This window comes from Limnoglobus sp., from assembly GCF_059499385.1.
In genome coordinates this window covers 56,521-114,191 of the sequence record NZ_JCABYM010000006.1, presented here as the reverse complement: position 1 = coordinate 114,191, position 57,671 = coordinate 56,521, and the positions used below count along the sequence as shown (strand labels likewise).

Annotated in this window: 37 protein-coding genes (1 of these 37 running past the window's edge); 22 read left to right on the top strand and 15 right to left on the bottom strand. The window is 67.9% G+C overall.

Annotated elements, in window-relative coordinates; genetic code table 11:
* Positions 1–206 precede the first annotated feature (206 nt).
* The 4 genes from pilM to AC5JJ2_RS00640 are packed head-to-tail and all read left to right on the top strand — an operon-like array spanning position 207 to position 8,211.
* The gene (gene pilM / locus AC5JJ2_RS00655) at positions 207–2,756 is read left to right on the top strand and encodes a type IV pilus assembly protein PilM (protein ID WP_495856028.1); all 2,550 of its coding nucleotides are present in this window, start codon (positions 207–209) and stop codon (positions 2,754–2,756) included.
* A 57-nt stretch (positions 2,757–2,813) separates the two neighbouring features.
* Complete coding sequence (locus AC5JJ2_RS00650) at positions 2,814–4,778, top strand: hypothetical protein (protein WP_495856027.1); 1,965 nt, start codon at positions 2,814–2,816, stop codon at positions 4,776–4,778.
* Positions 4,779–4,825: 47 nt separating this feature from the next.
* Entirely contained in the window at positions 4,826–7,372 is a 2,547-nt protein-coding gene (locus AC5JJ2_RS00645; RefSeq protein ID WP_495856026.1) for a hypothetical protein, read from the top strand.
* Positions 7,373–7,428: 56 nt separating this feature from the next.
* A complete protein-coding gene (locus tag AC5JJ2_RS00640; RefSeq protein ID WP_495856025.1) occupies positions 7,429–8,211 on the top strand; it encodes a TatD family hydrolase in 783 nt (260 codons plus the stop codon).
* Positions 8,212–8,257: 46 nt separating this feature from the next.
* Here AC5JJ2_RS00640 and AC5JJ2_RS00635 read toward each other — a convergent pair whose 3' ends face one another.
* Positions 8,258–9,142, bottom strand: coding sequence for a TIGR03009 domain-containing protein (locus AC5JJ2_RS00635; protein ID WP_495856024.1), 885 nt, complete (start codon positions 9,140–9,142; stop codon positions 8,258–8,260).
* Positions 9,143–9,364: 222 nt separating this feature from the next.
* On the opposite strand from AC5JJ2_RS00635, the gene AC5JJ2_RS00630 reads away from it, so the two are divergent.
* The 7 genes from AC5JJ2_RS00630 (at position 9,365) to AC5JJ2_RS00600 (ending at position 17,644) form a co-directional block, all read left to right on the top strand.
* On the top strand, positions 9,365–10,294 hold the full coding sequence (locus AC5JJ2_RS00630; RefSeq protein ID WP_495856023.1) for an NAD-dependent epimerase/dehydratase family protein: 930 nt from the start codon (positions 9,365–9,367) through the stop codon (positions 10,292–10,294).
* An 18-nt stretch (positions 10,295–10,312) separates the two neighbouring features.
* Positions 10,313–11,662 (top strand): phenylacetate--CoA ligase family protein, encoded by a 1,350-nt coding sequence (locus AC5JJ2_RS00625; RefSeq protein WP_495856022.1) that lies wholly within the window; start codon positions 10,313–10,315, stop codon positions 11,660–11,662.
* Positions 11,659–12,564: a glycosyltransferase family 2 protein gene (locus AC5JJ2_RS00620; RefSeq protein ID WP_495856021.1), complete on the top strand. Its 906-nt coding sequence runs from the start codon at positions 11,659–11,661 to the stop codon at positions 12,562–12,564. Before AC5JJ2_RS00625 ends, AC5JJ2_RS00620 begins: the two co-directional genes overlap by 4 nt.
* 131 nt (positions 12,565–12,695) lie before the next feature.
* On the top strand, positions 12,696–14,669 hold the full coding sequence (locus AC5JJ2_RS00615) for a phospho-sugar mutase (RefSeq protein WP_495856020.1): 1,974 nt from the start codon (positions 12,696–12,698) through the stop codon (positions 14,667–14,669).
* A gap of 208 nt (positions 14,670–14,877) precedes the next feature.
* Positions 14,878–15,618, top strand: coding sequence for a Rad52/Rad22 family DNA repair protein (locus tag AC5JJ2_RS00610; RefSeq protein ID WP_495856019.1), 741 nt, complete (start codon positions 14,878–14,880; stop codon positions 15,616–15,618).
* Positions 15,619–15,729: 111 nt separating this feature from the next.
* Positions 15,730–16,125 (top strand): hypothetical protein, encoded by a 396-nt coding sequence (locus AC5JJ2_RS00605; protein WP_495856018.1) that lies wholly within the window; start codon positions 15,730–15,732, stop codon positions 16,123–16,125.
* Between the two features lie 76 nt (positions 16,126–16,201).
* Positions 16,202–17,644 (top strand): MFS transporter, encoded by a 1,443-nt coding sequence (locus AC5JJ2_RS00600; protein WP_495856017.1) that lies wholly within the window; start codon positions 16,202–16,204, stop codon positions 17,642–17,644.
* A gap of 218 nt (positions 17,645–17,862) precedes the next feature.
* On the opposite strand, the gene AC5JJ2_RS00595 is transcribed toward AC5JJ2_RS00600, so the two are convergent.
* A complete protein-coding gene (locus AC5JJ2_RS00595; protein ID WP_495856016.1) occupies positions 17,863–18,591 on the bottom strand; it encodes a UDP-2,3-diacylglucosamine diphosphatase in 729 nt (242 codons plus the stop codon).
* 154 nt (positions 18,592–18,745) lie between these two features.
* Between AC5JJ2_RS00595 and AC5JJ2_RS00590 the strand changes: the two genes are divergently transcribed.
* The 6 genes from AC5JJ2_RS00590 (at position 18,746) to AC5JJ2_RS00565 (ending at position 26,550) form a co-directional block, all read left to right on the top strand.
* Positions 18,746–20,026 (top strand): glycosyltransferase family 4 protein, encoded by a 1,281-nt coding sequence (locus AC5JJ2_RS00590; protein WP_495856015.1) that lies wholly within the window; start codon positions 18,746–18,748, stop codon positions 20,024–20,026.
* The gene (locus AC5JJ2_RS00585; RefSeq protein ID WP_495856014.1) at positions 20,026–20,433 is read left to right on the top strand and encodes an acyl-CoA thioesterase; all 408 of its coding nucleotides are present in this window, start codon (positions 20,026–20,028) and stop codon (positions 20,431–20,433) included. The genes AC5JJ2_RS00590 and AC5JJ2_RS00585 overlap by 1 nt, the downstream gene beginning before the upstream one ends.
* Before the next feature lies 1 nt (position 20,434).
* Complete coding sequence (locus AC5JJ2_RS00580; protein WP_495856013.1) at positions 20,435–21,397, top strand: prenyltransferase/squalene oxidase repeat-containing protein; 963 nt, start codon at positions 20,435–20,437, stop codon at positions 21,395–21,397.
* A gap of 143 nt (positions 21,398–21,540) precedes the next feature.
* Positions 21,541–22,218: an ABC transporter ATP-binding protein gene (locus AC5JJ2_RS00575; RefSeq protein WP_495856012.1), complete on the top strand. Its 678-nt coding sequence runs from the start codon at positions 21,541–21,543 to the stop codon at positions 22,216–22,218.
* A gap of 1 nt (position 22,219) precedes the next feature.
* Positions 22,220–25,654 (top strand): ABC transporter permease, encoded by a 3,435-nt coding sequence (locus AC5JJ2_RS00570; protein ID WP_495856011.1) that lies wholly within the window; start codon positions 22,220–22,222, stop codon positions 25,652–25,654.
* Positions 25,655–25,656: 2 nt separating this feature from the next.
* Positions 25,657–26,550 carry a Gfo/Idh/MocA family protein gene (locus AC5JJ2_RS00565; protein WP_495856010.1) on the top strand — a complete coding sequence of 298 codons (894 nt, stop codon included), beginning with the start codon at positions 25,657–25,659 and terminating at the stop codon, positions 26,548–26,550.
* On the opposite strand, the gene mnmM is transcribed toward AC5JJ2_RS00565, so the two are convergent.
* From mnmM to AC5JJ2_RS00535, 6 genes are all read right to left on the bottom strand, one after another.
* Positions 26,540–27,079, bottom strand: coding sequence for a tRNA 5-(aminomethyl)-2-thiouridylate-methyltransferase MnmM (gene mnmM / locus AC5JJ2_RS00560; protein ID WP_495856009.1), 540 nt, complete (start codon positions 27,077–27,079; stop codon positions 26,540–26,542). The two genes, AC5JJ2_RS00565 and mnmM, sit on opposite strands and share 11 nt — an antisense overlap.
* A gap of 1 nt (position 27,080) precedes the next feature.
* A complete protein-coding gene (locus AC5JJ2_RS00555; RefSeq protein WP_495856008.1) occupies positions 27,081–28,124 on the bottom strand; it encodes an NAD(P)/FAD-dependent oxidoreductase in 1,044 nt (347 codons plus the stop codon).
* Positions 28,121–31,612: a CRTAC1 family protein gene (locus AC5JJ2_RS00550; protein WP_495856007.1), complete on the bottom strand. Its 3,492-nt coding sequence runs from the start codon at positions 31,610–31,612 to the stop codon at positions 28,121–28,123. Before AC5JJ2_RS00550 ends, AC5JJ2_RS00555 begins: the two co-directional genes overlap by 4 nt.
* A gap of 5 nt (positions 31,613–31,617) precedes the next feature.
* Positions 31,618–33,477 carry a CRTAC1 family protein gene (locus AC5JJ2_RS00545; protein WP_495856006.1) on the bottom strand — a complete coding sequence of 620 codons (1,860 nt, stop codon included), beginning with the start codon at positions 33,475–33,477 and terminating at the stop codon, positions 31,618–31,620.
* A gap of 21 nt (positions 33,478–33,498) precedes the next feature.
* A complete protein-coding gene (locus tag AC5JJ2_RS00540) occupies positions 33,499–36,705 on the bottom strand; it encodes a multiheme c-type cytochrome (RefSeq protein ID WP_495856005.1) in 3,207 nt (1,068 codons plus the stop codon).
* 160 nt (positions 36,706–36,865) lie between these two features.
* The gene (locus tag AC5JJ2_RS00535; RefSeq protein ID WP_495856004.1) at positions 36,866–37,243 is read right to left on the bottom strand and encodes a hypothetical protein; all 378 of its coding nucleotides are present in this window, start codon (positions 37,241–37,243) and stop codon (positions 36,866–36,868) included.
* A gap of 79 nt (positions 37,244–37,322) precedes the next feature.
* On the opposite strand from AC5JJ2_RS00535, the gene AC5JJ2_RS00530 reads away from it, so the two are divergent.
* Complete coding sequence (locus AC5JJ2_RS00530) at positions 37,323–38,333, top strand: nitrilase-related carbon-nitrogen hydrolase (RefSeq protein ID WP_495856003.1); 1,011 nt, start codon at positions 37,323–37,325, stop codon at positions 38,331–38,333.
* 123 nt (positions 38,334–38,456) lie between these two features.
* Here AC5JJ2_RS00530 and AC5JJ2_RS00525 read toward each other — a convergent pair whose 3' ends face one another.
* The 3 genes from AC5JJ2_RS00525 to AC5JJ2_RS00515 all read right to left on the bottom strand — a co-directional run bounded on the left by AC5JJ2_RS00525 (position 38,457) and on the right by AC5JJ2_RS00515 (position 43,884).
* Positions 38,457–40,811, bottom strand: a complete 2,355-nt coding sequence (locus AC5JJ2_RS00525) for a phosphoketolase family protein (RefSeq protein WP_495856002.1) — start codon at positions 40,809–40,811, stop codon at positions 38,457–38,459.
* The gene (locus AC5JJ2_RS00520) at positions 40,808–41,896 is read right to left on the bottom strand and encodes an acetate/propionate family kinase (protein WP_495856001.1); all 1,089 of its coding nucleotides are present in this window, start codon (positions 41,894–41,896) and stop codon (positions 40,808–40,810) included. Before AC5JJ2_RS00520 ends, AC5JJ2_RS00525 begins: the two co-directional genes overlap by 4 nt.
* Positions 41,897–41,988: 92 nt before the next feature.
* Positions 41,989–43,884, bottom strand: coding sequence for a hypothetical protein (locus AC5JJ2_RS00515; protein WP_495856000.1), 1,896 nt, complete (start codon positions 43,882–43,884; stop codon positions 41,989–41,991).
* A 290-nt stretch (positions 43,885–44,174) separates the two neighbouring features.
* Between AC5JJ2_RS00515 and AC5JJ2_RS00510 the strand changes: the two genes are divergently transcribed.
* The 3 genes from AC5JJ2_RS00510 to AC5JJ2_RS00500 all read left to right on the top strand — a co-directional run bounded on the left by AC5JJ2_RS00510 (position 44,175) and on the right by AC5JJ2_RS00500 (position 48,745).
* On the top strand, positions 44,175–46,526 hold the full coding sequence (locus AC5JJ2_RS00510) for a heme-binding protein (protein WP_495855999.1): 2,352 nt from the start codon (positions 44,175–44,177) through the stop codon (positions 46,524–46,526).
* A 173-nt stretch (positions 46,527–46,699) separates the two neighbouring features.
* The gene (locus tag AC5JJ2_RS00505; RefSeq protein ID WP_495855998.1) at positions 46,700–47,161 is read left to right on the top strand and encodes a hypothetical protein; all 462 of its coding nucleotides are present in this window, start codon (positions 46,700–46,702) and stop codon (positions 47,159–47,161) included.
* A 195-nt stretch (positions 47,162–47,356) separates the two neighbouring features.
* Positions 47,357–48,745, top strand: a complete 1,389-nt coding sequence (locus tag AC5JJ2_RS00500) for an NAD(+)/NADH kinase (protein ID WP_495855997.1) — start codon at positions 47,357–47,359, stop codon at positions 48,743–48,745.
* Positions 48,746–48,993: 248 nt separating this feature from the next.
* Here the strand turns inward: AC5JJ2_RS00500 and AC5JJ2_RS00495 are convergent, their stop codons facing one another.
* The 4 genes from AC5JJ2_RS00495 to AC5JJ2_RS00480 all read right to left on the bottom strand — a co-directional run bounded on the left by AC5JJ2_RS00495 (position 48,994) and on the right by AC5JJ2_RS00480 (position 56,625).
* A complete protein-coding gene (locus AC5JJ2_RS00495) occupies positions 48,994–51,759 on the bottom strand; it encodes a cyclic nucleotide-binding domain-containing protein (protein ID WP_495855996.1) in 2,766 nt (921 codons plus the stop codon).
* A 120-nt stretch (positions 51,760–51,879) separates the two neighbouring features.
* Entirely contained in the window at positions 51,880–54,060 is a 2,181-nt protein-coding gene (locus AC5JJ2_RS00490; protein WP_495855995.1) for an NADH-ubiquinone oxidoreductase-F iron-sulfur binding region domain-containing protein, read from the bottom strand.
* Between the two features lie 38 nt (positions 54,061–54,098).
* Positions 54,099–55,730: a cytochrome c3 family protein gene (locus AC5JJ2_RS00485; protein WP_495855994.1), complete on the bottom strand. Its 1,632-nt coding sequence runs from the start codon at positions 55,728–55,730 to the stop codon at positions 54,099–54,101.
* Between the two features lie 10 nt (positions 55,731–55,740).
* Positions 55,741–56,625 (bottom strand): hypothetical protein, encoded by an 885-nt coding sequence (locus tag AC5JJ2_RS00480; RefSeq protein ID WP_495855993.1) that lies wholly within the window; start codon positions 56,623–56,625, stop codon positions 55,741–55,743.
* Between the two features lie 254 nt (positions 56,626–56,879).
* Between AC5JJ2_RS00480 and AC5JJ2_RS00475 the strand changes: the two genes are divergently transcribed.
* Positions 56,880–57,671, top strand: the 5' portion of a protein-coding gene (locus tag AC5JJ2_RS00475) for a multiheme c-type cytochrome (RefSeq protein WP_495855992.1). Its footprint extends 738 nt past the window's final position; 792 of the gene's 1,530 nt are visible here — the first part of the coding sequence; it begins with the start codon at positions 56,880–56,882; its stop codon lies beyond the right edge, outside the window.

The following is a 57,671-nucleotide window of genomic DNA, read 5'->3' as shown; positions in this document are numbered from 1 at the left end:
TTGTTGACAGCGTAACGGCCTGCGGTTACCGTGAACCCAAACGACGCCGTTCCTGCGTAGAATGGGTGACTCGCACCGTCCGCCGGACCAGTTGTAACAAGTTTGACGACCCGCCAACGGCCTCAGCCGCCGGCCGTTGGTTTGAATATCACAATCTGCGCGGCCCCGTCGCCGGCCCGGCGACCCGACTTCACGAGTGAACCGCCATGGCAAAACCGACCGCCGTTTGGGGCCTCGACATGGGCCAGTGTGCCCTCAAGGCCTTGAAGCTCGAACTCGTGGACGGCAAGCCCACGGCCACCGCGTTCGACTACATCGAGCACCCGAAGATCATGTCCCAGCCGGACGCCGACCCCGAGGCGCTGGCCCGCGAGGCGCTCGAGAAGTTCCTCACCCGCAACCCGATCGGTAACGACATCGTCGCCATCGGTGTCGCCGGGCAGAGCGGCGGTCTGGCGCGGTTCGTGAAGTTGCCGCCGGTCGAGGAGTCGAAGATCCCGGACATTGTGAAGTTCGAGGCGAAGCAACAAATCCCGTTCCCGCTCGATGAGGTCGTCTGGGACTACCAGAAGATCGCCGGCGGCGAGGTCGTCAACAACTTCGCGATGGAGACGGAAATCGGCCTGTTCGCGATGAAGCGGGAGATGATCTCCCGCCACCTGTCGCAGTACGGCAACGCCGGGATCGAGTGCAACATCGTCCAGATGGCCCCGCTCGCACTCACGAACTACGCGACCTACGAGCTGCTCAAGAAGGGAGGCCCGGACGCCGAGATGCCGCAGGAGAACGAGGACACGCCCCGCGGTAAGAAGCGGTGCATCGTCGTGCTGGACGTGGGGACGGATAACTCGAACCTCATCATCACGGACGCCGGCAAGATCATCTGGCAGCGGCCGCTGTCCCTCGGCGGCAACCACTTCACGCGGGCGCTCTCGAAGGAGATGAAGCTCACGTTCGCGAAGGCCGAGCACCTGAAGCGGAACGCCGCCAAGTCCCCGGACCTCGCGCAAATCCTGAAGTCCCTGCGGCCGGTGCTGACCGACTTCGTCGGCGAAGTTCAACGCTCCCTCGGGTACTTCACGAACACCCACCGGGACGCGCACATCGCGTCGATGTACGGCCTCGGCAGCGCGTTCAAGCTGCCCGGCCTCCAGAAGTACATGGCCGAGAAGCTGTCGCTGGCCGTCAACCGGCCGAGCAAGATCGCCCGGCTGTCCGGCGACCAGGTGCTCAACGACCCGGTCTTCTCCGAGAACCTCCTGACGTTCCCCATCGCCTACGGGCTGGCCCTGCAAGGGCTGAACATGCTGGCCGAGCGGACCGACTTCGGCCGGATCAACACGAACCTGTTGCCGCAGGAACTCCGCACGGAGCGGCTCATCCGCGCGAAGAAGCCGTTCGCGGCGGCGGCGGCGGCGGCCCTCCTCCTCGGGGCGGGGCTGGCGGCGTTCGGGTTCGGCGTGCAATACTCCTCCGCGACCGACGCGAGCATCGCGAAGGCGATGGAGACCGCCAAGCAGGCGAAGTCCGCGGCGGACAAGCAGGCGTCCGAGCAGCGGTCCGGCGAGGAGGCACTTCAAAAGGCCCAGGGCGAGGTCAAGGCCATCGTCGCCGGGGCGGACAAGCGGCTCGACTGGGTCCGGCTGCACCAACTCGTGACGACGGCCCTCCCGCGGGCCGGCGAGCGGGGCAACCTGCTCGAAGAGCCGGACCAGGCCAGCTTCTGGAGCCAGCCGAACGGCAAGGCGGCGATCAACGCCTACCTCGAGCGGGTGAAGAAGGGCCTGTCCATCGACCGCGTGAACGACCCGGACCTGACCGAGTACCTCGCGCAGGTGAACGTGCAGGAGGTCCGCACCCGCTACACGGACAACTTGAAGGGCTTCTACGAGTCGGCGGACCAGAAGGTGTGGGCCGAGGAGAAGAAGGCCATCGCCGAAAACATGATGGAAACGGAACGGGAGAAGGACGAGAACGAGGCGAAGGCGTGGAAGCCGAAGCCGCCGGACGGCGGCGGCTGGGTCGTGGAAATCCGCGGCTGGACGTTCCACCAGGCCGGGTCCGACTTCGTCGTCAAGGGTGTCATGAAGAACTTCCAGGACGCGACCCGCACGGCGGAGCGGATCGGCCCGCGGAAGGTCAGCGAGTTCCTCCCCGGCGTCACCGACCCGTTGCAGGGCCGCGTGAGCCACGTGTTCCTGGCCCTCTCGAAGAAGCAGGAAAGCCCGCAGCAGAAGGTCCTCGACCTGATCGGGCCGGGCAAGGTGTACATGGAGCGATTCCTCGGCGTGGCCGGGACGACCGGCGGCGGGTACGGCGCGCCGCCGGGGGCCGGGGACGCGGGCTACTCGTCTCCTAGCAGCGAGGGGTCCACTTCGGAGACGACGGCGGCCGCCGGCACGCCGGCGGCGACCGGGTCGAGCTGGTCCCCCCTGACCGGCGGCAGCGCGGCCGGCGGCGGGAGCTTCGGCAGCGGCGGGTTCGGCAACATCCCCGGCGGGGAATCGTCCGGGGCGTTCGGGTACGAGGACTCCGGCGGCCCGATGGGGGGCGGCGGCAAGAGCTTCGGCAACCTCGGCGGGCCGGACGGCCCACCGGGACCGATGGGGCCGGGCGCGGTCGGCGGCGGCGCGGACCCGACGGTGAAGCAACCCCGGCGGCAGAAGTACCGCACCGTGTTCGTGCTGATGTTCGTCTGGCGGGATTCCGGGACCGCGGCCCCGGCCGACGGGACGGCGACCGAGACCCCGAAGTAACCGGCCGACGGCCGCCCCCTGAGACCTCCCCCGAACAAGGCGATCCGAGGACCTTCGATGAAGAGCAATAACGACGCGCTGAAGAAGCACCACTTCTGGATTCTGGTCGGCCTCGCCCCGCTGTTCGTCCTGCTCGCCGTCGTCTTCATGATGACCGGCGTGAGCGGGGCCATCGAGAAGGCGAACAAGGAAGTGGCCGACGCCGACACGGCCATGAAGGGGGCGAAGGCCCCCGGCCAGGGGACGATCCAGGCCATCGAGAAGAACAAGGACGTCCTCGACGGCGTCCGCGGCAAGCTCTGGAAGATGAACTGGGACAAGCAGGCCGACTACTTCACCTGGCCGGAGACCTCGAACGGGATGTTCGACCGGTACAACACGATGAAGTTCGGCACCAACTTCCGCGACTTCATCGGCAGTAACGCCTCCGAAACGTTCAAGCCGGCCTACGCCTCTTCCTACGTCCAACTCGGCGAGTCGATCAAACCGACCGAGTTCAAGGGCGGGTGGCGGTCCGTCCTCCGGTGGGTCCGCAACTGGGGTGGGCAGTCGCTCGAATCGAAGCAACTCTGGCTCGTGATGGAGGACCTGTGGGTCCAGCGGGCGATGCTCGACCCGATCAACAAGGTCAACGATCAGATCGCCCGGTTCGCGCTCGTCAAGCCGGACGGGGCGATGCCGCCCCCGCGGAAGCGGAAGTTCGTCAGCCGCGTCTGGGAACTCGACCTTTCGATCGAGCCGCGGGACCAGGGGGCCGGGCTGGTCATGAAGGGCAAGCTCAAGAACCGGACGAACCAGCTCCAGGTCCTCGGCACCGGCAGCGCGATGAAGCTGAACGTCTGGCTCGACCCGCGGATGGACCTCCCGCCGTTCGAGTTCCGGGTCGAGGGGGCCGGCGTCGGGGGCGGCGAGACGATCGACGTGCCGCCGCTGCCGACGCACGTGATCCCGCCCGGCACGAGCGTCGAGGAGATCGCGAAGGTCGTCCAGGTGCTCGACAACCGCACCGTCCCGATCCGCCGGCTCGACCGGCTGGCCATCGGCTACTCGTCCTCGAAGGACGCGGCGAAGGAGATGCAGCCGCCCACGTTCTGGGCCGAAGCCGACCCCGCGGCGACCACGGCCGGGTCCGCCGCCCCGCCGACCGGCGAGTCGGGCGAGACCTCCGGCACGACGCCGGGGTTCGAGGGCGAGTCCGGCCCCCCCGGCGCGTACGCCGGGGGAATGACCGGCGGCGCGGCAGCGGGCGGCAAGGGCCGCGCCGGCGGGCTGCGGCTACTCGACATCGCGAACGGCAACCGGAAGCGGTACATCGAGGTCACGCCGCAACTCCGCCGCGTGCCGGTCGCGTTCACGTTGATCGTCGATCAGATGTACGTGAACGACGTGCTGATCGCCTACGCGAACTCCCCCCTGCGGTTCGAGACAACGCAGGTCCACTGGACGCGGTTCACCGAGCCGCTCAACCAACCGAACCAGCAGTCCCCGACCGACCCGAGCGGTGGCCAATACTCGGACTACGGCGCGGGCGGCGAGGCCACGACCGCGAGCGGGTTCGCCGGCAGCGGGCTGTCGAGCGGCAGCCCCTACGGCAGCGGCTACCCGCCCGGCGGGCCGGGCGGCTTCGAGGGCGGCATCCCCGGCGGCGGTAGCTTTTCCGGCGGCAGTTTCGGCAACCCCTACGGCGGCATCCCCGGCCTGGGGGCGGACACCCTCTCCAGCGTCTCCGAGGCGCAGGCGAACTCCGGCCTCGTGCAGTTGACCATCTACGGCCTCATCACCCTGTACGAGCGGTACGAGGAGCCGAAGAAGGAAGGCGAGGCGGCGACGGCCGCCGACGCGACGGCGAAGCCGGCGGACGGCGAGAAGCCGATGACCCCGATGCCCGAAACGCCCGCGGCCCCGGAGAAGAAGCCGGACCCCGCGGCCGCCCCCGAGAAGAAGGCCGAGACCCCGGCCGAGCCGGAGAAGAAGCCCGACGCCCCGGCCCCGGCGGAGCCGAAGAAGGACCCGCCGAAGTAACCCGTTGAGACACCCGTAGACACCCTCGTTCCCGAAGGACTTTGTCCATGGCCAAGTTCAACCTCCAACAGTTCCTCCTCGCGAAGGGGGAGAAGGTCGCCCTCGGGCTGGCCGTCGGCGGCCTCGGGCTGCTCGGGGTGTGGGGCATCTCGCACCTCGTGTCCGCCAAAAGCCCGACGGACGTGGTGAAGTCGTTCAACAACCACGCCAGTTCGATCAACAACAGCATCAAGAACCAGAACGGCACGGCCCCGGAGCTGCCGCCGTGGGTCGAAAAGCCGGAGACACTCGACCTGAAGGCCATCGGCCCGGACGCCTTCCCGGTCGAGCACTTCGCGTTCGAGCCGGTGGACCGCCCGAGCCGCGCCCGCGAGAACCCGCGGGTGCTCGGCATCGTCGAGGCGCAGCTCGACCTCGTGCGGCTGAACATGAAGGCCTACGACATCAAGGGGTCGCCGGGGAACTACTCCATCGGCGTCCTGTCGGGCGTTCCGATCAGCTCGATGAACACGAAGACGTTGAAGGACCTCCTGGCCAAGAGCGACATCAAGCGGCGGTCCAAGCTGGCCGGCGCGCGGCAGCAAACGACCACGCCGCCGGGCGCGGGCGGGGCCGGCGGCCGGCCGGGCGCGGGCGGCCCGCCGGGCTTCGGCGGTCCCCCCGGTGGCTTCGGCGGCCCTCCGGGCGGCTTCGGCGGCGGCCCGCCGGGGGGCGGCGGGTTCGGCCTCGGCGGCGGGGAAGGGGATAGCGGCGGCTACGGCCCCGGCGGGTTCGGCAACTCCGGCTCGACCTTCGAGAACAAGGACCGCTACGAGAAGACGGTCACGTACAAGAACATCGAGGACTTCGACCCGGCGAAGGACCAGCCGGCGTTCATCATCTACCCGCGGCGGACGATCGTGATGCACGCCGTCTTCCCACTCAAGGAGCAGCTCGAAGTCGTCCGCCGGGCGCTGCGGTTGCGGACGATCGAGGAAGCCGCCCGCGAGACGAGCGGCAACTACTCCGGCGGGCTGTCCCTGCCGGGCGCGCCGCCCGGCGGGGCCGGCGGCCGGCCGGGCAACCCGATGGGCGATAGCGGGGCGGCGTTCGGCTTCGGACCGGGCGGGGCCGGCGCGCCGGCCACCGGCGGGGCGACCACGACCGGCGGCGTGAAGGTACTCGAAGGCCCGACGTTCGCCGGGTTCGAGGTCGAGCGGAAGGTCACCGACCCGAACGGCCGCGAGTACGAGTGGGAGCCCTACGACCACGTCGCGTGGTACCTGGCCGAGATCAACAACCGGAAGGTCTCCGACCAGCCGGACGAGGGCTACCTGCCGTACTTCCTGCGGTACGAGCAGGAGATGGCGCTGCCGCTGCCGGCCGTGGCGGAAGGCCAGCAGACGTACCCGCCGATCACGCTGCCGTCGATCGTCCGGACGGTGGACAAGATGAAGGAAAACCAGAAGGTCCCGATCACGCCGACCGAACTCCAGAACCGGTTCTCCGGGAAGGGGAGCAACCCGTTCCTGCCGTCGTTCCTCCCGCCGCCGGGCGGCGGGGCCGGGCCGGGGGCCGCGGCCGGCGGCGGCGACGCCGGGTACTTCGGCTCGCAGGGGTCCGGCATGTCGATCGGCGGGCGGGGCACGGGCGGCCGGCCGCCGGGCGGGCCGGGCAACCCGATGGCCCCCGGCGGCAACCCCTACGACCCGGCGGGCGGGTTCAACCCGAACGCCGCCGGCATCCCGGACCTGAAGGCCCCGGTCGAACTGGAGCACATGCTCATCCGGTTCATGGACGTGAACATCCGCGAGGGCCACACCTACGAGTACCGGATTCGGGTCAAGATGAAGAACCCGAACTACAAGAACGCGAACGTGTCCCGGCCGTCCGACGCCGATGTCGCCATCCTCCGGGGGCCGATGGTGTCGATCGCCGACCCGGCGTCGAAGCAGCCGCTTCGCGTCACCGTCCCGGTGGACATGAACACGTACCTCGTGGACCCGGTCCAGTACGCGAACACGATCCGCGAGAAGAACCGGGACTTGAAGGTCGTCAACCTGCTCGACAACCAGAACGGCAGGCTCCCGGTCGTCCAGGTCCAGCAGTGGCTGCACCAGGTCCGGATCGAGGAAAAGACGGAGCCGATCGGGGCGTGGGTCGTCGGCGACATCCCGGTCGCCCGCGGCGAGTTCATCGGCAAGAAGCAACTGCTGACGCTGCCGCTGTGGTCGTCGCAGAAGGTGAAGTACATCCTCCAGGAGCTCCCGCGGTACAAGGTGAACCCGACCGCGAAGGAGCAGCCGAAGGGCGTGCTCGTCGATTTGACCTCCAACAACGTCTGCGTGGACTACGAGGGCGGCAAGCAGTCCCGGCCGTTCGGCGACCGGACGGTCGAGGACGACGGGGCGGTCGAGATGCTGATCCTCCGGCCGGACGGCACGCTGAGCGTCCGGAACTCCGGGACCGACATGGCCAACCCGGAGCGGGTGGACCGGCAGAAGAAGTGGGACGAGTGGATCGAGAAGGTGAAGGCCGACACGGCCGCGGCCGGCCAACTTGGGGCCCCGATGGGCGGCGAGGGGAACTTCGGGGCGGGCGGGAACAACCCGTAACGCGACGACGAACCGGGGGCGAATCGCCCCCGGTTCCGTTTCCATACGTTGACCCCATGTCCCTGATCGACACGCACGCCCACCTCTTCGACGACCGCTTCGCCGCCGACCTGCCCGCCGTAATGGACCGCGCGAGGGCGGCGGGCCTGGAACGCATCATCGCCGTCGGGATCGACCTGCCGACGAGTCGGACGACGCTCGACCAGTGCGGGCGGGACGAGTTGCTCGTCGCAGCCGTAGGCATTCAGCCGAACCACGTCGCCGAGGCCGGGCCGGGCGACTGGGATGAGGTCGCGCCGCTGGCCTCGCACCCGAAGGTCGTCGCAATAGGCGAGACGGGCCTGGACCGCTACTGGGACCGCGCCCCGTTCCCGCTGCAAGAGGACTACTTCGCTAGGCATCTCGAACTAGCCCATCGGTTGAACAAGGCGGTCGTGATCCACTGCCGCGAGGCGGAGGCGGACGTGGTGCGGATGCTCCGCGACCGGTACGAGCGGACCGGGCCGGTCCGCGGCGTGATGCACTCCTACTGCGGGGACGCCGAGTCGGCCCGGCAGTGCCTGGAGATGGGACTGCACGTCTCGTTCGCCGGGATGCTGACGTACAAGACGGCGGACGCGATTCGGGAAGTGGCGAAGGCGATCCCGCTCGACCGACTGCTTGTGGAGACGGACTGCCCCTACCTCGCGCCCGTCCCGGTTCGCGGCAAGCGGAACGAGCCGGCGTTCGTGGCGCACACCGCCACGTGCTTAGCCGATGTGCTGGGCGTCACCGCGGAGGAGATCGCGGACCGGACGACGGCGAACGCGCGGGAAATGTTCGGGCTGTCCGGGAAATGAAAACGGGGCCGTCACCCGACGGCCCCGCGCCACATTGCCTTCCACCTTACTTGCGGCCGGCCGGTGCGCCCGGCGGCGCGGCGGTCAGACCGGTCCGCGGGTCCCGCGGGCTGGCGCTCATCTGCTCCAACTTCCACCCGTCCTTCTTGTCCGGCATCAGCGCGACGAAGTGCTCCTTCTTGATCCCGTCGTGGTTGATCTTCGGCTCCTTGAACGTCCACTGCTCGACCTCCTGCCCGCCGTTCTTGCTCATCATCACGACGGCCGGCAGGTAGTCCCACTTCCGGTCGGCCAGCTTCGCCCCGTACAGGACCAGCAGCATCGTGTCGAACTCCTGCTTGTCCCGGTCGAGCCGCGGCGTGATCTTGATGTGGACGTAGTGGTCCTCTTCCTTGTCGAGCTTCAGGTCGAACCGCTGCTTCACGTCGTCGGCCGTCATGCCGCCGGACATGAACTCCATCAGCAGGTTGTCGCCGGCCCCGCCCTTGCCGCCCGGCGGGATGGCGTACTGGCGGATGACCTTGTCCTTGCCGGCGTACTCGTACACCGACTTGCCGTCCGAGATGTACGACAGGAAGTCGCCCTTGTCCGCCTTGTTGTCGATCCGCATCCGGGCGAGGTTCGGCTTCATGCACATCATCGTGCCGGTGAACGTCGTGTCCTTGCGGGTGAGCGTGTTCTTCCGGACGTAGTCGCACTCGGAGTAGTAGTTCGTGACGGCCGCGGACTTCTTTTCCCACGCCGTCAGGTGCGCCTGGAGGGCCGGGGGGATGACGACGTTGGCCGCGGCCGGAACGATCGCGCCGCCGGCCCGGTTGTTCCCCGGCAGTTGCTGCGGGTTCGCAAGGTTCATCGGCGTCTGGCCCGGCGACGCGGGCGGCGTCGGGGCCTGGCCGACGGCGGCCGGGGCGGCCGCGAGCAGGGTAGACAACACTATTCCGGCTCGGCGCATGGTTCACGTCTCCTGATCGGTCGGGGCGGCCAATACACCATCCTACGGCCGCCCGAATTTTGAACGGGGGCTTATACCCCGGCCCGGCGGCCGCGGGAAGGCCAACCGCGTCAAGCTGGGCGGGTTGCGCCGGCCGGTCGGGGTTGCGAACCCGCCGGCGGATGCGGTACGCTCCCCTGGCCCCGTTGAGAGTCCCTCGACATGCGTTGCCTCGTTACCGGCGCGGCCGGGTTCATCGGCTCCCACCTGAGCGAGCGGCTCGTCGCGGACGGTCACACCGTCGTCGGCGTCGATTGCTTCACCAGCTACTACCCGCGGCCGGTGAAGGAGCGGAACCTCGCCGCCCTCCGCGACCACAAGGCGTTCGCGTTTCAAGAACTCGACCTGGCCGACGGCGTGCCGGCGAACGTCGTCGAGGGCGTGGAGTGGGTGTTCCACATCGCCGCGATGCCGGGGCTGAACAAGAGCTGGACGAACTTCGACGAATACAACCGGTGCAACCTAACCGCCACGCACCGGCTGCAGGAAAGCGTCAAGGAGTCGAAGGCGCTGAAGAAGTTCGTCTACGCCAGCACGAGCAGCGTCTACGGGAAGTACGCGAGCGGCGACGAGTCGCTGCCGACGAAGCCGAGTTCCCCCTACGGCATCACGAAGCTGGCCGGCGAGCACCTCTGCCGCGTGTACGGCGACGAGTTCGGCGTTCCGGCTGTGGTCCTGCGGTTCTTCAGCGTCTACGGCCCGCGGCAGCGGCCGGACATGGGGTTCAACCACTTCATCCAGGCCGTGCTGACCGGGCAGCCGATCAAGCTGACCGGCGACGGCCTTCACATCCGCGGCAACACGTTCATCCACGACTGCGTGGACGCGGTCGTGCGGTCCACGGGCGCAATGTCCGGCGAGGTGTTCAACCTCGGCGGCGGCGAACTCGTCACCGTTCTGGACGTGATCCGCAAGATCGAGCGCATCACCGGCAAAACGGCCATCATCGAGCGCCACCCGCCGCGGAAGGGTGACCAGTTCTCGACCGGGGCGGACGTGGGCAAGCTGCTCAAGCACGTGGGGTGGAAGCCGACGACGAGCATGGACGACGGGTTGACTCAACAAATTGAATGGCAGAGAAGTCTTCTCTGATTCTCACCGGGGGCACGGATGCTCGACCTCTTGAACCGCCACGTCCTGCAACCGCTCGCCGCCGCGAAGGCGGGGAGCAAGCACCTGCGCTACCTCCGCGTCCTCCGACAGACGCAGTTCGACCCGCCGGCGGTCGTCCGGCAACGGCAACTCGTCGCGTTGAAAGCGATCCTCCGCCACGCTTTCGGCACGGTCCCGTACTACCGCCGGACCTGGGCCGCGGCCGGCGTTCACCCGAACGACGTGCATGAACTCCGCGATCTGGAAAACTTCCCGGTTGTGACGAAGGCCGACCTGCGGGCGTACGAGGCGGAGTTCCTCTCGACCGCGTACCATGGGCAGAAGCTGGTCGTGAAGCGGACGTCCGGCTCGACCGGCGTGCCGCTGACGATCCGGCTGGACGAACCCGGCAAGCAGTGGAAGTACGCCTGCACCCTGCGGAGCGACGAGTGGTCCGGGTGGCGGCTCGGGCAACGGGTCGCGAAGGTTTGGGGCAACCCGGAGTACCGCAAGTTCGGGCTGAAGGGCCGCGTCCGGAACTGGCTGCTCGACCGGGCCGTGTACCTGGACACGGTCGAGCTGACCGACGCCCGCGTGAGAGAGTTCGCCGCCACGATCCGCCGCCACCGGCCGGGGCTGCTGTTCGGCCACGCCCACTCGTTGTTCTTGCTCGCGGAAAAACTGAAGGCCGAGGGCGTCACCGACGTGCGGCCGAACGGCATCATCTCCACGTCGATGCCGCTGCACGGCTGGCAGCGGACGGCCATCGAGGAAGTCTTCGGCGTCCCGGCCACAGACCGGTACGGCTGCGAAGAAGTCAGCCTCATCGCCAGCGAGTGCGAGTACCACCGCGGGCTACACGTCAACGCGGACTCGGTTTACACGGAAGTCGAGGGCGACCCGACAGGCCCGCTGGTGGTGACCGACCTGACGAACCTCGCGATGCCGCTCATCCGCTACCGGACCGGCGACCACGTCACGGCAAGCGGTCGAACCTGTCCGTGCGGCCGTGGACTGCCGCTGATCGAGAAGGTCGAGGGCCGCGACGCCGACTTCGTCGTCTCGCCGAGCGGCAGCCTGATCTCCGGCATCTCGCTCACGGAAAACTTCGCCCTCCGCATCGCGGGCACGGCCCAGATTCAAATCGTCCAGGAAGAAGTGACACTCCTGCGACTGCGGATCGTGCCGTCCGACGAGTTCGGCGCGGAAAGCCGCCAGCAAATCGCGGGGCTAGTCGAGGAACTGTTCGGCCCGGCGATGCGGCACGACGTGGAACTGGTGGACGCGATCCCGCAGGAGCCGAGCGGGAAGTACCGGTTCTGCATCTCGAAGGTCGCCCCCCGACACGCGAGGGCGCTGGTGGCATGACGCCGACCGTGTCCGTGGTGATGGCCGCGAAGAACTACGCCCGGTTCCTGCCGGCGGCCGTGGAATCGGTGTTCGCGCAGACGCACGCCGACTGGGAACTCGTCGTCATCGACGACGGCTCGACGGACGACACGCCGGCCGCGGTGAGGCCGTTCCTGGCCGACCCGCGGGTACGGTACGTCCGCTCGGACAAGCTCGGTCAGTCGCGGGCGAAGAACCTCGGCATCCGCCTCAGCCGCGGCGACATCGTGACGTTCCTCGACGCCGACGACGCATGGCGGCCGACCAAGCTGGAGAAGCAGCTGGCACTGCTTCGCGACGACGTAGGCGTCGTCTTCTGCGGCCGCGAACTGATCGACGAAGCAGGGAACAAGCTCGCGAAGCAGCCGGTCGCGAACACGCCGACCGGCCGCGTTCTCGACAGGATGTTCGTGCAGAACTTCGTCTGCTTCTCGTCCGCGATGGTCCGCCGACAGGTGTTCGACCACGTCGGCAACTTCGACCCGCAGTGGGATCTGGCCATCGACTTCGACCTGTGGCTCCGCGTGGCGCGGTATTATTCCTTCGATTACGTGCCGGAGCCGCTCGTGCTGTACCGCACCGGCCACGGCAACCTGTCTCAGAAATTGTCAGACCGCGTGGCCACGGCGTTATCGATCATGCACCGCCACCGGGCAGGCATCGCGGCGGACGCCATGGCGGAAGGCTACGCCTCGACCGCCCGCACGATGGGCTGGGTGCTTCGCTCGGCCGAGCCGACGACCGCGTGGGGCTGGTACGCGCGGGCGCTCGCATGGCCTCATCGCCGGTTCGACTCCCTCAAGGGGTTGGTCGCGTCCATCCGCAACATCTTCCGACGGCGGGAGTCGACGGCCGCCGAAAACCTGACGGCGAACATCTGAGTTGGCGAGCCGAGCGGCGTAAGCCGCCGGGTAACGCGCCCTTACCCGGGGCTTACGCCGCACGGCTCGCCTGGTGGTTTTCGCCGAATAAGAAAAAACCACCGACACACCTGCCCCCCCAGGTTGCGGACATGGATTTGCTCGCTTCAATCAGCCACGGATTCCAAACCATCGACGCCGACGCGGCCCTCAAGGCGAAGGCCGCGCAGAACCTCGTGACGTGGCTGACGCACCCTGACTTCGCCGGCTACCGGCCGCAGTTGGAGAAGCTCGTCGCGGACAAGAAGTGGTCCGTCCTGCTCGACTCGTTCTACCAGGTCATGCCGTTCGGGACCGGCGGGCGGCGCGGGGCCGTCGGCATCGGGCCGAACCGGATGAACCTCTGGACCCTCGGCGCGAGCGTCCAGGGGCACTGCGACTACCTCAAAGCGAAGTTCCCCGGCGAATCGCGATTGCATGTCGTCCTCGCGTTCGACGTGCGGCAGTTCGAGGACAAGCGGGGCGTCTACGACAAGTCGCTGCCGAACCCGGTACTGCACCTCACGAGTCGGGACTTCTGCCAGCACGCGGCCGGAGTGTACGCGGCCAACGGCGTCCACTCGCACATCCTGCCGCCGGACAGCAAGAAGTACGTCGCCACGCCGGAATTGTCGTGGACGATCCGCTACCTGAAGGCCCACGGCGGGCTGAACATGACCGCCAGCCACAACCCGCCGGACGACAACGGGAGCAAGTTCTACGACGAGCGCGGGGCGCAGCCGGTCCCGCCGGAAGACCAGCTCATGAGCGAGTTCGTGGACCGGGCGGCGGCGATCAAGCACGTCCCGTTCGCGGACGCGGTGAAGGGCGGGAAGGTCCACTTCCTGGATGACGCCCCGCACCGGGCGTACATCGAGCTGTGCCGCAAGCAGAGCCTCGTCCCGCCGCCGCGGGCGGACGAAATCCGCGTCGTGTTCACGCCGCTGCACGGCGTCGGCGGGTTCTGTGCCGGCGAGACATTGGAAGCCGCCGGATTCAAGTACGTCCGCGTGCCGGAACAGGACGACCCGAACGGCCAGTTCCCGAACGTGACGAAGACGCCGAACCCGGAAGTGCCGGAGTGCCTCGACCGCGCCGAGGTCGTGGCGAAGGCGAACAACGCGCACATCCTGCTCGCGACTGACCCGGACGCCGACCGGCTCGGCGGGAAGGCGAACACGAAGCCGGACGGGACCGGCGACTACCGCTACCTCACCGGCAACGAGATTTGTTCGCTGCTCGCGCACTTCAAGTTGAGTCGCCTGGCCGCGGCCGGCGACCTGCCGCCGTCGCCGCTCGTCATCACCACGGAGGTCAGCACCGGCCAGCAGACCCGCATCGCCCGGCACTTCGGGGCACAAATCATCAACGACCTGCTCGTCGGGTTCAAGTACCACGCCGACGTGTTGTACCAACTCGAATCGACCGGCCAGTTCGGCGACGTGAAGGGGACGCCGAACGACTTCGTCATCGCGACCGAGGAGAGTCACGGCATCATCACGACGGCCGCCCTGCGGGACAAAGACTCGGCCGGAGCGGTGCTGCTACTTGCCGAGCTGGCGTTGCACCAGAAGCGGCAGAACGAGACGGTCGTGGATTACCTGAACGCGATCAACCGCCAGTTCGGGTACTTCCGCAACGAGGTCGTGAACATCGTCATGACCGGTCTCGAAGGGAAGATCAACATGACGAAGATGCTCGACGTCCTGCGGTCGAACCCGCCGAAGGAAATCGGCGGCACGGCCGTCGCCAGCGTCGAAGACCTCCGCGACGAGAACGGTCGGATGGGGCCGTTCAAGGGCGACACGGACAAGGCCGCCCGCAACTTCCTCATCTTCCGCCTCGCCCCGGCGAACGGGATTTCGGCGAAAGTCTGCCTGCGGCCGAGCGGCACGGAGCCGAAGGCGAAGGCGTACATCGAGACGAGCTGCGACCCGTTCAAGGCCGGCCAGACGCAGGCCCAGTGGGACGCGACCTGCTCCGCCGTGGACGCGACCATTCAGAAGCTCGCGACCGACTTCCTCGCGACTGCCCTCGCCACCGTCGGCATGACCCCCGCCCCCGGCGCGGACAAGCTCAGCCGTTAAGGCGGCAGCGAAACCGCCACCGCCGCCACCGCCACGGGGCTACCCCCGTGGCGGAATCGCCACTTGGGTTGACGCGACACCTACAATTCCTTTTCCCCTCACGCACGTCACACCCACCATCCCACGAAGGGTCGGCTACCGACCTCGCGATTTAAACTGAACGCCGGTACACTTTCACCATTACGGTTTCTCGGTGGAGGTGTTTCCCATGACCAGCAACAGCCGAACCATTACGGACGCGCTGTCCAGCCCGTTCGACCTGAAGGAAGTGAAGTTCAAGCCGCAGAGCGTGAAGGGCAACCGCGCCCTCGCGCTGGCTTACGTCGATGCCCGCGTGATCGAGGATCGGCTCGACGACGTGCTCGGCGTCGCCGGCTGGCAGGACGAGTACGAGACGCTCGCCGACGGGTCGGTCGTCTGCCGCCTGCGGCTGAAGATCGACGGCGAGTGGGTGACGAAAATGGATGTCGGTTCGCCGAGCGAACAGCCCGACGGCGGCGACCGGATGAAGGCCGCGTTCTCGGACGCGCTCAAACGCGCGGCCGTGAAGTTCGGCATCGGCCGCTACCTCTACCGGCTGCCGGCCACTTGGACGGACTACGACCCGGTGAAAAAGCAGTTCGCCTCGCCGCCGCAACTCCCGGCGTTCGCCCTGCCGAAGCCGAGGGGCAAGGTCAAGCCGGAGGCGGCGAAGTCGAGTTCGACCATGCCGGCCGACGGCCACGAGCTGCACCAGCGACTCCGGGACTACGACGCGAAGCTAGCCGCGCAGAAGCTCTGCGGCGTCGGGTCGTTGCTCAGCTACGTCGCGCAGGCGGGGCAGGACGCGGGGTTCGGCCCGGATTTGACGACCTGGGCCGGCCCGGCGATCCCGCTGGCCGTGGAAAAGGTGAAGGAGTTCGAGACGAACCTCCGGGCGAACCGGCCGGGGGCCAAGAGCGTGGCATGACGCCACGGTTGGGGGGGCCGCCCGCGGGAGGATTCAGCGGGCGGCAATTTTTTTGCGCAAGTCGGCCACGGGCGGGCGTTCCGTATCGGAAAACCGTACTTCGGTGGTCCCATGTACTCGCACCCCCTCAAACTCCTGACCCTCGCCGTCGCCGCGTTCTTGCTGGCGACCGGCCCCGCATCCGCCGGCTGGATCACGATTTCCAACGACACGAACCAGACGCTCATCTTGCAAGAGTCCGTCACGGTCAACGGCCAGGTGCGGAAGTGCAAGCCGTTGAAGCTGGCCCCCGGCGAGACGGTCCGCGAGTTCCGTCAAACGGGCGGGACGAAGTCGCTGACCGTCAGCGAGACGGGGCTGCTCGGTCGGCAGCTCTACGCCGGCGACCTGACCTGGAAGGACGACACGGCCTTCTCCATCCACAAGGACGCGGACAAGTTGAAGGTGACGGACGCCGCGACGCTGGCGGCGAAGGCGAAAGTGAAGGACGCGAAGAAGCCGAAGTGAATTCCTTTCGTTGCCGGGGCTGCCGCGTCACGCTAAAGTGTCGCGGAAGCCATCCCTCCCACCGGCAACCCTCTTCATGAACTCCCCATCTGATCAGGCCCCTACCAACTTCCGGTACGTCATCCTCGCGCTGCTCTGTCTGCTGGCCATGATTACGTACATGGACCGGGCCGCGAACGGCAGCGCGAAGGCCGCCATCATGACGGAGCTGAACGCCGACCGGCCCGACGACGACAAACTCAAGGTCGAAGACTTCTTCATCGTCCTCATGGCCTTTCAGATCGCTTACGCCATCTTCGAGGTCCCGTCCGGGTGGCTCGGGGACACGCAAGGGCCGCGGTCCACGCTGTTGCGCGTCGTCCTCTGGTGGTCGGTGTTCGTGTTCCTCACCGGCTTCACCGGCATGACCGTCCTCGGCGGGCTGTACGTCGGGTTCTGGGTGCTCGTCGGCATCCAGTTCCTGTTCGGCGTCGGCGAAGCGGGGGCGTTCCCGAACATCTCGAAGGCCCTCTACAACTGGTTCCCGGCGTCCGACCGCGGGTTCGCGAAGTCGGCCATCTGGATGAGCGCCCGGCTCATGGGCGGGTTGACCCCGTTCCTATGGGTCATCCTCACCACGTGGAACGTCGGCGGGATGCACCGCGACGGCGGCCTCGACTGGCGGGACGCGATGTGGCTATTTGCCGCCGTGGCGGCCGTGTGGGTCGTCGCGTTCTACTTCATCTTCACGAACCGGCCGGCCGTCGGGCCGCGGGTGAACGCGGCGGAGAAGGAGTTGATCGACCGCGGCCGGGACACCAAGCCCGGGCTGGTCCACATGCCGTGGGGCCGCATCTTCCGGTCGCGGAACCTGTGGGCCGTGTGCTTCATGTACGTGGTCACCAACTTCTGTTGGTACTTCCTGATGTACAACCACCCCGGCGCGATGAAGAAGCAATTCCCGGAATGGAACAACGAACCCACCGGCCGCGTTGCGCTCGCGCTGCTGAGCGGCGCGCCGCTGCTCGTCGGCATGGGCGGCTGCTACCTCGGCGGCGTCCTGTCGGACCGGTACATCCGGCGGACCGGCGACCGGAAGTGGGGCCGCAGGCTCTTCGGCATGATCGGCTACGGCTCGGCGGGCTGCTGCTACCTGCTCGCCATCGGCGGGAAGCTGTACGCCCCGGACAACGTGTGGGCGACGGCGATCCCGCTCATCCTCATGGGATTCTGCAACGACCTCATCATGGCCCCGGCATGGGCGACCTGCCAGGACATCGGCCGGAACTACGCGGCGACGGTCAGCGGCATGATGAACATGTTCGGCAACCTCGTCGGGGCGGTGACCGGCATCTTCGTGACCGGGATGATTATGACCGCGCACACGGTCAACGTCGGCACGGCCGATGAGAAGGTCGCCCCGTCGGGGTTCGTGGTGTGTTTCGCGATATACGCCGTCGTGTACTTCCTCGGCGTCGGGACGTGGATGTTCATCGACGCGAGCAAGCCGATCGTGCCGGACGACGACGCGGGCGGGTGATGGACGCATCGGGTTTTGGTTTTCAGGCCAACGGCCTGGGAGCGCTCAGCCCAGGGCAAGGGCCGCAGGCCCGCCGCCCTGGGTGGGGACCGCAACCACCCCGCAGGCTGAAAGCCTGCGAGCGGCGAACATGTTTCCGCGGGAGGCTCCCGCGCCCAGGGCGTTGCCCTGGGCTGAGCGCTCCCAGGCTTTCAGCCTGAAAACCAACATCCAAACCCTCACGCCGGGACCGCGACGAGCTGAGGCCGCTCCACCGGCACGAGCGCCTCGGTAAACAGCCGCACCTCGACGCGGCCGTTCTCGACCGTCAGGTAGTGGCACGGCTTCTCCGTCCAGCACCCGCTGTTGAAGTACCACACGTCGCCGGCGCGGTTCGCCGTCGCGACGTGGGTGTGCCCGCAGCAGACGATGTCGCACGCCTTCGATTCCGCGTACTGGATCGACTCCCCCTCGATCTTGGCCGTGCAGCGGAGGAACAGCTTGCTGCTCCGCTTCGCCCACCGCGCGAACCCGTGCGTCGGGTCGATCTTCTGCAACAGCCGGTACACCCAATCCGCGAACCACGTCGTGATGCGATACTTCTCGATGAAGTCGTCGAACCGGTGGCCGTGCAGGAACAGCGCCCGCTTGCCGCCGGTGCTGATCTCGTACTCGTCCACGACCTCGACGCCGAGCAGGTGCGACACGACGTCGGACGGGCCGTCGTGGTTGCCGTTGATCCAGACGATTTCCAGTTCGTCGGACATCTTGCGGATGAGCGAGAGTACCTTCCAGTGATGTTTCTTCAGCCGGCGGAAGTCGATGGAGTCGAACACGTCGCCGTTGAGAATCAACCGGCGGGTCGGCAGGTCGCCGTAGCGGACGGTTTCGAGGAACCGCACGAGCGATTCCGCCTGGCAGTTGTCGCTGCCGAGGTGCAGGTCGGAAATGACGATCGCATCGAGCATGGCGTACCTCCGTTCACTACTACAATTCTCGGCCCCGGCCGCACCCGCGGCGTAAGACTCCCGTGAATGGGCGGTGAAGATTCCGTGTCGGCCGCGGTGTAAGGTCCGGCCCGGCGGCGGGTAGCGTCCGTAAGATGACGGCGGAGGGCGGGGCGTGCGGATCGCGTTCATCACGGCCGGGGCGGCGGGCATGTACTGCGGCAGTTGCATGCGCGACAACACGCTCGTCGGCGCGCTCAACAAGCTCGGCCACGACGCCCTGCTCATCCCGACGTACACCCCCATCACGACCGACGAAGAAGACCGCAGCCAGAAGCGGGTCTTCTTCGGCGGCATCAACGTCTACCTCCAACAGAAGTCGTGGCTGTTCCGGCACACCCCGTGGCTGACGGACCGACTGCTCGACTTCCCGCGGCTGCTGCGGTGGGTGTCCCGGTTCGCGGCCCGCACGCCGTACTCCGAACTCGGGGCGCTGACCGTCTCGATGCTGCGGGGCGACCACGGGTTCCAGAAGAAGGAAGTGGCGAAGCTCGTCGAGTACCTCCGCGACGAAGTGAAGCCGGAAGTCGTGCTGCTGACGAACGCGCTGTTGTCCGGCATCATCCCGCCGTTGAAGGCGGCGCTCGGCGTGCCGATCCTGGTGACGCTGCAAGGGGACGACATCTTCCTCGACGCGCTGCCCGTGAAGGATCGGGAGGAGGCGATCAAGCTCATCCGCGAGAACCTCCGTGATGCGACGGCGACGCTCTCGACGAGCCGGTACTACGAGGCCCACATGCGGGACTACCTCGGCCTCGTCAACCTGCCGTCGCACGTCGTCTACCCCGGCATCAACCTCAAGGGCCACGGCGAACGGCCGGCCTCCGACGACCCGCTCCGCATCGGCTACTTCGCCCGCATCGCACCGGAGAAGGGGTTCCACAACCTCGTCGATGCGTTCGTCAAGATTCGCCAGACGCCCGGCACGCCGGACGTGAAGCTGAAGGCGTCCGGCTGGCTCGGCGAGAACAACCGGGCCTACTACGAGGAGCAGGTGAAGAAGCTGACGGCCGCCGGCGTGGTGGAGCATTTTGAACACGTGGAGAGCGGGGACCACGCGGCGAAGGTGCGGTTCCTGCAATCCGTCGATGTCCTTTCCGTGCCGACGACGTACCGTGAACCGAAGGGCCTGTACGTGCTGGAGGCGTGGGCCAACGGCGTGCCGGTCGTGCAGCCGGCGCACGGGTCGTTCCCGGAACTGCTGGAACCGACCGGCGGCGGCAAGCTCGTCCCGCCGAACGACCCGGCGGCGCTCGCGGAAACGCTGGTCGAGCTGCTGCGAGACCGCGAGGCCGCCCGCGCGATGGGCCGCCGCGGCCGGGAAGCGGTGCATTCCCGCTTCACCGCCGAGCAGATGGCCCGCGACACCGTCGCCGTGCTGGAGACGTACACCTGATGGCCGAGCCGTTCAGCATCACCCGCCGGGTCGAGTTCGGCGACACGGACATGGCCGGGATCATGCACTTCGCGAACTTCTTCCGGTTCATGGAGGTCGCGGAGACGGCGTTCCTCCGCAGCCGCGGGCTGTCCGTGGCGTGGACCGACGGCGGCGCGGGCTACGGCTTCCCCCGCGTGTCGGCCGCGTGCGACTTCGCGAAGCCGCTGCGGTTCGAGGACGAGGTGACGATCCACGTCACGGTCGAGAAGGTCGGGAAGAAGTCCGTCAGCTACCGGTTCGCGTTCAGCAAAGACGGGCAGCCCGTCGCCGAGGGCCGCATGTCCGGCGTGTACTGCCGCAAGACCGCCGGCGGCATCGAGTCGCTCGACATCCCCGCCGAAATCCGCGCCAAGTTGGAGGCGTGAGGTGAACGCGGAACCGTACCTCACCCGGCTGACGGCGCAGCTCATCGACGGCGTCGAGAAGTTGCCGGACGACGTCCGCACCCGGCACGCCGAGTATTTGCTCACGAAGCAGCGGCCGGACGGCGGGTGGCCCGGCCGCGAGGGCGGCAGCGACCTGTACTACACCGGGTTCGCCCTCCGCTCGCTCGCCGTGCTGCAAGCCCTCGACGAGAAGGTGTGCGGCAACGCCGGGAACTTCCTGCGGTCGAAGCTGACGCAACCGGCCGGGGTGGTCGATTTCTTCTCGCTGCTGGTGTCGTGCTACCTCGTGCCGCTCGGCGGCGGGCCGGACGTGTTGGCCGAGTCACCGCCGGACTGGCGGGACCGCGTGTGTGCGATGCTCGAATCGTTCCGCACCGCCGACGGCGGGTACGGCAAGGTCCCCGGCGCGGCCGGCGGTAGCACGTACACCAGCTTCCTCGTCGCCCTCTGCCTGCAACTGCTCGACCGGGAGATTCCGAACCTCGATTCGCTCGTGAAGTTCGTCCTCGGCCGGCAGCGCGACGACGGCGGGTTCGTCGAGATCGCGCCGATGAAACGGAGCGGCACGAACCCGACCGCCGCCGGCGTCGGCGTGTTGCAGATCGCCGGCGCGCTGACCGACGACCTGCGGGCGAAGCTGATCGAGTTCCTCGTCCAATTGCCGACGCCGATGGAGGGCGGGTTCCGCGCGAACGACCGCATCCCGGCCGCGGACTTGCTCTCGACGTTCACCGGGGCGTGGACGCTCGACCAGCTCGGCGGCCGCGGCCGGCTGAACCTGCCCGCGATCCGCGACTACGCCGAGTCGTGCGAGGTGCCGACCGGCGGGTTCCACGGCGGCCTGTGGGACGAGGGGACCGACGTGGAGTACACCTTCTACGGCCTCGGCACGCTCGCCCTCACCGCCGACGTGCCGCCGACGCCGGGGGCGTTCTCTAAATAAATTCTCGTCCCGAACCTCCGGTTCGGGACGCCTCGCCGCAAACCTCTGGTTTGCGAACATCGGCGGCCGCAGCCGCTTCTCCGCCGCAAACGAGACGTTTGCGGCGTCGCATCCCGAACCGGAGGTTCGGGACGAGGGTTCTTATGCCGCTGACCGTCACCGATCTTCACAAATACTACCCCACCCGTTCCGGGCAACTCGCCGTGATCGAAGGTGTTACCTTCTCTTTGAAGGAAAACGACGCCATTGCCATCATGGGGCCGTCCGGGTCCGGCAAGAGTACGTTGTTGCACATTCTTGGCACACTAGACAAGCCGACGCGGGGCACGATCGATGTTGATGGGCAAAACCCATTCGCGCTGGACGACACCGCCCTCGCGAAGTTCCGCAACGAGCGGATCGGCTTCATCTTCCAGGACCACCATCTGTTGCCGCAGTTCAACGTGCTGGAAAACGTGCTGATTCCGACGCTCGTGAATCCGAATCGCGACATTGCCGCGTTGGAAACGACGGCCCGACAGTTGCTCGACCGCGTCGGCCTCGCGGCCCGGCTCGACCACCGCCCGGCGGAGTTGTCCGGCGGAGAGCGGCAGCGTGTCGCCATCGCGCGGGCGCTCGTCCAGAAGCCGCGACTGGTCCTCGCCGACGAACCGACCGGCAACCTCGACCGCAAGAACGCCCAAGCCGTCGGCGAGTTGCTTCTTGAGTTGCACAAACAAGAAGGCACGATGCTAATCGCCGTGACACACAGTTCGGAGCTGGCGCGAAGCTTCCCGATCCGCGGAGCCATGCACGATGGCCGCCTTGTGGGGGATTCGTGACGTGCTTACCGCTCGCGCCCTCCCCTGGCGGAACCTAACGTACCACTGGCGGGGCAACCTCGCCGTGCTGCTCGCCGCCGTCCTGAGCGCGGCCGTGCTGGCCGGGGCGCTGTTCGTCGGCGACTCGCTCCGCGGCAGCCTGCGGGCGCGGGCCGAGCGGCAGCTCAACGGCGTGACCGCCGCCTGGACCGGCAACCGCCTCATCCGCACCGCCACGGGGAAAGAGTCAGGGGCGGTTCCGGCGCTCGTGCTGCAAGGGTCGCTCACGAACGAAGCGGCCGCCGAACCTGTGACCGTGCCGCGGGTCGTCGTCATCGGCCTCACGCCGGACGGGTTCGAGCAATTCGGATTGAAGCCGCCGGCCGCGGGCGGCGTCAAAGCCGTCGTCGGGTCGCGGGTCGCCGACAAGGGTGCCGCGAAGGCCGGCGACAAGTTGCGACTCTCGGTGCAACAATTCTCCAGTGTGCCGCGGTCGTCGATCCTCGGCAATCGCAACGCGGACGACACCGCGGTCGGGTTCGACCTCACCGTCGGCGAGGTTCTGCCGCCCGACCACCCGGCGAACGACTTCGGCCTGCTCCCGAACCCGGAACCGGTCCTGAACGTCTTCGTTCCGCTCGAACAACTCCAACGACGTATCCTCAAGGACAACCCGGACCGCGTGAACGCCCTCTTCGCGTTCGGCCCGGACGCGGCGGCGGTGAACGCGGCCCTCGAAAGTAAGCTCGACCTGCCTGACTGGGGCTTGCGGCTCCGCACCCGCCGCGACCCGCCGACCGGCAACCGCGTGCCGGACCGCAACCTGCCCTACGTCTCGCTCGAATCGGACCGCCTGTTGCTCGAACCCGCAGTGCTGGACGCCGCCGAGTTCGCCGCGAAGGAACTCGGTCTGCGAACGTCGCGCACGACCGCGTACCTGGCCATCGACATCGCCTACGGCAAGAAGGTCATCCCGTACTCGATCGTCGCGGCCGTCGATCCGTCGGCCGCCACGCCACTCGGCCCGTTCCAACCGGACGGCCCGCCGCTCGCCGACGACGAGATCGTCTTGGCCGACTGGCCGGAGTCGCCGCTCCGCGACGCGAAGCCGGGCGACACGATCACGCTCAAGTTCTTCGCCCCGGACGTGGAGAGCGGGGAGAAAACCGTCACCGCCGAGTTCACGCTCCGCGGCACGATCCCGCTCGCCGGCGTCGCCGCCGACCCGACGCTGACCCCGCCGTTCCCCGGCATCACGGACAAGCTCGACATCGCGACGTGGCAGCCGCCGTTCACGTTCGACCGCACGCGGATTCGGCCGAACGACGTTCACGACAAATTCTGGAAGGACTACCGCACCACCCCGAAGGCGTACCTCAACCGGGCCGCGGGCGAGAAGTGGTTCACCAGCCGGTTCGGGAACGTGACCTCTTTGCGCATCGCCCCGGCCGCCGGACAGACGCCGGTGCAAGCCGCCGGGCAGCTCGCGACCGCGATGCGGGCGAAGCTCACGCCCGCGAGTGGCGGCATCGTCGTCGAGGACGTGCGGCAGCGGCTGCTCGCCGCCAGCCGCGGCGGGACCGACTTCGGCGGCCTGTTCCTCGGGTTCAGCCTGTTCCTGATCGTCTCCGCGCTGTTGCTCGTCGGCCTGATGTTCCGGCTGAACGTCGAGCGCCGGGCGAAGGACGTGGGCGGGTTCCTCGCGGCCGGCTACACGCCGCGGGCCGTGCTGCGGATGCTGCTCGCCGAGGGGCTGATCGTCTCCGCCGTCGGCGCGCTCGTCGGCGTCGGCGTCGCGGTCCTGTACTCACGGCTGCTGCTCACGGTCATCACCGACCTGTGGCCCGACCCGACGGTGCGGACGTTCCTGCAACCGCACACCTCCGTAAGTAGCGCCGCCCTCGGATTCGTGCTGACCCTGCTGATGACCGGCCTCACGATCTGGCTCGCGGTGCGGAAGCTGGTCCGCGTCGCCCCGCCGACGCTCCTTCGTGGACAGGTGGACGTACAGGAACCGGAAACGGCGACGCGCCGAACGTGGGGCACAGTCCTGCTCGTCGGCTGCCTCGTCGCCGCCGTCGCCGCGCTCTGCGGCGGGGCGTTCGTGACGAACCCTGACTTCCGCGCCCTCAGCTTCTTCGCGGGCGGCGGCCTCTTGTTCGCCGCCGGGCTGATCCTCGTCCGCCGCTGGTTGACGGCCACGCATTCCCTCGCGAAGTCGGTCGCCGACCTCGGCGTCCGCAACGCCGGGCGGTTCCCCGGCCGCAGCGTGTTGACCGTGTTCCTGATCGGCTCCGCGACGTTCCTGCTCGTCGCCGTTGAGAGCTTCCGCCGCAACCCGGAACGGGACTTCGCGGACAAGCACGGCGGCAGCGGCGGGTTCAACCTGCTGCTCGAAACCGACGTGCCGCTGTTCAACCGGCTCGACCAGAGGGCCGGGCAGGACGACGTGCTGACCGGCCTCGACGCCTACTTTCAGCGGCAGGCCGAGAAGGGGGGTGCGGACAAGAACACGCTCCTCGCCGACGCGCAGGCGAAGCTGAAGGCGATCACCGCCGGTGTGCCGCTCCGCGTCGTCCGCGGCGACGACGCGAGCTGTCTGAACCTCTACCAGGCCGGCCGGCCGCGGCTCGTCGGCGTGCCGGACGACCTGATCGAACGCGGCGGGTTCCGATTCATGATGACGGAATCGCACGACGGCCCGAACCCGTGGGTGCTTCTCAAGAAGCCGCAACCGGACGGCGCGGTCCCGGTGTTCGCGGAACAGAACACGGTCATGTGGATGCTCAAAACGAGCGTCGGCGGAACGGTGGACGTGGCCGACGAATCAGGTCTACTCGTGACGTGCCGGATTGTCGGCACGTTCCAGGACAGCGTCTTCCAGAGCGAACTCGTCATGGCCGACGAGTATCTGCGGAAGCTCCACCCGCGCGAGGAAGGCTTCCGCATGTTCCTGATCGACACGAAACCGGAGGACGCGGACGCGGTGGCGAAGTTGCTCACCGCCGGCCTCGCGGGCAGCGGCGCGGCCGTGACGCCGAGCCGCGAGCGGGTGGCGGCGTTCCAGGCCGTCGTCGGCACGTACCTGACCACGTTCCAACTCCTCGGCGGCCTCGGCCTGTTGCTCGGCCTGCTCGGCCTCGCCGTCGTCATCCTTCGCGGCGTGTGGGAACGCATCGGCGAACTCGCGCTCCTGCGGGCGTTCGGCTACACCCCGGCGACCGTCCGGTCGCTCGTCCTCCGCGAGAATCTCGTCCTCCTCGCCCTGGGCGTCGCCCTCGGCCTCGTCGCGGCCATCGTCTCCGTGCTGCCGCACCTCGCGCTCGGCGGGCGTTTGCCGTGGGTCGGCGGCGGCATTTTGTTGGTCGCCGTCTTCGCCGTGGGTATCATCGTGGTCTGGCTCGCCACCCGCGGCGCGGCCCGCGTCCCGCTGCTCGCCGCCCTTCGCAAGGAGTGACCATGATCCGCCTCGGCATCCTCGACTTCGACACGTCCCACGCCGTCGAGTTCACCAAGCGGCTGAACCACATCGACATCGCGCAAGAGCAATGGGTCGCGGGGGCGAAGGTCGTCGTCGGTTGCCCCGGCGAGTCGAAGTTGTCGCCGGAGCGCATCCCCGAGTACACGGAGAAGATGAAGAAGTACGAGGTTCCGCTCGTCGAGAAGCCGGAAGACATGATCGGCAAGGTGGACGCGATGCTGATCGAGGCGGTGGACGGGTCGGTCCACTGGGAGCGGGCGAAGCCGTTCCTGGAGGCCGGGCTGCCGTGCTTCGTGGACAAGCCGTTCGCGTGCTCCGTCGAGGACGCGAAGAAGATGATCGACCTGGCGGCGAAGAAGAAGGTCGCGCTGTTCAGCTCGTCGTCGCTGCGGTACGCGGCGGAGGTCGTGAACTACGTCAACGACCCGAAGCACGGGAAAATCCTCGGCTGCTTCTCGTCCGGCCCGGCGTCGCTTCACGAGCGGAACCCCGGCCTGTTCCACTACGGCATCCACGCCGTCGAGGTGCTGTACACGCTCATGGGGCCGGGGTGCGAGCGGGTCACCTGCGCCCACCAGAAGGACGTGGACGTGGCGACCGGGACGTGGAAGGACGGCCGCGTCGCGACCGTCCGCGGCAACCGCGCCGGCGGCGGCTCCTACAGCTTCACGGCGTTCGCGGAGAAGGGGTCGTTCACGTCGAACGTCGGCACGGGCGTCATCTACCGAGAGCTGTTGAAGAAGGTCGTCGAGACGTTCGCGACCGGGAAGCCGCCGATCGACGTGGCGGTGACGCTGGAGATCGTGGCGTTCATCGAGGCGGCGAACAAGAGCGCGGCCAACCACGGGGCCGTCGAGACGCTCAAGACGTAGCCTTCCGTGCGACGAACAGCACCGGCGACACGGGCGACGACGAGGCGGGCGTTTCTGCGACGCCGTGCCGGCGAAGGTGGTCGCGGACGGCGTCCGCTTCCGCGAGGCCGCCGGGGTGGCCGCGATAGGCGACGACGGTGAGTACGCCGCCGTTGCGAAGGGCCGACCACGCGGCGTCGAGCGCCGCGAGAGTGGAGGCCGTTGTCGTCGTCACCACCTTGTCGCCGCCGGGCAGGTAGCCGAGGTTGAACATCACGGCCGCGACGCCGCCAATCACTTCACGCGGAAGCAATTCCGTCATCCGCGCGTGATCGCCTTGAATGAGTGTGACGTTCACGCGCGAAACTGCCCCGACCCGTCGAATCGCTTCCGCTTGAACGTCGAACCCGAAGACCCGACCCGTCGGCCCGACGAGCCGCGCGAGGAACGCCGTGTCGTGCCCGTTGCCGACGGTCGCGTCGATGACCACGTCACCGGTCCGAAGGTGTTCGCGAACGGTTTCGTGGGCCAGCTCCGTGAAAGCGGCCATGTCAGCGGCCCAGGAAGGATCGCAGCTCGACGTGCGGCTCGATCGCCCCAACGCCCTGAATCGCGTCGGCCAACTGGCGGGCGAAGAACGGGGCCATGAGCGCCCCCTTGGAACTGAGGCCGTTGAACACGCCGACCCGCGGGCGGTCCGGCAGGAAGCCGAGGACCGGCTTTCGCTCGTCCACGACCGGCCGCACCGCCGCGACGTGGTCGATCACTTCAAAGGCGAGTCGGAGGAACGCGCGGAGCCGGGAGCAGATTTCGTCCCGACCCGCGGCCGTCGGCGCGTGGTCGAGGCGGTCCCGGTCGTAGGTCGCCCCCGCGCGGAACAGCCCGCCGCCGAGCGGGAGCAGCCACACGCCGCGGTTGACGACGCGGTCCTCGGTCAGCCCCGGCACGCGGAGGGTGAGGATTTCGCCCTTCGCCGGGACGAATTGCACGCCACGGAACAACGGGTTCTCGCGCATCCAGAACCCCTGACAGAAGACGACGAACTTCACCCGCAGGTCGAGCCTCGGAACGGTTACTTCATCGTCACTAATCCGTAAATCTTCGGCCGTGATCGAAGCGACTTGGAAGCGGTCCGCGAACGCGACTCGCGACAACCGGAGGTAGTCCGCGACGCGGATGCGGGCCGCGTCCGTCATCTCGAACCCGCCATGCGGCTGATCGAACTGGCTGTCCGCCAGCGGCGGCGACGGGTCGCGGACGGTTTCCATCGCCGACCGCTTTTTCTCGAACCGCACGCGCTCCACTTCTGACTGATAGAGCCGCACCGCGGGCCGTCGCGAAAAGAGGTCGGCGTTCGCCTCCTGCTCGACGCGGCGGTAGTACGGCTCGGCCGCGGCCAGGAACTCGGCGTACCGCCACGCCGGGGCCAGCCGCTTGCCCGTGACCGGCGTGAGAAGCCCGGCCGCGATCTTCGACGCCGTGACCGGCTCGTCGCGGTCGATGACTTGGACCGCAAGCCCGCGCCACCGTAGTTCCCACGCGAGCGTCGTCCCGGCGAGGCCCGCACCGACGATTAGCACGTCGTAGGCCGTCATCGCGTGCCGACCGGGCGGGTGTTCCAGGCGCGGTCGTACTCGAGATGGTGCGGCGGGGTCTTGCCCCGCGCCCCGTCCGGGTAGCTCGCCATCGCGCGGAACGGCAGCGGGCCGACCTCGCCGAACGTCGCCGTGAACGGGGCCGCGTCCTTGCAGTACCCGTGCGACCGCAGCACGAACGACCGGACGTGCCCGGCCGGGACCGGCGGCAGCTTCGCCGCGTCGAACTCGATTACGACCTCGTCGCCGGGGCCGCAGATCGCGAACCGGTCGTCGAGGGACGTGAGCAGTTCCGTCACGTCGCCGAGCCGCGTGAGCTTGCCGCGCCAGCGGGTGAACGCGACCGGTTCGAGAATCACGTCGTCGTACTCGGCCGGCGACTTGCCGGTCGGGAAGACTTCCTTCGCGAACCCGCGGCGGTCGAGTTTCGCGGCCGTCACCGGCAGTGGGTGGATCGGCGACGCGGGTTCCGCGACGGCCAGTTCGACCTTGTCCCAGTAGACGTGCATGTTCGTGCGGATGCGAAGGCGGCACGCCTTCGCCCCGGCGAGGCCCGTCACCGGCGAAGTCATCACCCGCGGCAGCCCGGCCGGGAACCCGATGTCGCCAACCACCTGCCACGTTCCGGCCGCCCACTTCTCCAGCACCGGCGGCTTCATCGGCACGCCGGCCTGGGCCGCGCCGAAGATCGTCTCCGGGTAGGCGTAGTCGGTCCACCCGGCGAGTACGAGATGCAGCGGCGCGTCGGCCGGCAAGTTCGCCAGTTGATTGCCGAAGTCGAGTTCGACGAAGTGCTCTTCCGCGAACCCGTGCCACCCGCGCTTACGGAACCCGTCGGCCGTTTTGCCGTCGCGGGCGGTCAACACGGCCGTCACGTCCCGCCCGCGGTGATCGACGGTCGCGACCGGCGAAAGCCGGCGGCGGAACGCCAGCACCTGCTGCGTCGGCTGAGGGTCGGCGGTCGCGAACCGCTCGTCCGGGAACACGACCGTCTCGGCCGGGTGGTCCACCACGTCGAGCCGCAGGTGGTCGAGGTACATCAACTCGTCCATCGGCTCGGCGAGCTTCAGCACGTACCGGCCGTTATTCATCGCCAGTTGGTCCGGCTCGATCTTGACACTCTCCTCCGGTCGCGGCGGGCGGGTACTGCCGTCCGCGCCGAGTTCGCCCATCGACCCGGCGCCGAGGATGTCCGTCACGTACCGAAATTTCGTGCCGTCCCAGGTGAACAGCACCGGGCACGACGACGGCCGCCGGTCAGTCTCCGGCACGCGAAGGGTGGCGCACGTCGCGACATCGACCTCCGCCTGCGGCACAACGTCCGGCCACGCGATGCGGATGGCGTGGGCCTTGTCCGTCTTCCCGATCCCGAACTCCAGCGGCAGCCGCGACTGGCCGAGGCCGGCGGTCAGCGTCGTGTTCTCGATCAGCGTGTGGACGCGGCCGGTGTACGCCGTCACCTTCGCGCCGACGGCGTCGTGGTTCGTGCGGGCCGCCTCCTTGTCCCGCTTGCCGGAGAGTTGCAGGCGGAACCCGCGGTTCGCGGTCCCCTGGTTGCGGTAGACGTGCAGCCCGTCCTTCGCGGACCACACGACGAGGTCGTTGTGGCAGTCGCGGTCTATGTCGCACGCGGCCACGGCAAGGGCGTCCGGCACGTCCACGATGCTCGCAACCTTCAGCGTGCCGTCGTTGCGGAGCAGGACCGGCTTCCGCTCGGCCGACAAGCCGACGAGGTCGGTCCGGCCGTCGTGGTCGAGGTCGATGGCTTGAGCTTGTAAGAGTGCGGGCGAATCCGTGTCGGAAGCCGCGAACCGGCCGGCCGTGTCGTTGCCGACGTGGTCGGCGGTCGAGGCGTACACCGCCGGCTTCGCCTTGCCGGAGAGCAGCGCGAGGTCGGACTGCTCGTCGCCGTTCAGGTCGAAGACCAGCCCGCCGGTCCAGTCGCCCGCGGCGGCATGAATCGCGGCCCCGCGGCGGAACCGCAAGAGGCGGTCGTTCAGCACGACGACCGGCGGCTGGTTCTCGACCAGCACGATCGCGTCCACGTCACCGTCGTTCTCCACGTCGGCGGTGACGACCCCGACGACCGGGCCGGCCACGGCGAACGCCGGGTGCTCGAACCGCTTGAACTTCACCGTCAGCGGCAGTTGCTGGTTCGGCGGCGCGGGCGGGGCCTCGCCGACGTTCAGGAACACGACCGCCTCGCCGTCGCCCTTGCCCGGCGTTTGCTCGTGCTTCGCGAGTAGCAAGTCGAGGTCGCCGTCCTGGTCGAGGTCGAGCCACGCGGCCGCGAGGAACCGGCCGGTCAGCTTGTCGAACCCGGCCGCGGCGGTCACGTCCTCGAACCGTTTGCCGTCCGCGTTGCGGAGCAGTTTCACGCCGGTTTCGGTCGTAAGGATCAAGTCCGTGGTCCCGGAGTTGTCGAAGTCGGCCGCGGACGCGCCGAGGCTGGCCGTCCCGGCGAGGCCGAGGCTCGTCGTCACGTCTGTGAACTTCTCCCCGCCGTCGTTGTGCAGCAACACGTCGGCCAGCTTGCCATTTCGAGTGACGGCCGAGAGCAACAAGAAGTCGGGCTTGTCGTCGCGGTCGTAGTCGAGCCGGACCATCGTGCCACCGAACCGCTCGCGGACGGCCTTCGCCCCGCCCTCGACGGTCGCGGCCCATGTCGTGTTCGGCTCCAGCGTCACGCGGGCGCTGTTCGTCGGCTCGAACGCCGGGAGCGGCGGCAGAGGCGGCTTCGCCGTCGCGTCGATCCCGATGGGCGTGCCGTAACGGCCGAGTTTCGACGGCTTCGTGTCGGCCGTCCGCTCCCACAGGTTTGCCCGCAGGGCGGTGATCTCGTCCTGCATCTGCGCCCGCACTTTCGGGTCGCTGGTCGCGGCGTGCCCGGCGAGCGAGAACCGGGCCGTCGTCAGGTACGGGTCCAGCTTGACGGCCTTCTCGAACGCCTCCCGCGCCGCGGCCGAGTCCTCGCGGTCGGGGAGTGTGAACCCGTAGAAGTACCACGCATAGGCGTCGTTCGGATCGACCTCGGTGACGACCTTGAAGTGTTTGTTCGCGGCGTCCGGCTCGCTTCGGTAGAAGTAGATGATGCCGAGGCAGTGGTTCGCGTAGGGGTTCCGCGGTTCGGCCTTCAGGATGGCCTTGAACACGTCGATGGCCTGGTCGATCTTCTTCTCGTCGGCGGTGAAGAACAGCGACATGCCGTGGTTGATCTTCGGCGTTAGCCACGACGGGGCGAGTTTCATTGCCGTGGCGAACTGCTCGGCGGCATTCTCGAACCCGGACTTGCCGTACTCCTTCGCGTCGTACTTTTCGAGGAACCCGATGCCGCGGGCGTTCGCGGCCTCCGCCGCCTCGCGGTCCTCGGCCTTCGTCCCGCGAAACTGCGAGTAGATCACGCCGCCGACGATCAACAATACAAGGAGTAGCCCGCCGAACACGAGCGGCGCGCGGGACCGTTGCGGGGGAGGGGAGGGGTCATTCATGTATGTCACTTCTCCCCTTCGCGGAGGGTGTGGGTCTTGTCGGCCGCGAGGTTCGTCCACTCCTGCGGCTTGCCGTCCTTGCCCGGCCAGCGGACGGTCACCTTCTCCACTTTCGTCGCCTTGCCGAGGCCGAGCGTGACCGGGAACTCGCTCTGGCTCAGGTAGCCCCGCGCCCCGGCTACGGTCCGCTCGACCGTCACGCCGTCGATCACGGCGGTGACCCGCGCGCCGATGGCCGACCGGTTCCCGGCCGTGCCTTCGAGTCGCAGGCGGACGTAATGGTGACCGAGCTTCGTGTCGTTCCGCAACAGGCGGGCCTCGCCGCCGTTGCCGACGATCGCGACGTCGAGGTCTCCGTCACCGTCGTAGTCGAGGTACGCGCACCCGCGGCCGACGAGCGGCTTCAACAGGTCGTCGCCGCACTTCTCCCTCGGCACGGGTTCGTACACCGGCTTGTCCTCGCCCGTGTTCCAGAACAGTTGGGCCGGTTGCAGGTAGCTCTGGCCGCCCTGGATTTTCGCGATCTCCGGCTCGATGTGGCCGTTCGCCAGGAACAGGTCGAGGCGGCCGTCGAGGTCGTAGTCGAAGAAGAACGCGCCGAACTTCAGCGGCTGGCGGCTCGGCGCGGACAGGCCGACCGGCAGCGACGTGTCGGAGAACCGAAGTCCTTCTTCCTTCAGCGTGCGGTGCAGGAACGTCACCGGCTCCTGCGCGAAGTTCGCGACGACGACGGCGGACTTGCCCGGCCGGTACTCGCCGCAGTCGATGCCCATGCCGCCGCGGGGCCGGCCGTCGTCCGGGTAGGCGGCGTTCAGCAGGACGCCGACCTCCTTGAACGCCCGCGTCCCGTCCGGGCCGGGCTGGTTGTGGAAGAAGAAGTTGCGGACCGTGTCGTTCGCGACCATCAGGTCCGGCCAGCCGTCGTTGTCCGCGTCGAACGCAATCACTCCGAGCGACTTCGCCACGTTCCGCACGCGGTCGTTGCGGTTTAGCCCCTCGGCTTCCGTCACCTGAACGCCGGCTTGTTGGGACACGTCTGAGAATTTCTTCCCATCGAAGTTGCGGAAGAGCCAACACTGGCTGCCGTTGTAGTCTCGCGGCTGGTTGAAGGAGCGCGTCACGCCGGTGGCCGTGCTGTTGATGCTGAAGTCCGCGACCGGCGACCACGAGACGTAGGAACAGACGAACAGGTCGAGCTTGCCGTCGCCGTCGTAGTCCACGAACGTCGCGCTCGCGCCGAACGGGATCGGCCTGTCCCACTTCAGGAACTCGGCCCACGACGCCTTCGGCAGTTCCCCACCGCCGCCGACCCCGGCCGCGGCCGTCACGTCCGTGAACTTCTTGCCGCCGTCGTTGTGGAACAGGTGGTGCTTGCCGACGCAACTGACGAACAGGTCCGGGTAACCGTCGTTGTCGAAGTCGCCGACGGCCGGCCCCATGCCGTACATCGGCGTCGTGAACCCCATCCGCTCGCCCACGTCCTCGAACGTGCCGTCCCCCTTGTTGCGGTAGAGCTTCGGCAGGGCCTTCGGGTTGTCGGCCTCGTGGCCGGGCCACGGGCAGGAGTTGACGAAGAAGAGGTCTTGCTTGCCGTCGTTGTCGAAGTCGATGACGGCCACGCCGCCGCCCATCGTCTCGGGCAGGAGCTTGCTGCCGGTCATCCCGTTCTCGTGCTTGAACGCGATGCCGGCCGCCGTCGTCACGTCCGTAAACTTCACCTCCGGCACGTCCCGCTTCTCGCGGGCCGTGGACTGGCCGATCTCCGGGTCCTTGTACGGGACCGGGGCGGCGGTGAAGTGCCGGTACGCGAAGAACCCGCCGACCCCGAGCAGGGCGACGAGAGCGAGGATCAGAACCGCACGCATGATGAACCCTGGGGAGGAGGATTATTGCAGTTCGCCGGTCTTGAGAATCTTGTCGCGGTGCGCGGCCGTGGTCGGGTAGATGACCCGATCCCGCGCGGCGTAGTTCGCGGCCGGGTTCTTCTGGCCGTAGATTTGCCGGGCCGTCGAGCGGGCGATCTCGTCCGGCTTGTAGATCAGGTGGAACTCGCGGTGCATGGCCGACAGCACCGCGGCCGCCGCCGCCTTCAACTCCGGGTCCGGCGTGTCGAACGCCGGGCGGATCGACTTGTACAGCGCCCGCATCGCCGGGAGCTTCGGCGAGTCGAGGTTCGGCGGCAGCTTGCTCGCCTCCTGGAGGCTCAGCAGCAGCATCCGCGCGGACGTGAGGCGGTGGGCCTTGGCCGCGTTCGCGTCCGTCAGGCCGAGGGCCGCGTAGGACACGTCGTGGATCGTCGGCAACTTATCGAGCGTCAGCGTCGGGATGCCCTTCTCGGACGCGAGGGCGTCGAACGACTGCTTCAACTGGTCGTGGGCCTGCACGTCCTCGCTCTCGTACTTCAGCACCTGCTCGGCCGCCTCGATCGACCGCTCGACGAACCGCCGGTACGCGTCGGACCCCTCGGCCTCGAACTGCCGCCGCTTGAACAGGCGGTTCGCGAGCAGGTTCCAGATCACGTAGTCCTGGGTGAAGTCGAACCCGCGGTCGGTCGGCTGGTTGAACCGGTTGACGATCCGCTCCAGGTCGGCGATGGCCTTGTCGAGGTCCTCCGGCTTCGTCGCGTTCTCGCTGTTGACGACGGCGTTCAGCCACGCCCGCGTCCACCACGGCACGGCCGGCTCGACCTTCCCGGCGAGGTCGAGCTGCTTCGCCGCCTCGTCGAGGCGGCCCTCGTCGATGTAGACGCGGGCGAGGTTCATGTGCCCGTTGCCGGTGGCCTCCGGGATGTTCAGCGTCACCAGCTTCTGGAACGCGGCCTCCGCCTGGCGGAAGTGGCCCCGCTTGTTGCCGGCCCCGCCCTCGATGAGATGCGCGATGCCGTAGTCGTTCCACCGCTGCCACCCGGCCTTGATCGGCGACGTTTGCTCCGGAACTTTCTCCGCGACGCCCTTCACCGGTAGCGTCACCTTGTCCGCACACATGTCCACGATGGGCAGCGTCGGCATCGGCCGGCCGATCTGCTTCGACACGTAGTCCATGTACTCCTGGTCGAACTTCCGGTACCGCACACGGATCGAAAGCTCGACCGGGCCGGCCACGTCCTTCGGCACGTCGAGCCTATAGCGGACGACGTTCGCCGCCCCCGGCGGGATTTGCTTGTCGTAGAACGGCGTGAAGATGTCCTGCGGGTTGCGGCGGTTGATGCGGTTCCCGTTGCGGTCGAGCATGTGGACGTTGACGTAGTGCGCCCACCGGTCCACCTCGCCGGTGTCGTCCGGTCCGGCCATGCCGCCGCTGCGGGCGATTTCCTTGCCGTTCGCGGTCGCGCGGAAGTCCACCCAGATTTCGTTCGAGTCCACCGTCCCCTGGCTGAAGTGGTGGCCGATCACGAGCGTGCGGATCACGGCTTCGACCGTGTACGTCTGCCCTGGCTCCAGCACCGGCAGCGTCGGGCGGATGACCTGCAGCTTGTCCGCCTCGGTCGTGACGCCGGGCTTGAGGCCGAACAGGTCGATGCGGAGCCGCTTGTCCTTCCCGTCTGGGTCCACGCCGGTGAGGAAGTCGGTGTGCTCTTTGATCGCCTTGTCGAGGCCGGGGGTCAACTCCTTGTACCGCGGGTCGTCCTTCAGAATCGTCGGCAGGCCGGTGTTCGCGGCCGGGAAGAGGTGGTTGTGGTTCTTCGGCTTCCCGCTGCCGTCGAAGTCCTTCGCCCCGAAGTTCGTGGCGATGTCCACGACTTCCTTCAAGTTCATGTGGCAGGACGCGCAGTTCTCGAACGCCTTCGCCGGGTAGTAGAAGCTCCGCGCGCCGCGGCCGGACGCGCCGCTCAGGTGGTACGAGTCGTGGTGGTTCTGCCCGCGGAGGAAGTCCTTGTAGTGGTTCAGCTCCGCCGGCAGCGACACCTTGTGGCACGTCGAGCAGAAGTCGGCCGACTTGTGGAACGACTTCAGGAACGTCTTCTTGTGAACGTCCGGCTTCGCCTTAATCATCTGGTTGCTGAGCGCCCGCATCGTCGAATTAGAGCTGAACGCGAACGGGTAGTGGTTGGACGCTTCGATCGTGTACGCGCCGTTGCCGGTCGTGTCGTGGACGTGGGTGATGGCGTGGCACGACACGCAGGTGACCCCGGCGTGGGCCGTCGGGTGGTTGGCCATGTCGAACTTCGGGTCGTCGAACGCGCCGCTGAAGAACGGGGCCGGGTCGTGGCAGCCGGCGCACCACCGGCTGGCCTGGACGTTGCCGTCGCGGAGCTGGGCGTAGTCGCGTGTTTCCTTCACGCTCGCCAAGTACGCCGGGTTGTTGAACGAGCTGAACTTGTGCGCGGAGTGCAGGTGGTCGTTGTAAATCTCCTGGTGGCACTGCATGCAGTACGTGTCGCTCATCAGCAGGTCGGCCGGGATGAACTTGCCGTCGGCGGTGCGGGCGGACGACGGGTGGAAGTACTTCTCGCCGTCCTTCGGCCCTTCCGCGAACCACCGCTGTGGCGTCATGCTGTGGAGGACCGTCATCCCGCCGACGAACGCGGCGACGCCGAGGCCCCACATTTTCGCGTACTTCCACCGGATCGCCGGGCCCTTGCGGCGGTGGGCGACGTAGACGAACACGGACGCGACCGGGACGACGACGTGCAGCCAGTACACGACCGACCGCGGGAGCGTGCCGGTGGCGAGCTGCGGCAGCCCCTCGAACTGGAACAGGGCCAACCCGGTGACGCCGATGACGAGGCCGAGGGCGAACAGCCAGAGGCCGCGGCGGATGGCGGCCTTGTTCGACAGCTTGCTCCCCTTCTTGAAGTGCCACACGCCGAAGACCACGAACGGGACGAGGACGAGGACGCCGACGATGCCGTGGGCGAGGAACATCCAGAGGGTGAACGTCGTCGAGTAGGTGACGCCGCGGGCGCGGTTGACCCAGTCGAGCAGGCTGACGGACCCGAGGTACGCCCCGCTCGCGCCGAGGACGGCGACGGCGGAGAACACCAGGAACAGCAGCACCCACAGGGCGGGCGTCAGCGTCTCGGGCGGGACCCACTTCGGCCGCTTCGGTCGGGCCGCGACCGCCGGCTGGTCCGGGTTGTTGGGGAGGCTCATGGGAACACTTCGGACGAGGAAAGGATGAGGATGGCGCGAACGCGCACGGGTATTATCTCAATTCCGCGGCGGCGCGGCCGGATGAATTACTCGTAGTCGCCGGGACGGAACGGGTTCCACCACGACGCACGGCCGAGCCTTTGCGAAGAATCGAGGGGCGTTAGCGGGACCGCGGCGGGTGGAACGGAAGTGATGGCGAAGCGACAGGCTCGCCGAACGAGTCGGGAATGGCCGAGGTGAAGTCGCGGGTCAGGTTCATGAGGAACGGCGCGACGGCCGCCGCCCACTCTTGAGACGACGGAGCGGGACCGGATGGGGCCGAGGGGGGTAGATCGGTCGGGGCAGGAGAAGCCGAACAATTTGGGCCGTGACACGGCTTCGGGGCGACCGGGTCCGCGTCGTCCGGCGCGGCGTGGCTCAGCGTCAGCATCGGCTCGCCGCACCCGGCCGTCGCGACGCCGGGGGACGCGAACGCCCACGCCGCGACGAGAACCGTCGCGACCGCGAACCGACCCAGGTTGGAGAGCGCGTGAGTCATGGCCTTGCGAGTCGAGCCTACGATCTAGATGGTAACCCCCGGCGTAGGACAGTCAATCATCATTTTCTCAGGAACCGCCATGCCGTCCCCCCGTCGCTACCTCGCCGCCGCGTGCCAGCTCGACCAACCGAACCCGACCCACCGGTCGGAGATCGCGACCCGCACGTCGCACATGCTCACGATGGCCGAGCGGGCCGTCCTCGGCTACCGGCCGTTCGGCGACGTGCGGCTCATCGCCTTCCCGGAGTTCGGCCACGCCGCCCCGGTCTACCTGACGGCCGAGGAGCTACACGACAAGCTCGCCGTGCCGGTCCCGAACGAACACACCGACCGGTACCACGAGTTTTGCAAGGAACACGGCGTCTTCATCCAGACCGGCAGCTTCCTCGAGTCCAATACGCGGTTCCCCGGCCACGTGTTCAACACGACCTGCCTGATTTCGCCGGACGGCTTGCTCTACAAGTACCGGAAAGTGAACCCGTGGATTCCGTGGGAGGTCCACACCAGCCCGCACGACCTCGCGGACTTCCCGGACCCGCTGTTCCCGGTCGCGGACACGGAGATCGGGCGGATCGGCGCGGCCATCTGCTACGACTGGCTGTTCCCGGAGGTGCTGCGGGAGCTGACGCTCAACGGGGCGGAGGTGCTGGTCCGCGTGTCGGCGTACATGGACCCGTGGGGGGCGACGCCGCCGATGGACTGGTGGACGGTGGTGAACCGCTGCCGGGCGCTGGAGAACATGGCCTACGTCGTGGCCGCGAACCAGGCCGCGAGCGCCGACAACTACCCGCCGTTCTCGTGGCCGGGCGGCAGCATGATTGTCGATTTCGACGGCCGCATTCTCGCGCAAGCCGATCCGGGGCCGGGGGAAAAGATCGTCGTCGCGGGGATCGACATCGACGCGCTGAGGGCCGAGCGGGAGCGGCGGGCCGGCCACCACATGATGAGCCACCTGCGAACGGAAGCGTACCCGCAACAGCGGCGGCCGGTCTACCCGCGGGCCGGTACGCCGCCGTCTATCGAGGGAAACGACGCGGCGATCGAGCAGGGGAAGGCGGCGTTCGAGCGGTTGCGGACGAGACGTACCTGACTTCCGAAGTCCGGCTTCGACTTCGGAAGTCGAAGCGGAAGGAGAGGCGGTTGCTAACGAGGGGAAAGCGCCTGAGCGGGATCGACTTCCGAAGTCGAAGCCGGACTTCGGAAGTCAGGGCGATTACCCCCGCCACTTCCAGTCGCGGATTTCGGGCATGTCCTCGCCGGCGTCGGCGATGTACGCCTCGTGCGCCGCCCGCTTCTCGCGGAGCAACTCCGCCACCGGCCCCGCCTTCGCCGCCAGGCCGGGGACGCGGTCGATCACGTCGAGCGCCAGCTTGAACCGGTCCAGGTCGTTCATCACGACCATGTCGAACGGCGTCGTGGTCGTGCCTTCCTCCTTGTACCCGCGGACGTGTAGGTTGCCGTGCCCGCGGCGGCGGTACGTCAGCCGGTGGATGAGCCACGGGTAGCCGTGGAACGCGAAGATGATCGGCGCGGTCGTCGTGAACAGCGCGTCGAACCCGTCGTCACTCAGCCCGTGCGGGTGTTCGCTGGCCGACTGAAGTTTCATCAAATCGACCACATTCACGACGCGCACCCGCAGGTCCGGCAGGTGCTCGCGGAGGAACTCGGCGGCCGCGAGCGTCTCCAGCGTCGGCACGTCGCCGCAGCAGCCGAGGACCACGTCCGGCTTGCCGGCGTCATTGCTCGCCCACTCCCAGACGCCGAGGCCGGCGGCGCAGTGCTTCTCGGCCGCGGCCATGTCGAGCCACTGCGGGGCCGACTGCTTCCCGGCGACGATCACGTTCACGTAGTTCTTCGTCCGAAGGCAGTGGTCGGTCACGCTGAGCAGCGTGTTGGCGTCCGGCGGCAGGTAGACGCGGATGACGCTCGCCTTCTTGTTGACGACGTGGTCGAGGAAGCCGGGGTCCTGGTGGCTGAACCCGTTGTGGTCCTGCCGCCAGACGTGCGACGTGAGCAGGTAGTTCAGCGACGCGATCGGCTTCCGCCACGGGATGTGGTTGCACACCTTCAGCCACTTCGCGTGCTGGTTGAACATGCTATCGACGATGTGGATGAACGCCTCGTAGCAGTTGAAAAACCCGTGCCGGCCGGTGAGCAGGTAGCCCTCCAGCCACCCCTGGCACTGGTGCTCGCTCAGGACTTCCAGCACGCGGCCGTCCGGCGAGGTCTGCTCGGCGTTCGCCGGGACCGGATCGACGTAGCACCGCTTCGTCACCTCGAACACGTCCTGCCAACGGTTCGACGCGTTCTCGTCCGGGCTGACGACGCGGAAGTTCTTCGCGTACAGGTTCAGCTTCATCACGTCGCGGATGAACTTCCCCTGCACCCGCGTCGCCTCGACCTCGGGCGCGCCTGGTTCCGGTACGGCGACGGCGTAGTCGCGGAAGTTCGGGAGCTTCAGTTCCTTCAGCAGCAACCCGCCGTTGGCGTGCGGGTTCGCCCCCATCCGCCGGTCGCCGGTCGGCGCGAGGGCCGACAGCTCCGGCTTCAACCGCCCCTTTTCGTCGAACAGTTCGTCCGGCCGGTACGACTTCATCCACCCTTCGAGAACCTTGACGTGGTCCGGCTTGCGGGCGTCGCCCATCGGGACCTGGTGCGACCGCCACGAATCCTCGACGACCTTGCCGTCGATCTCGTGCGGGCACGTCCAGCCCTTCGGCGACCGCAGCACGATCATCGGCCACCGCGGGCGACCGTTGAACCCCTTGGTGCGGGCCTCATTCCAAATGTCGCGGATGCGCTTCACGACGGCGTCCATCGTGGCGGCCATGAGTTGGTGCATCGTCGTCGGATCGGACCCTTCGACGAAGTGCGGCTCGTACCCATACCCGACGAGCAGCGCCTTCAACTCGTCGTGCGGCATCAGGGACATCAGCGTCGGGTTCGCGATCTTGTACCCGTTGAGGTGAAGGATCGGCAGCACCGAACCGTCGCGGACCGGGTTGAGGAACTTGTTCCCGTGCCAGCCGGTCGCGAGCGGGCCGGTCTCCGCCTCCCCGTCGCCGACGACGGCCGCGCCGATCAGGTCCGGGTTGTCGAAGACGGCCCCGAACGCGTGCGACAGGGCGTACCCGAGTTCGCCCCCTTCGTGGATGGAGCCCGGCGTCTCCGGGGCGGCGTGCGACGGGATGCCGCCGGGGAAGCTGAACTGCTTGAACAGCCGCTTCATCCCGGCCGCGTCCTGCGTCACCTCGGGGTAGACCTCGGTGTACGTCCCTTCGAGGTACGTGTTCGCGACCATCCCCGGCCCGCCGTGGCCGGGGCCGCAAATGTAGAGGACGTTAAGGTCGTCCCGTTTGATGACCCGGTTGAGGTGCGCGTAGACGAAGTTCAGCCCCGGCGTCGTGCCCCAGTGGCCGAGCAGCCGCGGCTTGACGTGGTCGCGGGTCAGCGGCTCGCGGAGCAGCGGGTTGTCGAAGAGGTAGATTTGCCCGACGGACAGGTAGTTCGCCGCCCGCCAGTAGGCGTCCAGCTTCGTCAGCTCGTCGTTCGACAGCGGGCCGCTCATGGCGTCGTTCCTCCCAGCAGGGTGGCGGTGTGACGGGCGATGACCGACTCCTCGTCCGTCGCGAGGCGGTAGACTTCGACGGCGCTCGTGGAATCGTGCAACCGGTCGGCGTGCTGTTCGTTCTGGCTCTCATCGAGTTTCACGCCGAGCCAGCCGAGTTGCTCGCAGACGGAGTGCCGAACGGCGGGCGAGTTCTCGCCAATGCCCGCTGTGAAGACGAGCGCGTCGAGACCGCCTAGGACCGCCGCGGCGGACGCGATTTCCTTCGCAACGACGTGGCAGAACAACCCGACGGCTTCCGCCGCGACTGGGGTGGACGACGCGAGCAACTTGCGGATGTCGGGTGAAACTCCCGACACACCGAGCAACCCGGATTCGTGTTCGAGGACGTTCTCGACCTGCTCGACGGACAGACCCGTCTTCAACAGATGCAGCACCACGCCGGGGTCGAGGCGGCCGGGCCGGGTCGCCATCAGCAGGCCGTCGAGCGGCGTGAACCCCATCGTCGTCGTCTGACTTTTTCCTTCGCGCATCCCACAGAGGCTCGCGCCGTTGCCGAGGTGACACACGACCGTCCTGCCGCTCGCGGCCCGCTCCGAAACGCGCGGGAGTTGGCCGGCGACGAACTCGTAGGAGAGGCCGTGGAACCCGTAGCGGCGGACGCCCTGGTCGAAGAACCGCCGCGGGATGCCGAACGTCTGCTCGACCCGCGGCAGCGTGGCGTGGAACGCCGTGTCGAAGCACGCGACCTGCGGCACGCCGGGCCACGCCCGCGTTGCCGTGCGGATCAACTCGACGGCCGGCGGGTTGTGCAACGGCGCGAGGGCCGACAGCGACTCGATCTCGGCCAGCACGTCCGGCGTCACGATGACGGGCGTGGTGAACTTCGCCCCTCCGTGGACGACGCGATGGCCCACCGCATCGACCCGTCTGCCGGTCAGTTTTCGCATCAGTTCGTCGGAGCCGGAGTCGCCCTTCGCACGTTGGATCGTGTCCGAGATCACACGCTTCGCCGACTCGAACAAGGCGAACTTTACCGTGGACGACCCGGCGTTCACAACGAGGACGTTCGCGGGAGCGGTCATCGTGACACCGGCGGAGGGGGGAAACGAAAAAACCTCCGAGTCCGGGCCGAAGTCGGAGGTCATCATATCCGCCGCCGGGCGCGGTCGCCGGTTTAGTACGTCAGCACCACTTCGAGGAACGCCGAGCCGAGCGTGTTGACGCTGCCGAACTGCCGGTTGTAGAGCTGCCGGAACCCGCCGCCCGGCACGAGCGCCGAGACGCCGCCGAGGATGATGACGTTGTTGTTTAGGATCGGCCGGTACTCGACCGACGTGCTGAAGTCCGTGCCGATGTCGCGGTCGATCTTCCGCTGATAGACGAACTGCTCCAGCACCGCCGTCTTGTTGAACCAGAGGAAGTTCACGTTGTTCACGACCCGGAACCGCGGCGTGATGTCGGCGTCGAACCCGAAGTTCAACAGCTCCAGGCCGGGGTTCACGAAGTTCGTCTGCCCTTGAATCTTGCTCGATCGGAGGCCGTTGAACAGGCTGTTCCGCTGCACCAACTGCACCCCGAATAGCGGGATGTTCTGCCGGTTGTAGAAGCTGTTCTCCCCGGCGAACACGGTGTTGTCCAGGATGCTGTCGAACCCGGTCGCGCGGCCGTTGGAGATGTTGTTGTCGCCGGACGCCCACAGGCCGGACACGCGGAACCGCGCCCAGTCCCGGTCGTAGGACAGCTCCAGCGCGGCCATCTGCGCGCTGATCGACTGCGGCTTCCCGGCCAGCGAGTTGTTGCTGTCCCGGCCGACGGCCCAGTAGAACGCGTGCGACACGTTGAACCGGTCGATGTGCCCGTCCCCCGCGAACCCGAGGTACGCGACCTCGACCCGGTGCGGCTGCGCGATCCCGACCGCGTCCGGGCGGACGCGGAACCGGTTGCGGTCCAGCAGGTTGTCCGGGCCGTCGTTGTTGTAATGCACGCTCGTCTGGAACGTGTAGCCGGGGAACCCGAAGTCCTGCCGGTAGTAGTTCGCGATCAGGACGTTCTGGTCCCGGTCCTCGAACGTGTTGAGGCCGCTGTTCGTCTCCTTCTCCAGTTGCCGGAAAAACGCGAGGTTGAACTGGTCCCGGTTCCCGTTCCGCGTCCCGAACAGGCGGACGGCCCGGTTCACGTCGCTAAAGATGAACCCGCGGAAGTCCGAGCTGAACGGCTGAATCCCGGCCCGCAGCGACACGAAGTCGTACTCCGAGCTGATGTCCGCCAGCTTCACTTCGCCGAACCCTTCCTGGAGCGTCGCCCACGTCCGGCCCCGCTGCGTCCCCTTCCGCACGTCCGGGCTGACGACGGCCAACTCGTCCACGTCGATGAAGTTGACGTTGAACGCCGGCGTCACCTTCACCCGCCAGTCCATCGGCTTGAACGCCGCCGTGTCGCCGTGGAACAGGTCGAACGAGAACGTCGTCAGTTGCGAGTACAGGAACTGGTTAGGCCGGCCGAAGTTCTCGAACTGGAACGGTCGCGCGGTGCTCTCGAACGGCGTCGTCGCGGTCGGGATCTGCCGGCCCTCGAAGATGCCGACCGTGGTGGCCGTCACGTTCAGGAACGTGTGTTGCCCGATGATCGGGTAGTCACCCTTCAGCACGTTCAGGTTGTACGGGTCGATGAACCGGCCGAGGCGGAACGCGGAGTCGGCGATCGTCTTCTGCTCGTTGCCGTACCGGTCCCACCGCGGGTAGCCGATCCGCCACCGGTCCTCCAGCGGCACGAACTCGGCGTCCGCCCCGCTCCGCGGGATGACGGAACTCGGCCCGCTGAACCCGAGCGGCGGGTCGAACGGCGGGGCGACGAGCACGTCGGTCGCGCTCACCGGGACCGCCCCGGCCGGGGGCGTCGGCTCCAGCGGTCGTTGCGACGGGTCGCGGGGCTTCGTCGGGTCGTCGAGCTTGATCTGGACCGTCGGCACGTCCGGCCGCGGGGCGGGCGGGGCGGCCTGGCCGAACGCGAGGTTCGTGAACCCGAGCGCGGACGCGAGGGAAAGGAACCGGAGTCGCGCTTGTTTCGTCATCACGTTCTCCCCCGCGCCCGGCCGCGGGTTGGCCGGCCGGACACGCTGATCGCCCTTCAGTCGAACGGCGTAGCTCCCCAGGAATATCGGCGTCCGGATGCGCGAACATGAGGAAAGCACCGGTTGTTCCTGTCGGGCAAGCTGGGGGAGGTGCGGCGTTGCCCACCCCGCCCAGGGTCGCGGCCGACGGCCGCGCTTCACTCAAAGTTGGCGTTTCGACCGGATTCCCCGCGCGAGGTTGCCGATTGTTAGGGATGAATCGCGAATTCGTCCGGGCACGGGGGCGGGGCATGAACACGAGAATGAAGGCGGAGCAGCTGGAAGGCCGCGAGCAGCCGGCCGTGATCGTCAGCCAGACCGGCGGCGCGCTCCTGGTCGTCGGCGACGCCGCGGACAATCGCATCACCATCTTCCGCGACGGGACGGACCTGGTCGTCGCCGAGGCCGGCGTGGAGGTCGGCCGCGCGTCCGCCGCGACCGTCACGAGCATCGAAGTCCAGGCCGGGGCCGGCGACGACGCGGTCAAGGTCGATCAGCACATCCTCACCAACGCCGTTCTCGACGGCGGGGCCGGGAGCGACCGGCTCAGCGGCGGCGGGGCGATGAACACGCTCCTCGGCGGGGACGGGGACGACGTGCTGAAGGGCGGCCTCGGGGCGAACACGTTCGACGCCGGGGCGGGGACGAACAACCTGACGCGGGTGAAGGTCAACGACACCGTGATCGGCGCGAACCCGAACACGCACTTCGTCCGCGAGGGGACGGTCCAGTTCGGGGACAACGCGCTCGGCCTGCCGCAGGCGACGCTGACGGCCGCCGACGTGGACGCGCTGCTCCGCCGGGCCGCGGCCGCGTCGTCCACGCAGGACGCCATAATCGTCATCACCGACCGCAACGGCCGCATCCTCGGCGTCCGCGTCGAGGGGCTGGTCGATCCGGCCATCACCGGCGACCCGGCGCAGCTGGTCTTCGCCATCGACGGCGCGCTGGCGAAGGCCCGGACCGGGGCGTTCTTCGGCAACAACGCCGCCCCGCTGACCTCCCGGACCATCGAGAACATCTCGCAGAGCACGATCACCCAACGCGAAGTCGAGTCCAACCCGAACGTCACGGACCCGAACTCGACGGTTCGCGGCCCCGGCTTCGTGGCGAACACGGCCATCGGCGGCCACTTCCCGCGGGGCACGGCGTTCACCCCGCAGGTGGACCTGTTCCAGATCGAGCACACGAACCGGGACGGCACGTTCCACGTCGGCCCGGACCGGATCAAGGGCACGGCCGACGACATCCGGTTGACGCAGCGGTTCGACCTGGAAGACGCCTTCGTGCCGGACGGCCAGGACCTGTTCCCGCCGGACTCCTACGGGTTCGAGTCCGGGCTGCTGCCCGGCGCGCAGTCCCGCGGCATCGCGACGCTGCCCGGCGGCGTGCCGATCCTCAAGAACGGTCAGGTCGTCGGCGGCCTCGGCGTGTTCTTCCCCGGCCGCACCGGGTACGCGACGGAGGAGAATTCTTCGCGGTCCTCGACGTTCGACCCGACGCGGCCGGACCGCACGTTGGAGGCCGAGTACATCGCGTTCGCGGCCATCGGCGGCGTCGCCAACCTCGGCGGCGTCGCGCTGCCGGACGGGATCGCCGTCCAGCCGGTCCTCGACCTGCTCGCCCGGTTGAGGCTGAACAGCATCTACCTCGTCGGCATCAATCTCGAAATCTTCGGCGAAGGGATTCCGACGGAAGGCATCCGGAAGCTGCTCGAACTCGGCAACGCGATCGGCCAGGGCGACCCGAACAGCGGCGCGAACCAGGTCGTGGACGCGGACGCGAACGACGACGGCCTGACGAACGACCCGCTCTTCCTCCGCAACGGCCTCCGCGTGCCGGAGGGGTGGCTCGTCACCCCGCACGACGGGGACGGCATCACCGCCGCCGAGGTCGAGGACATCATCACCCGCGGCATCGCCCAGGCGGACGCGACGCGGGCGGCCATCCGGCTGCCGCTCGGCAACCGGGCGCGGATGGTGTTCGCCGTCGCGGACAAGACCGGCCGCATCCTCGGGCTGTACCGCCAGCCGGACGCGACCATCTTCTCCATCGACGTGGCCGTGGCGAAGGCCCGCAACGTCGCCTACTACGCCGACGCCGACACGCTCCAGGCGATCGACCGGATCGACGACACCCCGCTCGGCACGGCGTTCACGAACCGCAGCTTCCGCTACCTCGGCGAGCCGCGGTTCCCGATCGGCATCGACGGCACGAACCCGGCCCCGTTCTCGCAGTTGAACGACGACATCGGCATCGACCGGTTTACCGGCCTGCAGGTCGGCCCCCGCGCCCCGGCGTCGCAGTTCACGAGCGTCGTCGGCAACGACTCGTTCAACCCCGGCACGAACTTCCGCGACCCGAACAACATCACCCGGCAGAACGGGATCGTGTTCTTCCCCGGCTCCGCGCCACTGTACAAGAACGGCCGCCTCGTCGGCGGGTTCGGCGTGTCCGGCGACGGCGTCGATCAGGACGACGTGGTCACGGACGCCGGCAGCCGGAACTTCGGCGTGCCGAACGAGCTGCTCCGGGTGGACGAACTGTTCATCCGCGGCATCCGCGTCCCGTACGCGAAGAACCTGCGGAACCCGGAAGGTTGATAGTAGTAGGCACACGCCGTGTGCCGTCTGCTGTCGGTCGCAGCGACCCGGGCGCGAACTCTCTGGGGGCATGAACGAGACGGCACACGGAGTGTGCCTACTACTCTGGGGAAAAAACGTGGTCGGCCGGCCCCGCGCCGGCCGATACCGTTTGGTATCCCGGAGGATCGACCATGCGCACCCTGGCCGCGTTCGCCCTCGTCACCGCCGCGTGCGGCACTTCGGTCGCCGAAGAAAAGGAGCCGTTCGCGGCCCGGACGACGACGTTCCACATCCCCGCCCGGCACACGCCGGAGGGGACCGGCACGGTCAAGCCGTACTCGCGGCTCGCGATCGGGGGCATCACCCCCCACCAAGCCGGCGGGTACGTCGGCGGCGGGCGGCTCGTCCACGGCGACGGCCCCGGCGTGCAGGACGGCACGTTCGGTTGGGACTACGTCGGGTTCGGCCGGCGGCCGGGCCGCGTCTTCCTCGGCTACTTCCACGACGCGCCGACGCACCAGATGGCGTTCCTCCCGAAGTACAACGCGGAAGGCCGCCGGGTGACCGACGTGGTCGCGCTGATGCCGGTGAAGAAGGCGATCCGCGAGGCGAAGCACGAGAAGAAGACCGGCGGCGGCGAAGGGCACGAGTAAGCCGTTCCAAGAAGGTGGCCGTCCTGGGACCGCGGGGTCCCGCCCGCCACGGCCCCAGCCCCGTAAGACGGGTCCCCGCCACCGGGGAAGGTGGGCGGGCGGGACGCCCGCGGTCCCAGGGGGGAGAGTAAGCCTTTCCGGTCGGGGCCGATACAATGCGAGCGGACCCACATCCGCTCGCAGGTGCTCGGCCTCATGACCATACGGCTCGCGGTGTACCACGCCCCGTTCGACCCGCCGACGCTGCACCACCGCACGATTGCCGAGAAGCTCGTCGAGCAGTTCGACCGGGTCATCGTCGTGCCGTCCGGCCCGCGGCCGAAGCCGTCGGCCGTGCCGGACAGCCTGCCCGTCCACCGGGCCACGATGAGCGACCTGCACTTCCGCGGGTTGAAGAAACTGACCGTCGATCTGACCGACCTCGAACAGAACAGCCACAGTCCGCCCGCGCACCTGACCGACCGCTACCAGGCGGAAGGGGTCGAGTTCTGGCACGTCATCTCCGCGGACTGGGTCCGCGGCGGGGCGACCCGCGCGTCGATGATCCACCGCGAATGGGAGCGGGGCGAGGAGCAGTGGAAGTCCGTCGGGTTCATCGTCCTCCGCGAGCGGGGCGAGCCGATGGACGCGGCCGACTTGCCGCCGCACCACCGCGTCGTCGAGCACGACCCGTACCTGCCGAGTCAAACGGTGCGGATGATGCTCAACCAGGGCGAGGAGTCCGCGGGCGAACACCTCCGCCCGAACGTGTACGCCTACATCCGCCGCCACCGGCTCTACTCCGACGTGCCGAACAACGACCGGGCCACGTTCCGGCCGGCGCACGCGACGTTCGAGATGTTCGTGGACGAATGGAAGGAAACGTCCCGGAACATCGGCGAGTTGCTCGCCCCGTACACGAACGGCGACCCGGAGATGGTCGTCGCCGTCGGCGGCGACGGGACGATGCTGCGGGCCATCCGCAAGCACTGGCGGGAGCGGCTGCCGTTCTACGGCATCAACACCGGCGGCCTCGGGTTCCTCCTCAGCGGCCGGGACGTGACGACGTTTTGGAAGGAGGAGTTGCTGCTCTACCACCTGCCGCTGTTGCAGGTGGAGGTCGAGTTCGTGGGTGGCGGGCGGCAGGAGGCGATCGCGTTCAACGAGGCGTGGGTCGAGCGGTCCACCGGCCAGACGGCGTGGGTGAAGGTGACGATCAACGGCGAGGAGCGGATCAAGAAACTCGTCGGCGACGGCGTGCTCGTCTCCACGGCCGCCGGCTCCACGTCCTACGCCCGCGCGATGGGCGCGCCGCCGGTCCCGCTGAACACCGGCGTGCTGCTCCTCGTGGGGTCGAACGTGCTGCGGCCGACGTTCTGGCGGCCGGCCGTGATCCCGATGGACGCGGAGGTGGTGCTGGAGACGATCGACCCGAGCAAGCGGCCGCTCCAGGCGTACTGCGACGGCGAGCTGTTCCCGGAGCCGGTGAAGCGGATGCGGGTGCGGGTGAGCCGCACGGCCGCCGTCGAGTTGGCGTTCACCCGCGGCCACGACCCGTTCGCGAAGCTGGCCCAGGTGCAGTTCCCGCAGGACGAGGACATATAGCGGTGGGCTTGCCCACCGTGCGGGTTCGAGTCTTCGAGAAACCGCGTGGGCGTTCCTCCCACGGCGACGTTCCTCCCTTCGCGATCTGCTACCCGCGGGCGTGAAGGCGTTCCTCACGCGGGAACGTTGCCGCGATCTCGGACCGTTCCCCGCGGGAGGCAGCGTGGTGCGGGCCTCGAAGACTCGGCCCGCACGGTGGGCAAGCCCACCGCTATATGACGTTGCAAGCCCACCGCTATATGTCGAAGTCACCGGATCGTCTGCTTCGTCACCCGTTGGTACAGGTCCGGGCCGGTCATGCGGAACGCCGCCTCGTGCGGGCACGCGGCCACGCAGAACGGGTCGGCCCCCTCCGGCACGAGGTCGTGGCACTTGTCGCAGTTCACGGCCGTGTCCGCGATGCTGATCTTCGCGTCCACTTCCTTCTTGTCCGGGATCTGGATCGCCCCGTAGGGGCAGTTCCGCTCGCACTGGCCGCACCGGATGCAGTGGTCGTCGATCTTGATGTGCAGCTCCGTCCCGGACCGGTGGATCGCGTCCACCGGGCAGCCGTCCATGCAGTACGGCTTGTAGCACGACCGGCACGACGCCGCGACCAGGAACCGGCCGAACCGCATCCCCTCCCGCAACAGGCGGCTGTACCCGTCGCCGTGCGAGTCGGCGCAGGCCCGCGTACACTCGTCGCACCGGGTGCAGCTGTGCAGGTCCAGCACGAGCAGGTTGCGGCCCTGGTAGAGGCCCTGGTTCAGGTAGTCCGACAGGTAGTTGTTGACGACCGGCTTCGCCACCAGCGTGTTCGCCATCCGCTTCTTCCGGACCTGCTCGAACTTCTCCCGGATCGGCGGGAAGCGTTTAATCATCTCCTGGAACAACTTCTTCGGGATACGGACCAACTCGACCGTGTCGAGCGCCGTGATCGTCGCCGTGCGGCGGCCGTCCTCCATGAGGGCGACCTCACCGAAGTACTCGTTCTCCGTCTGCTTGCCGACGATGACCTCGCGGTCCTCGACCTTGATCGACACCTTCGTCGTGCCGTACCGGATGATGTAGAAGTCCTGCGCCCGTTCCCCCTCGATGACGATCTTCTCGTCCCGCTGGCAGCGGCGGAGCGTCGCCCGCAGCAGGTTCGCGTCCGGGTCCGGTAACGGGTAAACGATCCGCCGGCCCTCGTCGTCCTTCTCCTTGCGGCCGGCCGTGTCCGGCAGCTTTTTCGACTCGTCGCGGATGCCCTCGGTGAGCAGCTTCACCACGTCCGCCTTGTCCTTGCCGGACAGCCCCTCAAACAGCGTCGGCTCGTCCGGGTTGTTGCTCTTCTGGTCCAGGCAGGAGAACAGCGCGTTCCGCGTGTAGATGAGGCCGAGTACGTCCCGCGCGGACTCGGCCCGCTGGGCCATGTCCAGCAGGTTCCGCGTGACCTCGTACACCTCCGCCTCCGGCGACGTGACGCGGATCGTCGCGACCCGCGGCTGGTTCGACAGCGGCGCGAGTTCGCCGATGATCGTGTGCTTCTCCTCGATCGTGAACGGGCTTTGCACGCCGGGGCCGGGCGGGGTGCGGGAACCTTTCTTCACCGCCTCGGCCCGCTTCCAGATGCCGAACTTCCCGGACTTGATGAAGAACGCCGTGTTCGCGTAGTGCCCCTCGGTGCAAATCTCGTCGCCTTCCTTCAACTTCCGATACCGCACCGCCCCCTCGTTCCACCGCAGGTACGACAGCGGCACGTCCCGGAACGGCTGGAACTCGTCCGGCTTCGGCGAGTCCTTCGGGATGTACTGGAAGATGAGCGACTGCATCTCCTCGGCGGACAGGAATCCGGTTGCGGACTTGCCGGTCGTGGTAGAAGTGAACACGGCCCGCGCGTTGATCGGCGTCTTCGGGTTCTCCAACTCGTCGAGCAGTGGGTCGGTCTCCGCGTCCACACCGACGAGGCCGAGGTCTTCCCGCAGGGCGATCGGGACGATCCGGCGGTTCAGTTGCAACGCACCGGTCGGGCACGAGTTCATGCACTCCCCGCACTGCACGCAGTTCGAGTCGTTCATGTTCTCGTCGAGGTCGAAGCTGATCCGCGTCAGGTAGCCCTTCCCGGTGTGGCCGATGACCTTGAACGGCCGCACGTCGTTACACGACCGGACGCACCGGTCGCAGACGATGCACCGGTCGTGGTCCACGGCGACCGTCCGGGACGAGTACGGGAACTTCGGGTTGATCCCGGACTCCGGCATTTCGGACAGGCTGACGTACTTGTCCGACACGACCGGTAGGGGGATCGTCGGCCGGGACTTCGGGTGTCGCTCGGCGTTGCGGCTCCGCCGCTCGCCGTCGAGGCGGATCGGCAGGCCGGGCCGCGGGTTCTCGATGTTCAGGTGTTCCGCGACGGACCGGAGTTCGTTCGTGAAAATCTTCCGCCGCGAGTCGTCCGGCTTGTAGTGGTCGCCGACGAGGTACTCGGTAAGGACGGAGATGGACTGAAGCACCTCGGCGGTAAAGTCGCGGCCCGTCTTTTCGGAGTTCGGTGGGTTCGGGCCGCACCGGGTGGTGACGACCATGCCGGGCTGAATCTCGAACTGGCAGGCCGGGACGAGCTTGTCGTTCGGCATGAGTTTGCCGCCCGCGCCCCGCTTCTTGCGGATGACGTGGACGGAGCACATCCGGCAGACGGCGACCGGGTGCAGGTGCTCGCGGTGGCACAGCACCGGGATGCGGCGCTCGAGTTCGTCCTGCGTCCACGCCTCCCGGCGGACCAACTCGGTGGCGGCGTCGTAGATCGTCGTCTTGCGGAGCTTCGGTAGCCCGTCGAGGTCGAACTGCGGCACGCCCTGGGCGTCCTTCACGACGGTCGCCAGCGGCATGTCCTTGACGACGAACCCGTCGATGACGATGTCGATCTTTTCGCTGAGGTCCTTTTGCGTGGCCTGGACGCGGCGGATGAGGTTGCCGTCCTCGTCGCGGGCGAACGACGTTTCCGCGTCCCGGCCGCCGCCGAACGCGTCCCAAAGGTCGAGTGAGATCGCCATGAATCGAACTCCAATAGTAGTAGGCACACTCCGTGTGCCGTTTGCTATCGACCGCGGCGGCTCGGACGAACTCTCCGGGCGCATGAACGAGACGGCACGCGGAGTGTGCCTACTACTTTGTCACTCCACGGTTTTGATTTCGTGCTGGAAGTACTGTAGCACGGTCATCAGCGGGTTCGGCGCGACTTGCCCCAGGCTGCAAATCGAGGTCATCACCATCGCCAGCGACATGTCGCTGATGAGCGACGCCTGCTGCAACAGCCCCGGCAGCTCCCGGCCGTTCTCGTCCCGCTTGTTCTTCTTCGCGAGCGTGCCGCGGGTCGTCCGGTGGAGCAGGTCTGTGCCGATCTCCACCAGCTTCTGCGACCCGAGGCGGCACGGCACGCACTTGCCGCACGACTCGTTGCGGAAGAACTCGGTGAAGTTCAGGGCGTGCTCCAGCATGTTCGGCGCGCCCTCCTTCGAGTACACGACGATCCCCGCGCCGAGCATCATGCCGGCGGACTTGCCCATCGACGCGCCGATCATCATGTCGGCGTCCTTCCCCATGCCGACGCCGAGGAGTTTGCCGATGGCCTTGAACTGGTTCAGGTCCAGAGGCATCTTCCGGATGTCGAAGAAGAACCGCTTGCCGGCCTGTTCCATCGCCGCGAGTTGCTCGATGCACGGGCCGACCTCGTTCGGCAGGTCCATCGCCACCTTCGGCTGCTCCGCGTCGCGGAGGCCGTACCGGATCATCTTCACCAGGAGCCGCTGGCCGTCCGGGTCGTCGATCGCGGACACGGCCGCCGACAGGCGGGCCGCGAACTGCCCGGCGACGGTCACCAGGATCGGCAGGAGGCCGCCGGACGGGCCGGACGTGGCCACGGCCTTCAGCGTCCCGGTGCAGTCGCCGGCGTACTGGATCACCTTCTGGAGGGTGTCGCTGACCTTCACCTCGTACACGCCGGGCTTCACCAGGTCGCCGCTGATCGAGATGATCCGCCGGCCGACGAAGTCGCCGTCCGCGGCGTTCTGGTACCAGTCGCCGCCGCTCGTCATGATCCGCGGCGTCCACGCCAGCGTCTCGACGTTGTTCACGACCGTCGGCTTGTCCATCAGGCCGTTCGTCATCAACTCCGGCGGCCGGTTCCGCGGTTGCGCCCGGTGGCTCTCCATCGCCTCGATGAGCGCCGTCTGTTCGCCGCAGATGTACCCGCCGGGGGAGACGAAGACATCGACCTGAAAGTTGCGGTTCGAGCCGAAGATTTTCGTCCCGCACGCCCCCATCGCCTCGGCCTCGGCGATGGCCGCGCGGCACGCCTTGATCTGTTCCGGGTACTCGTGGCGGATGAAGATGAACCCCCGCGTGGCGTTCGTCATCAGCCCGGCGAGGATGACGCCCTCGACGACGAGGTGCGGCTTGCGGAGCAGCAGCTCGCGGTCCTTGAACGTGCCGGGTTCGCTCTCGTCGCCGTTGCAGACGATGTACTTCTCGTCCCGGTCCTCCCGCCAGACGGCGCTCCACTTCGCGTGGGCGAGCATCCCGGCCCCGCCCATCCCGAGCAACTCCGACACCCGCAGCTTGTGCAACCACGGGTTGCGGTCGGCGATGAACTTCTCCTCCCACTTCCGCTTGTCCTTGTCCGGCACGTCCTTCGGCACGCGTGCGGCAACGTAGGGGACCGGGTTCGGCATGTCCTTCACGACCGCCCGCACCGCCCCGTAGTAGTCGTCCGGCTTGTCGTAGGGGTCGATCTGCCACTCGTTGCGGTTCACGTTGTACGTGTAGTCCCAATCCGGGATCGGCACCTCGCCATCGTCCAGCGCGGTCTGGAGGATTTGCCCGTACTCCTTTGGCGTCCGCCCGGCGTACACCCACTCGTGGAACGTCCCCTTGCGGTCCCCTTCCGCGAACGGGTTGTTGTGTTCTTTCGCGACCGTCTCCTGGTGGAGCGTGTCGTCCCCCTCGCCGTGATGGTGGTGGTCGCCGTGGCGGCTGATGAACAGGGCCGGGGCGCGGTCGCACCGGCCGAGGCAGGACACGCCGTCGATGTGGCAGTCGATGTTGTCCCGGCTGATCCGTTTCAGCTCCTGCACGACCGCCGGCGCGCCCTTCAGGTGGCACGCCATGTCCCGGCAGACGTAGGCTTCCACCTTCTTCGGCTTGTCCCACTCCGGGCGGAAGTGGGCGAAGAAGCTGACCACCTCCTGAATTTTCGGAAGCGGCAGGTTGATGTCGGTCGAGAGCTTGTGCAACTCGTCGTCCGGCAGGAAGCCGTGTCGGTCTTGGATCTCGCGGAGTCGCTGAACGAGGAGCATGAACCGCCCGCCAGTGTTGGGGATCGTGGGGGTTGTGCCTACGGCCGCTTCATCTTCGGCGGGTGCGGGTCGCGGGCGGCCGCGCCCAGCCCCTGGAACGGGTTGTCGCCGTTGTGGTACCGGTGGCAGTCGGTGCAGTTCGACCGGACGCCGCCGAACTGCCGGTCGTTCTCGCGGGTGAACGTCGGCGTGTGGCACTTCCGGCAGGACTCGACGCCCTCGATGTTGATCTTCTGGTCCGGGCCGGTGTAGATCGCGTCCGCGGAGAACGTCGCCTTGCCGAGCGGGGCCGGGGCCGTGTTCGGGTGGCACTCGATGCACGAGTACCCGCGGTGGGCCTTGTGGTTGAACTTCGAGTGCTCGAACCAGACCGTCGGGACGTTCGGTTCCACGACCTTCGCGTCCTCGACCTTCGCCGAGTTGCCGCTGAGGTTGTGGCACTCGGTACACTTCCCGCCGGAGATCGCGTTCTTCGCGTTCGGGTTCACGCTCGCGAACAGCATCCCCAGAGACTTGTTCACGGCCGACTCGACCTGCTTGCCGACCTTGAACGTCTCCTCGTCGCCGGCGTTCTTGTTCATCAGCTCCGGCGACGCCTTCTCCGTCAGGACGTACCCGCTGTACCGCGCCCGCAGGACTTCCTTCATCTCGGCCGGCTGCTTGCGGTGCGGCAGGTCGAACGCCGGGAACTTCTGCCCGGCGTCGCTCGTGAGGGCCGGCGACTTGAGCGGGTGGCACGCCTGGCAGTGGGCCTCGTAGTTGATCGGCAGGTAGTACCCCCCGTCGCCCCGCGGTGGGAGGATCGACTCCTTCGGGTTCCCCTTCAGGTCGTCGAACTGGTTCGACCGCGCGTCCAGCCCCTTCCGCTCGCCGTCGAGTTGGTGGCAGGAGGCGCACTCCATTTGGACCAGCTCGCCCTCCTTCGCGAACTTGTACCGATTCATGACGTTCGGGTCGTTACCGTTGAGTTTCGCGAGGTCGGCCTTCGTCATTTTGCCGCGGGCCGCGTCGGCGTACCCGATGCCGGCGGTCATGTGGTGGGCGTGGCTGAACTTCATCCCTCGCTCGTGCGGCTTCGCCTTCTCCTGTTCGAGCTTCTTGAACTCCGGGTGGCCGCCCTTCGGGTCGGCGAAGTTCGTGACCTTCGCCGCGTACTGGGTCGTCCCGGCCTTGTGGTAGTCGGCGAGGTTCCCGTGGCACTTCAGGCAGTGGTCGTCCGTCAGCCGGACGAGGGAGAAGTCCTTGCCGTTGTGGTCGTGGTGGCAGGCGGCGCACTGGGCGTCCGTCTCCTGCTTCGGCCAGTCGGCCGGCCACTTCATGTCCCGGTGGTGGTCCGGCCCGGCGTGGCACGTCTGGCATTGCAGGTCGAGCCACCGGGCCTGCGGGTTGAACGCGCTCAGCCCGACGCCGCTCAGCGACTGCGGCTTGTGGCACGCCTCGCAGTTCGCGTCGAACGACGTGTGAACGTCCGCGACCGGGCCGTGCGAGTACGGCCGGTCGCTGCGGGTGAGCGTCCAGATGCCGAGCATGAGCGTGGCAGAACAGATCGCCAGGAAGGTGTAGAAGACCTTCCGCTTCTCGAACGGGTTCTCGCGGAAGTACCGCCGCAACGGCCCGGCGTACCGCTCGACCCGCTCGCGACTCGGGGAATGATTCGGGTTCGGGTTCATGGGCCGTCCGTTACCAGTATTTCAACGCCTTGATCGCGTGGAAGACCATGAAGATCGTCATCGCCACCGAGACGGGGGCGTGGAACAGCATCCACCCGTGCAGCCACGTGTTCAGCCGGGCGTGCTCGTCCCACTGCCGCCGCAGGTCGGCGAGGCGTTCGAGCTTCGCCAGTCCGGTGTGGGCCTCCAGCGGCAGTTCCGCCCGCAGCCGGGCGAACAGGACGGCCGAGTCCGCCCGCGAGTTGAGCGGCGACTTCATCTTCCGACCGTAGCTCAGGTACGGGTCGAGCGTGTTCTCGCGGAACTCTTGCAGCCTCAGGGCGGGGACGCCGGTTACCACGGCCCGGTTCCACGCCGGCGACGGGTCGTTCGGGTCGCGGGGGACCAGGTCCTCGACGATCAGCCGGGCTTCCGTCCGGTGCTTCTCGATCGCCCGGTCGATGGCCACCGCGACCGTCTCGTCCGGGATCAGTTCGAGCAACCGTTGGGGGATCCACTGCTGGAGGAGCAGCCCGTAGACGCCGCTGGCGATGACGGCGAGGAACAGGAGCATCGTAGTGGCGCTGACCATCCCGCCCCACGAGAACCCGCTGTGGACGACGATGATCGGCAGCACGGCCCAGCCCATGACGATGTGCCACCAGAGCCAGAGCTTGGTCGGCCCCCACCGCTTGCCGCGGCGACGCTTCCGCCACCAGAGGGCGAGTTCGAAGAAGATGATGGCCGCCCCGACGAGGCCGGTCACGACGCCGAACCACGAGCTGGCCCGCGGCCAATCGACGATCCTGGCCCGGCCGAGCAGGAACCACGCGAAGGGCAGGGCGGCGGCCACGACCGTCCACAATAGCACGCGGGCCACCCGCTGGCGAATCGTCGCATCGCGTCCCAGCAGCACGAAGTTGCCCCAATCTTGCGAGTGACTTGATGAACGTCCGTGTCGGGACCGGTAGCTTCCCCGACGAAACTAGCAGACGATCCGAACCCGTGTCAACAACCCACGTCACGACTTTTGCAAAGTTGTTGTGCGGCCCCGTGCGCGAACGGCCAGTGGCGAAATCTTTCCGTTCGCGAAAGAAGGGACTTGCGTACCCATCGTCCCCCTCGCATGATGCCTGTGTTGTCGCGACACCGGCTGGGGGAATGGCGGGCATGTCTTCGGCTCCACGACATCGGGCGGGCGCGGCGGCACTGATCGGCCTCGTGGCCGTAAGCGTCACGCTCTCCCAGCGGCCGGGCGCGGCCGAGCCGGCGGCGGCCCAACCCGCCGGCGGCGGGCAGACCATCGGCATGGCCGGGTGCGCCGCGACCGGCTGCCACGGCCGGCCGGAGACGACGCCCGGCGTGCTGCCGCCGGACGTGTGGCACGAGAGCTTCACCCGCTGGATCGACCGCGACCCGCACACGCGGGCCTACGCCGCGCTGGAATCGCCGCTCGGCAAGGCCATCTCGAAGCGGCTGCACGCGGGCGACTCTTCGATCCCCGCGGACGCGACACGCGACTTCCGCTGCCTGGCGTGCCATTCGAACCCGGCCCTGGCGCGGGAAGACCTCGTGAGGCCGAACCCGGCCGACGACCCGCTGAACCGAATGCGGGCCGAGGGGGTCAGCTGCGAGGCGTGCCACGGGAACGCCGAGCGGTGGCAGATCGCGCACACCAGCTGGACGAACCCGGCCACCCGCGCGACGGAGTTCGCGCACCACGGCATGATCGACCTGAACGACTGGTCGGTCCAGGCGAAGACGTGCGCCGGCTGCCACGTCGGCGCGGCGGCGGACAAGGACCGCGGCTACCCGGTCCGGGACATGAACCACGACATGATCGCCGCCGGCCACCCGCGGCTGGAGTTCGACTTCGCCGCGTTCCAGGCGAAGTTGTCGAAGCACTGGTTCCCGAAGCACCGCGGCCCGTCGCCCGACCCCGGCCGGGACAACGCCCTGCAC

Coding starts and splice junctions, on each gene's coding strand:
- AC5JJ2_RS00510 (WP_495855999.1), top strand. CDS start 44,175: ATGAACACGAGAATGAAGGCGGAGCAGCTGGAAGGCCGCGAGCAGCCG.
- AC5JJ2_RS00495 (WP_495855996.1), bottom strand. CDS start 51,759: ATGGCGATCTCACTCGACCTTTGGGACGCGTTCGGCGGCGGCCGGGAC.
- AC5JJ2_RS00515 (WP_495856000.1), bottom strand. CDS start 43,884: ATGACGAAACAAGCGCGACTCCGGTTCCTTTCCCTCGCGTCCGCGCTC.
- AC5JJ2_RS00500 (WP_495855997.1), top strand. CDS start 47,357: ATGACCATACGGCTCGCGGTGTACCACGCCCCGTTCGACCCGCCGACG.
- AC5JJ2_RS00585 (WP_495856014.1), top strand. CDS start 20,026: ATGGCCGAGCCGTTCAGCATCACCCGCCGGGTCGAGTTCGGCGACACG.
- AC5JJ2_RS00610 (WP_495856019.1), top strand. CDS start 14,878: ATGACCAGCAACAGCCGAACCATTACGGACGCGCTGTCCAGCCCGTTC.
- pilM (WP_495856028.1), top strand. CDS start 207: ATGGCAAAACCGACCGCCGTTTGGGGCCTCGACATGGGCCAGTGTGCC.
- AC5JJ2_RS00540 (WP_495856005.1), bottom strand. CDS start 36,705: ATGAGCCTCCCCAACAACCCGGACCAGCCGGCGGTCGCGGCCCGACCG.
- AC5JJ2_RS00555 (WP_495856008.1), bottom strand. CDS start 28,124: ATGACGGCCTACGACGTGCTAATCGTCGGTGCGGGCCTCGCCGGGACG.
- AC5JJ2_RS00490 (WP_495855995.1), bottom strand. CDS start 54,060: ATGCTCCTCGTTCAGCGACTCCGCGAGATCCAAGACCGACACGGCTTC.
- AC5JJ2_RS00525 (WP_495856002.1), bottom strand. CDS start 40,811: ATGAGCGGCCCGCTGTCGAACGACGAGCTGACGAAGCTGGACGCCTAC.
- AC5JJ2_RS00545 (WP_495856006.1), bottom strand. CDS start 33,477: ATGCGTGCGGTTCTGATCCTCGCTCTCGTCGCCCTGCTCGGGGTCGGC.
- AC5JJ2_RS00535 (WP_495856004.1), bottom strand. CDS start 37,243: ATGACTCACGCGCTCTCCAACCTGGGTCGGTTCGCGGTCGCGACGGTT.
- AC5JJ2_RS00650 (WP_495856027.1), top strand. CDS start 2,814: ATGAAGAGCAATAACGACGCGCTGAAGAAGCACCACTTCTGGATTCTG.
- AC5JJ2_RS00575 (WP_495856012.1), top strand. CDS start 21,541: ATGCCGCTGACCGTCACCGATCTTCACAAATACTACCCCACCCGTTCC.
- AC5JJ2_RS00485 (WP_495855994.1), bottom strand. CDS start 55,730: ATGAACCCGAACCCGAATCATTCCCCGAGTCGCGAGCGGGTCGAGCGG.
- AC5JJ2_RS00630 (WP_495856023.1), top strand. CDS start 9,365: ATGCGTTGCCTCGTTACCGGCGCGGCCGGGTTCATCGGCTCCCACCTG.
- AC5JJ2_RS00595 (WP_495856016.1), bottom strand. CDS start 18,591: ATGCTCGATGCGATCGTCATTTCCGACCTGCACCTCGGCAGCGACAAC.
- AC5JJ2_RS00505 (WP_495855998.1), top strand. CDS start 46,700: ATGCGCACCCTGGCCGCGTTCGCCCTCGTCACCGCCGCGTGCGGCACT.
- AC5JJ2_RS00520 (WP_495856001.1), bottom strand. CDS start 41,896: ATGACCGCTCCCGCGAACGTCCTCGTTGTGAACGCCGGGTCGTCCACG.
- AC5JJ2_RS00550 (WP_495856007.1), bottom strand. CDS start 31,612: ATGAATGACCCCTCCCCTCCCCCGCAACGGTCCCGCGCGCCGCTCGTG.
- AC5JJ2_RS00530 (WP_495856003.1), top strand. CDS start 37,323: ATGCCGTCCCCCCGTCGCTACCTCGCCGCCGCGTGCCAGCTCGACCAA.
- AC5JJ2_RS00620 (WP_495856021.1), top strand. CDS start 11,659: ATGACGCCGACCGTGTCCGTGGTGATGGCCGCGAAGAACTACGCCCGG.
- AC5JJ2_RS00565 (WP_495856010.1), top strand. CDS start 25,657: ATGATCCGCCTCGGCATCCTCGACTTCGACACGTCCCACGCCGTCGAG.
- AC5JJ2_RS00645 (WP_495856026.1), top strand. CDS start 4,826: ATGGCCAAGTTCAACCTCCAACAGTTCCTCCTCGCGAAGGGGGAGAAG.
- AC5JJ2_RS00605 (WP_495856018.1), top strand. CDS start 15,730: ATGTACTCGCACCCCCTCAAACTCCTGACCCTCGCCGTCGCCGCGTTC.
- AC5JJ2_RS00600 (WP_495856017.1), top strand. CDS start 16,202: ATGAACTCCCCATCTGATCAGGCCCCTACCAACTTCCGGTACGTCATC.
- AC5JJ2_RS00625 (WP_495856022.1), top strand. CDS start 10,313: ATGCTCGACCTCTTGAACCGCCACGTCCTGCAACCGCTCGCCGCCGCG.
- AC5JJ2_RS00615 (WP_495856020.1), top strand. CDS start 12,696: ATGGATTTGCTCGCTTCAATCAGCCACGGATTCCAAACCATCGACGCC.
- AC5JJ2_RS00640 (WP_495856025.1), top strand. CDS start 7,429: ATGTCCCTGATCGACACGCACGCCCACCTCTTCGACGACCGCTTCGCC.
- mnmM (WP_495856009.1), bottom strand. CDS start 27,079: ATGGCCGCTTTCACGGAGCTGGCCCACGAAACCGTTCGCGAACACCTT.